This window comes from Streptomyces sp. NPDC056144 (assembly GCF_042264145.1).
Lineage (GTDB): Bacteria > Actinomycetota > Actinomycetes > Streptomycetales > Streptomycetaceae > Streptomyces.
This window is the reverse complement of the sequence record NZ_JBHJVF010000014.1, coordinates 1-54,556: the sequence shown is the minus strand read 5'-3', so window position 1 is coordinate 54,556 and position 54,556 is coordinate 1. Positions and strand designations below refer to the sequence as shown.

At 71.3% G+C, this 54,556-nt stretch carries 60 protein-coding genes and 1 rRNA gene (1 of these 61 cut by a window edge); 34 read left to right on the top strand and 27 right to left on the bottom strand.

All coding sequences use genetic code 11. The features are described from left to right. The 3 genes from ACFC0Z_RS30580 to ACFC0Z_RS30570 all read left to right on the top strand — a co-directional run. Window positions 1-422, top strand: the 3' portion of a protein-coding gene (locus tag ACFC0Z_RS30580) for a DinB family protein (RefSeq protein WP_376444776.1). The gene continues 190 nt to the left of window position 1, outside the view; 422 of the gene's 612 nt are visible here — the last part of the coding sequence; its start codon lies beyond the left edge, outside the window; the stop codon is at window positions 420-422. 83 nt (window positions 423-505) lie between these two features. Beyond that, window positions 506-991 (top strand): MarR family winged helix-turn-helix transcriptional regulator, encoded by a 486-nt coding sequence (locus ACFC0Z_RS30575; RefSeq protein WP_376444773.1) that lies wholly within the window; start codon window positions 506-508, stop codon window positions 989-991. Between the two features lie 156 nt (window positions 992-1,147). Beyond that, on the top strand, window positions 1,148-2,665 hold the full coding sequence (locus ACFC0Z_RS30570; protein ID WP_376444772.1) for an MFS transporter: 1,518 nt from the start codon (window positions 1,148-1,150) through the stop codon (window positions 2,663-2,665). 43 nt (window positions 2,666-2,708) lie between these two features. On the opposite strand, the gene ACFC0Z_RS30565 is transcribed toward ACFC0Z_RS30570, so the two are convergent. After that, window positions 2,709-3,956, bottom strand: coding sequence for a GNAT family N-acetyltransferase (locus ACFC0Z_RS30565; protein ID WP_376444769.1), 1,248 nt, complete (start codon window positions 3,954-3,956; stop codon window positions 2,709-2,711). Between the two features lie 58 nt (window positions 3,957-4,014). Continuing rightward, entirely contained in the window at window positions 4,015-4,632 is a 618-nt protein-coding gene (locus ACFC0Z_RS30560) for an ABC transporter substrate-binding protein (protein WP_376444767.1), read from the bottom strand. Between the two features lie 129 nt (window positions 4,633-4,761). Between ACFC0Z_RS30560 and dtd the strand changes: the two genes are divergently transcribed. Continuing rightward, window positions 4,762-5,187 (top strand): D-aminoacyl-tRNA deacylase, encoded by a 426-nt coding sequence (gene dtd / locus ACFC0Z_RS30555; RefSeq protein WP_376444764.1) that lies wholly within the window; start codon window positions 4,762-4,764, stop codon window positions 5,185-5,187. A 14-nt stretch (window positions 5,188-5,201) separates the two neighbouring features. Here the strand turns inward: dtd and ACFC0Z_RS30550 are convergent, their stop codons facing one another. From ACFC0Z_RS30550 to ACFC0Z_RS30525, 6 genes are all read right to left on the bottom strand, one after another. After that, window positions 5,202-6,167: a YgfZ/GcvT domain-containing protein gene (locus tag ACFC0Z_RS30550; RefSeq protein WP_376444762.1), complete on the bottom strand. Its 966-nt coding sequence runs from the start codon at window positions 6,165-6,167 to the stop codon at window positions 5,202-5,204. A gap of 10 nt (window positions 6,168-6,177) precedes the next feature. After that, the gene (locus tag ACFC0Z_RS30545) at window positions 6,178-6,621 is read right to left on the bottom strand and encodes a Fur family transcriptional regulator (RefSeq protein ID WP_376445082.1); all 444 of its coding nucleotides are present in this window, start codon (window positions 6,619-6,621) and stop codon (window positions 6,178-6,180) included. Window positions 6,622-6,666: 45 nt separating this feature from the next. Beyond that, complete coding sequence (locus ACFC0Z_RS30540; RefSeq protein WP_376444759.1) at window positions 6,667-7,239, bottom strand: FABP family protein; 573 nt, start codon at window positions 7,237-7,239, stop codon at window positions 6,667-6,669. A 253-nt stretch (window positions 7,240-7,492) separates the two neighbouring features. Continuing rightward, a complete protein-coding gene (locus tag ACFC0Z_RS30535; RefSeq protein ID WP_376444756.1) occupies window positions 7,493-8,482 on the bottom strand; it encodes a hypothetical protein in 990 nt (329 codons plus the stop codon). Beyond that, window positions 8,479-9,288, bottom strand: coding sequence for a hypothetical protein (locus tag ACFC0Z_RS30530; RefSeq protein ID WP_376444754.1), 810 nt, complete (start codon window positions 9,286-9,288; stop codon window positions 8,479-8,481). The genes ACFC0Z_RS30535 and ACFC0Z_RS30530 overlap by 4 nt, the downstream gene beginning before the upstream one ends. Before the next feature lie 17 nt (window positions 9,289-9,305). Further along, complete coding sequence (locus tag ACFC0Z_RS30525) at window positions 9,306-10,076, bottom strand: hypothetical protein (RefSeq protein WP_376444751.1); 771 nt, start codon at window positions 10,074-10,076, stop codon at window positions 9,306-9,308. Window positions 10,077-10,180: 104 nt separating this feature from the next. Between ACFC0Z_RS30525 and ACFC0Z_RS30520 the strand changes: the two genes are divergently transcribed. Further along, window positions 10,181-10,543 carry a DsrE family protein gene (locus ACFC0Z_RS30520; RefSeq protein WP_376444748.1) on the top strand — a complete coding sequence of 121 codons (363 nt, stop codon included), beginning with the start codon at window positions 10,181-10,183 and terminating at the stop codon, window positions 10,541-10,543. 26 nt (window positions 10,544-10,569) lie between these two features. Here ACFC0Z_RS30520 and ACFC0Z_RS30515 read toward each other — a convergent pair whose 3' ends face one another. From ACFC0Z_RS30515 to ACFC0Z_RS30480, 8 genes are all read right to left on the bottom strand, one after another. Continuing rightward, the gene (locus ACFC0Z_RS30515) at window positions 10,570-10,839 is read right to left on the bottom strand and encodes a DUF3099 domain-containing protein (protein WP_376444746.1); all 270 of its coding nucleotides are present in this window, start codon (window positions 10,837-10,839) and stop codon (window positions 10,570-10,572) included. A gap of 146 nt (window positions 10,840-10,985) precedes the next feature. Further along, window positions 10,986-11,276, bottom strand: coding sequence for a DUF1416 domain-containing protein (locus ACFC0Z_RS30510; protein WP_030693674.1), 291 nt, complete (start codon window positions 11,274-11,276; stop codon window positions 10,986-10,988). 32 nt (window positions 11,277-11,308) lie between these two features. Further along, a complete protein-coding gene (locus tag ACFC0Z_RS30505; RefSeq protein WP_376444743.1) occupies window positions 11,309-12,148 on the bottom strand; it encodes a sulfurtransferase in 840 nt (279 codons plus the stop codon). A gap of 178 nt (window positions 12,149-12,326) precedes the next feature. Then, a complete protein-coding gene (locus tag ACFC0Z_RS30500; protein ID WP_352029015.1) occupies window positions 12,327-12,407 on the bottom strand; it encodes a putative leader peptide in 81 nt (26 codons plus the stop codon). Between the two features lie 251 nt (window positions 12,408-12,658). Continuing rightward, window positions 12,659-13,348, bottom strand: a complete 690-nt coding sequence (locus ACFC0Z_RS30495; protein ID WP_376444741.1) for a DUF2993 domain-containing protein — start codon at window positions 13,346-13,348, stop codon at window positions 12,659-12,661. A gap of 108 nt (window positions 13,349-13,456) precedes the next feature. Beyond that, window positions 13,457-14,647, bottom strand: coding sequence for a hypothetical protein (locus ACFC0Z_RS30490; protein WP_376444738.1), 1,191 nt, complete (start codon window positions 14,645-14,647; stop codon window positions 13,457-13,459). Window positions 14,648-14,657: 10 nt separating this feature from the next. Further along, window positions 14,658-14,912, bottom strand: a complete 255-nt coding sequence (locus ACFC0Z_RS30485) for a MoaD/ThiS family protein (RefSeq protein WP_376444736.1) — start codon at window positions 14,910-14,912, stop codon at window positions 14,658-14,660. Window positions 14,913-14,957: 45 nt separating this feature from the next. Then, window positions 14,958-15,824 (bottom strand): alpha/beta fold hydrolase, encoded by an 867-nt coding sequence (locus ACFC0Z_RS30480; RefSeq protein WP_376444733.1) that lies wholly within the window; start codon window positions 15,822-15,824, stop codon window positions 14,958-14,960. 229 nt (window positions 15,825-16,053) lie between these two features. Between ACFC0Z_RS30480 and ACFC0Z_RS30475 the strand changes: the two genes are divergently transcribed. The 6 genes from ACFC0Z_RS30475 (at window position 16,054) to ACFC0Z_RS30450 (ending at window position 22,254) form a co-directional block, all read left to right on the top strand. After that, window positions 16,054-16,866, top strand: coding sequence for a response regulator transcription factor (locus tag ACFC0Z_RS30475; protein WP_376444731.1), 813 nt, complete (start codon window positions 16,054-16,056; stop codon window positions 16,864-16,866). 61 nt (window positions 16,867-16,927) lie between these two features. Next, the gene (locus ACFC0Z_RS30470; protein ID WP_376444728.1) at window positions 16,928-17,953 is read left to right on the top strand and encodes a LacI family DNA-binding transcriptional regulator; all 1,026 of its coding nucleotides are present in this window, start codon (window positions 16,928-16,930) and stop codon (window positions 17,951-17,953) included. Window positions 17,954-18,057: 104 nt separating this feature from the next. Next, window positions 18,058-19,245: a trypsin-like peptidase domain-containing protein gene (locus tag ACFC0Z_RS30465; RefSeq protein ID WP_376444725.1), complete on the top strand. Its 1,188-nt coding sequence runs from the start codon at window positions 18,058-18,060 to the stop codon at window positions 19,243-19,245. A gap of 32 nt (window positions 19,246-19,277) precedes the next feature. Continuing rightward, window positions 19,278-20,021 carry a response regulator transcription factor gene (locus ACFC0Z_RS30460; RefSeq protein WP_376444722.1) on the top strand — a complete coding sequence of 248 codons (744 nt, stop codon included), beginning with the start codon at window positions 19,278-19,280 and terminating at the stop codon, window positions 20,019-20,021. Then, window positions 20,018-21,463, top strand: a complete 1,446-nt coding sequence (locus tag ACFC0Z_RS30455; RefSeq protein ID WP_376444719.1) for a sensor histidine kinase — start codon at window positions 20,018-20,020, stop codon at window positions 21,461-21,463. The genes ACFC0Z_RS30460 and ACFC0Z_RS30455 overlap by 4 nt, the downstream gene beginning before the upstream one ends. Next, the gene (locus tag ACFC0Z_RS30450) at window positions 21,460-22,254 is read left to right on the top strand and encodes a nucleotidyltransferase (protein ID WP_376444717.1); all 795 of its coding nucleotides are present in this window, start codon (window positions 21,460-21,462) and stop codon (window positions 22,252-22,254) included. The genes ACFC0Z_RS30455 and ACFC0Z_RS30450 overlap by 4 nt, the downstream gene beginning before the upstream one ends. A gap of 20 nt (window positions 22,255-22,274) precedes the next feature. On the opposite strand, the gene ACFC0Z_RS30445 is transcribed toward ACFC0Z_RS30450, so the two are convergent. From ACFC0Z_RS30445 to ACFC0Z_RS30435, 3 genes are all read right to left on the bottom strand, one after another. After that, entirely contained in the window at window positions 22,275-22,817 is a 543-nt protein-coding gene (locus ACFC0Z_RS30445; RefSeq protein ID WP_376444714.1) for a putative toxin-antitoxin system toxin component, PIN family, read from the bottom strand. Between the two features lie 15 nt (window positions 22,818-22,832). Then, window positions 22,833-23,279: a helix-turn-helix domain-containing protein gene (locus ACFC0Z_RS30440; protein WP_376444711.1), complete on the bottom strand. Its 447-nt coding sequence runs from the start codon at window positions 23,277-23,279 to the stop codon at window positions 22,833-22,835. Between the two features lie 129 nt (window positions 23,280-23,408). Next, the gene (locus ACFC0Z_RS30435) at window positions 23,409-25,238 is read right to left on the bottom strand and encodes a bifunctional metallophosphatase/5'-nucleotidase (protein WP_376444708.1); all 1,830 of its coding nucleotides are present in this window, start codon (window positions 25,236-25,238) and stop codon (window positions 23,409-23,411) included. Between the two features lie 207 nt (window positions 25,239-25,445). On the opposite strand from ACFC0Z_RS30435, the gene mshD reads away from it, so the two are divergent. The 11 genes from mshD (at window position 25,446) to pstB (ending at window position 37,053) form a co-directional block, all read left to right on the top strand. Further along, window positions 25,446-26,372 carry a mycothiol synthase gene (gene mshD, locus ACFC0Z_RS30430; RefSeq protein ID WP_376444706.1) on the top strand — a complete coding sequence of 309 codons (927 nt, stop codon included), beginning with the start codon at window positions 25,446-25,448 and terminating at the stop codon, window positions 26,370-26,372. A gap of 111 nt (window positions 26,373-26,483) precedes the next feature. Then, window positions 26,484-26,867: a GntR family transcriptional regulator gene (locus ACFC0Z_RS30425; protein ID WP_376444703.1), complete on the top strand. Its 384-nt coding sequence runs from the start codon at window positions 26,484-26,486 to the stop codon at window positions 26,865-26,867. Further along, a complete protein-coding gene (locus tag ACFC0Z_RS30420; protein WP_376444701.1) occupies window positions 26,864-27,694 on the top strand; it encodes an ABC transporter ATP-binding protein in 831 nt (276 codons plus the stop codon). Before ACFC0Z_RS30425 ends, ACFC0Z_RS30420 begins: the two co-directional genes overlap by 4 nt. Next, entirely contained in the window at window positions 27,691-28,644 is a 954-nt protein-coding gene (locus tag ACFC0Z_RS30415; protein WP_376444698.1) for an ABC transporter permease, read from the top strand. Before ACFC0Z_RS30420 ends, ACFC0Z_RS30415 begins: the two co-directional genes overlap by 4 nt. Window positions 28,645-28,778: 134 nt before the next feature. After that, window positions 28,779-31,277: an RNA degradosome polyphosphate kinase gene (locus ACFC0Z_RS30410; RefSeq protein WP_376444695.1), complete on the top strand. Its 2,499-nt coding sequence runs from the start codon at window positions 28,779-28,781 to the stop codon at window positions 31,275-31,277. Next, the gene (locus ACFC0Z_RS30405) at window positions 31,264-32,259 is read left to right on the top strand and encodes a CHAD domain-containing protein (protein WP_376444692.1); all 996 of its coding nucleotides are present in this window, start codon (window positions 31,264-31,266) and stop codon (window positions 32,257-32,259) included. Before ACFC0Z_RS30410 ends, ACFC0Z_RS30405 begins: the two co-directional genes overlap by 14 nt. Further along, window positions 32,256-32,675, top strand: a complete 420-nt coding sequence (locus ACFC0Z_RS30400; RefSeq protein WP_376444689.1) for an NUDIX hydrolase — start codon at window positions 32,256-32,258, stop codon at window positions 32,673-32,675. The genes ACFC0Z_RS30405 and ACFC0Z_RS30400 overlap by 4 nt, the downstream gene beginning before the upstream one ends. 268 nt (window positions 32,676-32,943) lie before the next feature. Beyond that, window positions 32,944-34,095 carry a phosphate ABC transporter substrate-binding protein PstS gene (gene pstS, locus ACFC0Z_RS30395; protein WP_376444686.1) on the top strand — a complete coding sequence of 384 codons (1,152 nt, stop codon included), beginning with the start codon at window positions 32,944-32,946 and terminating at the stop codon, window positions 34,093-34,095. Window positions 34,096-34,203: 108 nt separating this feature from the next. Then, the gene (gene pstC / locus ACFC0Z_RS30390) at window positions 34,204-35,178 is read left to right on the top strand and encodes a phosphate ABC transporter permease subunit PstC (RefSeq protein ID WP_376444683.1); all 975 of its coding nucleotides are present in this window, start codon (window positions 34,204-34,206) and stop codon (window positions 35,176-35,178) included. After that, the gene (gene pstA, locus ACFC0Z_RS30385; RefSeq protein ID WP_376444681.1) at window positions 35,175-36,248 is read left to right on the top strand and encodes a phosphate ABC transporter permease PstA; all 1,074 of its coding nucleotides are present in this window, start codon (window positions 35,175-35,177) and stop codon (window positions 36,246-36,248) included. The genes pstC and pstA overlap by 4 nt, the downstream gene beginning before the upstream one ends. 28 nt (window positions 36,249-36,276) lie before the next feature. Further along, complete coding sequence (pstB, locus tag ACFC0Z_RS30380) at window positions 36,277-37,053, top strand: phosphate ABC transporter ATP-binding protein PstB (RefSeq protein WP_376444678.1); 777 nt, start codon at window positions 36,277-36,279, stop codon at window positions 37,051-37,053. 95 nt (window positions 37,054-37,148) lie between these two features. Here the strand turns inward: pstB and ACFC0Z_RS30375 are convergent, their stop codons facing one another. Both ACFC0Z_RS30375 and ACFC0Z_RS30370 read right to left on the bottom strand, forming a co-directional pair. Beyond that, window positions 37,149-38,147: an anion permease gene (locus ACFC0Z_RS30375; RefSeq protein WP_376444675.1), complete on the bottom strand. Its 999-nt coding sequence runs from the start codon at window positions 38,145-38,147 to the stop codon at window positions 37,149-37,151. A gap of 5 nt (window positions 38,148-38,152) precedes the next feature. Beyond that, window positions 38,153-38,773 carry a DUF47 domain-containing protein gene (locus ACFC0Z_RS30370; protein WP_376444672.1) on the bottom strand — a complete coding sequence of 207 codons (621 nt, stop codon included), beginning with the start codon at window positions 38,771-38,773 and terminating at the stop codon, window positions 38,153-38,155. Window positions 38,774-38,968: 195 nt separating this feature from the next. On the opposite strand from ACFC0Z_RS30370, the gene ACFC0Z_RS30365 reads away from it, so the two are divergent. Beyond that, a complete protein-coding gene (locus tag ACFC0Z_RS30365; RefSeq protein ID WP_360799232.1) occupies window positions 38,969-39,358 on the top strand; it encodes a metal-sensitive transcriptional regulator in 390 nt (129 codons plus the stop codon). A 41-nt stretch (window positions 39,359-39,399) separates the two neighbouring features. Here ACFC0Z_RS30365 and ACFC0Z_RS30360 read toward each other — a convergent pair whose 3' ends face one another. Together ACFC0Z_RS30360 and ACFC0Z_RS30355 are read right to left on the bottom strand one after the other, a co-directional pair. Continuing rightward, entirely contained in the window at window positions 39,400-39,576 is a 177-nt protein-coding gene (locus ACFC0Z_RS30360; RefSeq protein ID WP_376444669.1) for a hypothetical protein, read from the bottom strand. A gap of 128 nt (window positions 39,577-39,704) precedes the next feature. Further along, window positions 39,705-40,547, bottom strand: a complete 843-nt coding sequence (locus ACFC0Z_RS30355; protein ID WP_376444666.1) for a hypothetical protein — start codon at window positions 40,545-40,547, stop codon at window positions 39,705-39,707. A 130-nt stretch (window positions 40,548-40,677) separates the two neighbouring features. On the opposite strand from ACFC0Z_RS30355, the gene ACFC0Z_RS30350 reads away from it, so the two are divergent. Then, window positions 40,678-40,842 carry a hypothetical protein gene (locus tag ACFC0Z_RS30350; RefSeq protein ID WP_376444663.1) on the top strand — a complete coding sequence of 55 codons (165 nt, stop codon included), beginning with the start codon at window positions 40,678-40,680 and terminating at the stop codon, window positions 40,840-40,842. 6 nt (window positions 40,843-40,848) lie between these two features. On the opposite strand, the gene ACFC0Z_RS30345 is transcribed toward ACFC0Z_RS30350, so the two are convergent. Beyond that, window positions 40,849-41,571 (bottom strand): phosphatase PAP2 family protein, encoded by a 723-nt coding sequence (locus tag ACFC0Z_RS30345; RefSeq protein ID WP_376444660.1) that lies wholly within the window; start codon window positions 41,569-41,571, stop codon window positions 40,849-40,851. Between the two features lie 214 nt (window positions 41,572-41,785). Next, window positions 41,786-42,820: an NlpC/P60 family protein gene (locus ACFC0Z_RS30340; RefSeq protein ID WP_376444658.1), complete on the bottom strand. Its 1,035-nt coding sequence runs from the start codon at window positions 42,818-42,820 to the stop codon at window positions 41,786-41,788. A gap of 323 nt (window positions 42,821-43,143) precedes the next feature. On the opposite strand from ACFC0Z_RS30340, the gene ACFC0Z_RS30335 reads away from it, so the two are divergent. From ACFC0Z_RS30335 to ACFC0Z_RS30310, 6 genes are all read left to right on the top strand, one after another. Then, window positions 43,144-43,452 (top strand): hypothetical protein, encoded by a 309-nt coding sequence (locus tag ACFC0Z_RS30335; protein WP_024757447.1) that lies wholly within the window; start codon window positions 43,144-43,146, stop codon window positions 43,450-43,452. Between the two features lie 112 nt (window positions 43,453-43,564). Further along, window positions 43,565-44,398: a hypothetical protein gene (locus tag ACFC0Z_RS30330; protein ID WP_376444655.1), complete on the top strand. Its 834-nt coding sequence runs from the start codon at window positions 43,565-43,567 to the stop codon at window positions 44,396-44,398. Continuing rightward, window positions 44,388-45,713, top strand: coding sequence for a hypothetical protein (locus tag ACFC0Z_RS30325; protein WP_376444653.1), 1,326 nt, complete (start codon window positions 44,388-44,390; stop codon window positions 45,711-45,713). The genes ACFC0Z_RS30330 and ACFC0Z_RS30325 overlap by 11 nt, the downstream gene beginning before the upstream one ends. Further along, window positions 45,710-47,263, top strand: a complete 1,554-nt coding sequence (locus ACFC0Z_RS30320) for an SCO6880 family protein (protein WP_376444650.1) — start codon at window positions 45,710-45,712, stop codon at window positions 47,261-47,263. The genes ACFC0Z_RS30325 and ACFC0Z_RS30320 overlap by 4 nt, the downstream gene beginning before the upstream one ends. Before the next feature lie 20 nt (window positions 47,264-47,283). Next, complete coding sequence (locus ACFC0Z_RS30315; protein ID WP_376444648.1) at window positions 47,284-48,681, top strand: ATP-binding protein; 1,398 nt, start codon at window positions 47,284-47,286, stop codon at window positions 48,679-48,681. Next, window positions 48,682-50,130, top strand: a complete 1,449-nt coding sequence (locus ACFC0Z_RS30310) for a type VI secretion protein (protein WP_376444646.1) — start codon at window positions 48,682-48,684, stop codon at window positions 50,128-50,130. Here the strand turns inward: ACFC0Z_RS30310 and ACFC0Z_RS30305 are convergent. Further along, window positions 50,127-50,693 (bottom strand): GNAT family N-acetyltransferase, encoded by a 567-nt coding sequence (locus tag ACFC0Z_RS30305; protein WP_376444644.1) that lies wholly within the window; start codon window positions 50,691-50,693, stop codon window positions 50,127-50,129. The genes ACFC0Z_RS30310 and ACFC0Z_RS30305 overlap by 4 nt on opposite strands. Before the next feature lie 147 nt (window positions 50,694-50,840). Here ACFC0Z_RS30305 and ACFC0Z_RS30300 point away from each other — a divergent pair, with 147 nt between their 5' ends. The 4 genes from ACFC0Z_RS30300 to ACFC0Z_RS30285 are packed head-to-tail and all read left to right on the top strand — an operon-like array spanning window position 50,841 to window position 54,415. Then, a complete protein-coding gene (locus tag ACFC0Z_RS30300) occupies window positions 50,841-51,743 on the top strand; it encodes an ABC transporter ATP-binding protein (protein WP_376444642.1) in 903 nt (300 codons plus the stop codon). Then, window positions 51,740-52,531 carry an ABC transporter permease gene (locus tag ACFC0Z_RS30295; RefSeq protein ID WP_376444640.1) on the top strand — a complete coding sequence of 264 codons (792 nt, stop codon included), beginning with the start codon at window positions 51,740-51,742 and terminating at the stop codon, window positions 52,529-52,531. The genes ACFC0Z_RS30300 and ACFC0Z_RS30295 overlap by 4 nt, the downstream gene beginning before the upstream one ends. Window positions 52,532-52,544: 13 nt before the next feature. Then, window positions 52,545-53,738, top strand: coding sequence for a sensor histidine kinase (locus ACFC0Z_RS30290; protein ID WP_376444637.1), 1,194 nt, complete (start codon window positions 52,545-52,547; stop codon window positions 53,736-53,738). Beyond that, on the top strand, window positions 53,735-54,415 hold the full coding sequence (locus ACFC0Z_RS30285; protein WP_376444634.1) for a response regulator: 681 nt from the start codon (window positions 53,735-53,737) through the stop codon (window positions 54,413-54,415). Before ACFC0Z_RS30290 ends, ACFC0Z_RS30285 begins: the two co-directional genes overlap by 4 nt. Window positions 54,416-54,464: 49 nt before the next feature. Here ACFC0Z_RS30285 and rrf read toward each other — a convergent pair. Further along, window positions 54,465-54,556: ribosomal RNA gene (gene rrf / locus ACFC0Z_RS30280) — 5S ribosomal RNA — on the bottom strand; the annotation flags it as partial.

The window sequence follows — 54,556 nt, the reverse complement described above, 5'->3', positions numbered from 1 at the left end:
TGAAGTGCGAGGGCCTCACCCACGAACTGGCGGCCCGGTCCGCCGCCCCGTCCACCCTCTCGCTCCTCGGCCTCGTCCGGCACCTCGCCGACGTCGAGCGCCGCTGGTTCCGCGAGATCCTCGCCGCCGAACCCGGCACGGCCCCGCTCTTCTCCTCCCCCGCCTCCCCGGACGGCGACTTCGACGAGGCGACCGCCGACCCGGCCTCCGTCGCCGAAGCCTGGACCGCCTGGCACGCGGCGGTGGCCTACGCCGAGGACTTCACGGAGAAGGCCCCCGACCTCGACGTCACCGGCGAGGACGACTGGCGCGGCACGGTCTCGCTCCGCTGGGTCCTGATCCACATGATCGAGGAGTACGCCCGCCACAACGGCCACGCGGACCTCCTGAGAGAGCGCCTGGACGGCGCGACGGGCGTGTGAGGGTCCTTTCGACCAGTACGCGAGGGCCCTTCGTCCACTTCCAAACCATCCGCGACGGATCGACTTTCGTTACCCTGGCGGGCATGACAGCCATGACGCCCGCCCGCACGGAGCCCGACCTCTCCTACCTCCTCGACCACACCAGCCACGTCCTGCGGACGCGCATGACGGCCGAGCTCGGCGAGATCGGGCTCACCCCGCGCATGCACTGCGTCCTCGTCCACGCCCTGGAGGAGGAGCGCACCCAGGCGCAGCTCGCCGAGATCGGGGACATGGACAAGACCACGATGGTCGTGACGGTCGACGCGCTCGAAAAGGCGGGGCTCGCGGAGCGGAAGCCGTCGAGCACGGACCGGCGGGCGCGGATCATCGCGGTGACCGAGGAGGGCGCGAAGCTGGCGCGGGAGAGCCAGCGGATCGTCGACGGCGTCCATGAGAACGCCCTCGCCTCCCTCCCCGGGGCCGAGCGCGAGGCGCTGCTGCGCGCCCTGAACCACCTGGTCACGGGCCATCTGGAGAATCCGGTGGAGGGCCCGTCGGCCGCCCGTCGACCGCGCCAGCGCGGCTGAGCCGACCAAGCCCCCCCTGGATCCTGGGCCCAGGACCCGGAAGCCTGGGCCCAGGGCCCGGAGTCCAGGGCCCAGGAACTCCTCCCGTGAAAAATAGTCTGCAACAAAACCATCTGCTAGCGTCTCTCTTGTCGCCTCCATCGACAGGAGAGATCCATGCGCCCCCCTGCCCCCGCCCAGGCCCCCGCCGCCCGCTCCCCCTGGCTCGCCCTCGGCGTCCTCGCCACCAGCCTCCTCATGACCGTCCTCGACGGCAGCATCGTCACCGTCGCGATGCCCGCCATGCAGGCCGACCTCGGCTTCACCCCCGCCGGCCTCAGCTGGATCGTCAACGCCTACCTGATCGCCTTCGGCTCGCTCCTGCTCCTCGCCGGCCGGCTCGGCGACCTCATCGGCCGCAAGCGGATGTTCCTGATCGGCACGGCCCTCTTCACCGCCGCCTCGCTCCTCGCCGGAATCGCCGCCACCCCCGCCGTCCTGATCGCGGCCCGCTTCCTCCAGGGCATCGGCAGCGCGATGTCCTCGGCCGTCGGCCTCGGCATCCTCGTCACCCTCTTCACCGAACCCCGCGAACGCGCCCGCGCCATCGCCGTGTTCAGCTTCACCGGCGCCGCGGGCGCCTCCCTCGGCCAGGTGCTCGGCGGCCTCCTCACCGACGCCCTCGCCTGGAACTGGATCTTCTTCATCAACCTCCCCATCGGCGTCGCCGCGCTCCTCCTCGCGCTCCCCGCCCTGCCCGCCGACCGCGGCCTCGGCCTCGGGGCCGGCGCGGACGTCCTCGGCGCGGTCCTCGTCACGGCCGGCCTGATGCTCGGGATCTACGCGGTCGTCACCATCGAGGAGTACGGGGCCGGTTCGGCCCACACCCTCGGCCTCGGCGCCCTCTCGCTCGCCCTCCTGGCCGGCTTCCTCGTCCGCCAGGCCAAGGCCGCCCACCCGCTGATGCCGCTGCGGATCCTCCGCTCGCGCAGCGTCGCCGGGGCCAACCTCGTCCAGATGCTGATGGTCGCCGCGCTCTTCTCCTTCCAGATCCTCGTCGCCCTCTACCTCCAGAAGGTCCTCGGCTACGGCGCCGCCGAGACCGGCCTCGCGATGCTGCCCGCGGCCGTCGTCATCGGCGTCGTCTCCCTCGGCGTCTCGGCCCGCCTCATCGCCCGCTTCGGCGAGCGCGCCGTCCTCCTCGCCGGGATCGTTCTGCTCGTCGGCGTCCTCGGCTGGCTGACCCGCCTCCCCGTCCGCGCCGACTACGTCACCGACCTGCTCCCCGTGATGCTCCTCGCCGCGGGCTTCGGCCTCGCGCTGCCCGCCCTCACCTCGCTCGCCATGTCCGGCACCGAGGAGTCCGACGCGGGCCTCGCCTCCGGCCTCTTCAACACGACCCAGCAGATCGGCATGGCCCTCGGCATCGCGGTCCTCTCCACCCTGGCCGCCGCCCGCACCGAATCCCTCACCGCGGCGGGCCGCCCCACCGCCGAGGCCCTGACCAGCGGCTACCACCTGGCCTTCGCCGTCGGCACGGCCCTCGTCCTGGCGGCCCTGGCCGTCGCCTTCACGACCCTCCGCCGCCCGGCGACGCCGAAGGAAACCGGGAACCCCACGGCCGGAAACCCCACGGCCGGAAGCCCCACCGCCGGGAACCCCACGGCGGAGAAGCTCGTGCTCCCGGCGGCCTGAGGACCTGAGGACCTGAGGACCTGAGGACCTCGGGGCAGACGGATCAGAAGATGTCGGGCGAGAAGGCCCGCAGGGACGTACGGAACAGGAGGTCGGCGCGGGTTCCCGCGCCGGCCTTCCGTTCGTCGACGCGGCCCAGACGGACCAGGCGGACCGCGGACTCGTCGCCGAAGGCGAGCGTGCCCAGGTCGGCGACGTCGAGGGCGAGGTCGGCGGAGTCGGTCGTACGGACGCAGGTCGCGCCCTCCGGTGACGCGTCCAGGCGGTAGCGGCCGCCGGCCAGGCCGTCCTTGTCGCGGAGGTCGAGGACCAGCGAGTCCGCCAGCGGGTACGTCCGGGTCTCCAGGACCTTCGCGACGTCCAGGACCCGGACCCACAGCATGTCCACGTGCGTCACCGTCCTGGCCGCGCGCGGGTTCGGGAGCAGCTGGGGCAGCGGGTCGTCCGGGGCGCGGTGGCCGGAGCGGACCGTGGCGATCCAGTCGACCGAGCAGAGGTAGTGCCAGAGTGCGCGCTCGGCCGCGGGGGTGACGGCGACCATGTCCCGTACGGACGCGGTGTTCTCCGGCTGCTTCGCGTCGTCCCACTTGCTGTCGGCGGTGTAGGCGACGTACCCCTCGGCCTCGCCGGACTCGGCGCGGTAGACCGCGTAGAAGGGCTCCTTCCACGGGTCCGTCTGGTAGCCGAGTCCGGTGCCCAGCTCCCAGAGGCGCGGGGAGCGGTCGGTGATGCCCGCGCGGAGGCCGGCGAACCGGCGGTGGAGGTCAGGACCGATCGCGCGGATCTCCGCGCCGTCCGTCAGGTCGATCCGGCCGCCGTCCTCCGGCCGGCCCGTGCGGCGCGGGTCGAGCCCGGCCCGCCGGACGTCGACGGACCACTCGGTGGACCAGCTCGCCGGGCCGAAGCCGTACCGCCCGTAGATCGGGTACTCGGCGGCGATCAGCGTCGCGACCGCGTCGCCCCGTTCCTTCGCCGCGGCCAGGTCCGTGGCCATCATGCGGCTGAGCAGGCCCTGCCTGCGGTGCGTCGGCGAGACGGTGACCTGGGTGATCGCGTCGGCGGCGAGAGCGCCGCCGCCGACCGCGCTCACCTCCTGCGCGAACGAACGGAAGGTCGCGACGATCCGGCCCCGGTCGTCGAAGGCGCCCTGCGTCCGCGCGAGGTCCGCGTGGGCCAGCCGGTCGGCGACCAGTTCGTCGGGCGTGTGGGGCGGTCGCAGAAAGCCGGTCTGGAGGGCCCGGATCCAGCCGGGGAACTCGGACTCCGTCACCGTGCGCACGTCGACACTCATCCCTCGACCCAAGCACGGCGGCACGGCCGCCGCACCCGGATTTCCCCGGGCCCGCCGCTCAGGCCAGCAGGTCGTCGACCTGTGCCTCGCCCTCCCGGTAGCGGCGGGCGATCTCGCCGCTGCAGTCGTCGGCGGTCCGCTGGAGATGGTGCCGGCGCCGGGAGATCTGCTGCTCGTACCCGGCGAGGCGGCCCATCGCCGCGTGCAGCTCCTCGTCCGTGCGGGCCGACAGGTCCGACAGCTCGACCTCCGACAGCATCTCGGACGCGAGCCGCCGGTACTCGTCGCCGCGCGGAGTCGACAGCGTCACGTGCCGCGCCGAGCTACGGTGCGCCGGGGGCGCGTCCGCGAGGATCTCCGAGAGCCGGTCGAGGACCGGCGTCTCCGGGTCGGTCCGCCGCGCCAGCTCCGCCCGCAGGATGTCGATACGGCCCTGGAGCATGCGCCGTACGTAGCTCAGGTCGGCCTCGTCGCTCTGCGCCTCGCGCCGCAGCGCCCGCAGCTCGGGCAGCCGCAGCGCCCCGAAGTCGGGCCGCGCCACCCCGTCGGGCAGGGCGGCGGAGTCGGCGGTCCGCTGCACGGGCGGACGCGCGATCGGACTTCCGCCGACGCCCGCGGCGGCGCGGAACAGCGGTACGGAGCCGGACGGCGTCGGCCCGGTGCCAGGTGCACTCATGAGAATCGTCCCCTCGACCGGTGCGGAGCCGCACCGCCTGACAGGCATCGTGCCACTCCCACCCGTGCACGTGCAGGCGCTCTGCACCCGTTCGGCCCCGCGCGATTCCCGGCCGGTACGTTGGGACCCATGCGAGCAGTGGTGCAGAGAGTGGACGGCGCGAGCGTCGTCGTCGCAGGAGAGACCGTCGGCGAGATCGCCGGCGAGGGGCTGTGCGTCCTGGTCGGGGTGACCCATGAGGACACCCCCGAGAAGGCCGCCCAATTGGCCAGAAAGCTCTGGTCCGTCCGGGTGCTGAACGACGAGAAGTCGTGCTCCGACGTCAACGCGCCGCTCCTCGTCATCTCCCAGTTCACCCTCTACGGAGACGCCCGCAAGGGCCGCCGCCCCACCTGGAACGCGGCCGCGCCCGGCCCCGTCGCCGAGCCGCTCGTCGACGAGGTCGTCGCCCAGCTCCGCGCCCTCGGCGCGCACGTGGAGACGGGCCGCTTCGGAGCGAAGATGCGTGTCTCGCTCACGAACGACGGCCCGTTCACGGTGCTGCTCGAAGTCTGAGCCTCCCCAGGGGGCTACGGCTCGACGACGGTCTCCTGCGCGGCGGCCGTCGTCCCCACGATCAGGGGCGCGTCCACCGGAACGTTCCGCTTCACCAGCGCCAGGGCGATCGGGCCCAGCTCGTGGTGGCGGACCGCCGTCGTCACGAAGCCGAGCTGGCGGCCCTCCTCGCCGTCGGCGGCGAGCCGGACCGGCGTGCCGTGGGCCGGCAGCAGGACCTCGCTGCCGTCGAGGTGCAGGAAGACCAGCCGACGCGGCGGCTTCCCCAGGTTCTGGACGCGGGCGACGGTCTCCTGCCCCCGGTAGCAGCCCTTCTGGAGGTGGACCGCGCTGCCGATGACACCGATCTCGTGCGGGATGGTCCGGTGGTCGGTCTCGAAGCCGAGCCGCGGCCGGTGCCCCTCGACGCGCAGCGCCTCGTACGCGAGGACGCCCGCCGCCGGGCCGTGCGCGGCCGCGAAGGACTCCAGCTCCGCGCGGGGCAGGAAGACGTCCCGGCCGTGCGCGGTCTCCCGTACGGCCGCGCCCTCGGGCACCTCCGCGATGGAGCCGGCCGGAAGGTGGACGACCGCGATGTCCTCCGTACGGTCGGCGACCTCGACCCGGTAGAAGAACTTCATCGACTCCAGGTACGCGATCAGCTCCTCCCGCGTCCCCGGCTCCACGTGCGCCCACACCGTCTCGCCGTCGTCGACGAGGTACAGCGCGTGCTCGATGTGCCCGTTCGCGGAGAGGATCAGCGCCTCGGTCGCCCGCCCCGGCGGAAGATCCGTCATGTGCTGCGTGAGCAGCAGGTGCAGCCAGCTCAGCCGGTCGTCGCCGGTGACGGCGACGACACCGCGGTGCGAGAGGTCGACGAATCCGGTGCCGGCGGCGAGGGCGCGCTGCTCGCGGAACAGTTCGCCGTAGTGGGCGGCGACGCCTTCGTCACGGCCTTCGGCGGGGACGGCGCCGGGCAGGGACAACAGAGGGCTCTTCATACTCCAGAGCCTACGACTTCGCCTCCGCGGCCTTCTCCGCGCAGTCGCCGCACCGGCCGAAGATCGCGAAGTGCTTCATGTCCGTCTCGAAGCCGAAGGTCGCGCGGAGCTTCCCGGTGAACTCGGCGGCCACCTCGACGTCCGCCTCGATCACCTTCTCGCAGTCCCGGCAGACCAGGTGCAGATGGTGGTGCCGGTCGGCGAGGTGGTACGTCGGGGCCCCGTGCCCCAGATGCGCGTGGCTCACGAGCCCGAGCTCCTCCAGGAGCTCCAGGGTCCGGTACACGGTGGAGATGTTCACCCCGGAGGCCGTCCTGCGGACCTCGACGAGGATGGCGTCCGGAGTCGCGTGCTCCAGCGCGTCCACGGCTTCGAGGACGAGCTGCCGCTGCGGGGTCAGCCGGTAGCCGCGCTGCCGCAGGTCGCTCTTCCAGTCGGTGCTGTCGGTGGTCACCACGCCCTCCAGTGTAGGAGGGCGCGGTGAACGGCCCTCTGCGGTCTAGCGGAAGAAGGCGATGCCGTCGTCCGGCAGGTCACCGAGGTTGCGCGCCATCTCGGCGACCTCCTCGGGCGTCACGACCTTCTTCAGGTGCGCCGACATGTACGGGCGGAGCGGGACCTCGGGGGTCGCCTTCTCGCCGACCCACATGAGGTCGCTCTTCACGTAGCCGTAGAGACGCTTGCCACCGCTGTACGGGCCCGAGGCCGCGGTGCGGGCGACGGCGTCCGTCGCCAGGTCGATCTGCGGCTTCTGGTCGGCGAGCTCGCCGTACCAGATCTCGACGACACCGTCGTCACGGACCATGACGACCTCGACCTTGCGGTCCTTGTCGATCCGCCAGTAGCCGCTCTCGCTCTCCAGCGGGCGGACCTTGTTGCCGTCGTTGTCCAGGACCCACGAGTGCGAGTGGTACTCGAGGAAGTCCCGGCCGTCGTGGCTGAACGTCACGGACTGGCCGAAGTTGCACTTCTCGGAGCCGGGGAAGTCGGCGACACCCGCGCCCTCCCACGTACCGAGAAGGAACGCGAGGGGGACGAGGCCCGGGTTGAGGTCGGAGGGGATCTCGATCATGAGCAGCTCTGGCGTTCTCTAGAGGGGTTTGGCGAGGCGGTTAGCGCTGACCCTGGTACAGCTTCTTCACGGCCAGACCGGTGAAGGCGAGAACGCCGACACAGACCAGGACCAGCAGAGCTTCGAAGAAAACGATCACGGGGTGCTCCTCGACTGAGCGATGAAGGCTGAAAGGGCCGGACCCCAGCTTAGTGGGCGGGGGCCCGGCCCACTCTGTGAGGTGGGTCTACGGCGGATTCGGCGGCGTCGCCGGTCAGCCGAGCAGCTGCGCCTGGAGGGCGACCGTCTGCTGGAAGGGCACGGTGAGCACCCCGCCCTTCCTGGTCTGGGTGATCACCCCGAAGGTGTCGCCCGCCTGGACGTAGGCCCAGCGGGTCTGCTCGCCGCCGTACGGCTCCTCTTCCTCGTAGGCGTAGACGGAGAGGTTCGGGACCCGGACGTCCTTGACGGACATGTCGATCTTCGCCGACTCGACGCCGACGGGCAGCCGGGTGTTCTGGGAGATCTTCCGCAGGGTCTCGTCCTTGAGGGCCTCCGAGAACGCCACCGACGAGAACCTCAGCAGGTGGACCCGGGTGGTCGTGCCGTCCGGAGTGGTCCAGCCGCGGGTCGCCACGTGCCGGAGCGCCGATTCGGCCAGATGCTCCTTCACCGCGCCCCGTTCCTTCTCCGGCAGCAGCGCGAGGTACGCGTCGACACCGGTCCAGCCGCCCTTCGCCTTCGGGTCGAGCGTGGCCTCCGCCGGGGCCGGCAGCAGGAGCTGCCGCAGGTCGGCGTGGTGGACCTCGCCTTCGTTGCCCTCCGTCCACGGGCGCGGCGCGTCCGCGGGGAGGGCGGGGAGGGCGAGCCTCGGGTACGTCCAGCGGCCGTCGGACTCCGTCGCGAGGCCGGGTACGGCGTCACGGTCCATGGCCGTGATCCCCAGGGCCGTACCGGCGCCGACACCGCCGAAGACGAGGACGGCGGCGGTCCAGCGGAGGACACCCCAGAGAAGGGGGCGCCGGGAGGCCCGGGACGGGGGAACGGGCTCCGCGCCTCCGGCGACGGCGGGGGCGGAGGCCGGGGTCGGGTCCGGGTCCGGGGCCGGGCCCGGGCCCGGGGCGGGGTCCGGGGTCGGGTCCGGGGCCGGGCCCGGGGCGGGGTCCGGGGTCGGGTCCGGGTCCAGGGCCGGAGCGGGTGCCGGGGCGGGCTCGGCCGCCGCCTGCGCCGGGACGGACGCCTCGGTCTGGATCTGCTCGGTCATACGTACTCCCCCGGGGACTGGACGTGTTCGAGCTGCTTCTTCAGCAGGTCCGCCACGCGCGCCTTGTCGAACGGCCTGGCGCCCGCCGCTCTGACCATGACCATGACCTCGTCGTCGTACGCGAGGCAGATCATCTCGCCCAGCTCCTCGGCCCGCTCCTTCTTCGTCAGCGAGTCGTCCTCGGGCGCCAGGTAGCACGAGGCGTTCCGGGCGCCCTTCACCTGAGGTCCCTTCGGGAACTCGAGGGTGTCCAGGACCTCCTTGCGGAGCCGGTAGCTGTTCCTGATCTGCCTCTTGTCCTTCATCCGCGCGAGCTGAACGGTGACGACGAGCGCGTCGTCCGGATCGGCGAAGGAACGGACGGCGACGCCCTCGAGGCCGAGCTTGTCGACCTCCTTCTCGAACGCGCGGCGCTTCTTCCCGGAGAGCCCCTCGCCCGTCTGCTTCATCAGGGCGGTGGCCTCCGCGGCGCCGAGTTCGCCGTCGTTCCCGTACAGCCCCGCGTCCGGGCCGAACTCGTACCCGTCGGGCAGCGGCAGCAGGAGCTTGCTCAGCGGTGTCCCGCTCTTGCCGCGGGCGTGGGCGGAGGCGGGGTCCTCGTCGTTCCGCGGGGTTCCCTCCTTCCCACCCCACACCTCGGTGGGCGCGGTGCGGTCGGCGGAGGAGACGGTGACGGCGGTGTACGCGACCCCGCCGCCGGCCAGTCCGAGGACGAGCACGGAGGGGAGGACGACACCGAGCAGGACCCGGCGGACGCGGCCCTTCTCCTTGTCCTTCGGCACCTCGGTCACAGGGGCGGCGGTCACGGTGCCGCGGTCCTCGCTCACAGTCGCTCCAGCTGTCGTTCGGCCAGCGAGCGGATGTACTTCCCGGAGATCTTCTTCGTGCCGGCGACGAAGATCTCCACCGCGATGTCACCGCGGTGGAAGTAGGCCCGGGCCTCGTAGATGTCCAGGTAGCCGGCCTTCCGCTGCACGGGGAAGACGTAGTAGCGGCCGTCGGCCGAGCCCTTGAGGGCCGTGCCCTCGCTGCCGGCGTAGTCCTCGTCCGGCATGTAGGCCTGCTGGTCGTCGACGAAGTCCGCCGCGCCGAGGCCGTCGTTCGAGCGGTACTGGACGAGCCGGATCTCGGTCGCGATGTCGTCCTCGGTCACCCAGGAGGTGGCCGCGATCCGCCGGATGCCCAGGTCCAGCTGGTAGCCGAGCGCGCCGCCCGGCTGCTTGAAGTGCGACGCGAACCGGCTCACCTCCATCCAGCCGTCGCCGGAGGAGAACTCGCTCTCCTTCGTCCCCGCGGGCCGCGGCAGGACCAGCTTCCGCAGGTCGCCCTGCGCCTTCGCCTGGAGGTCCTCCGAGGCCGGGAGCGGCTTCGCCTTCTGGCCCTTCGGGAGCGGCTTCGGGTAGGCGAGGCCCGGCTGGTTGAGCGGCGGAAGGGCGACGGGCTCGCGCTGCGCCTGGACGCCGTATCCGACGGCGGTGCCGCCGACGGCGCCGAGGACGGCTGCCGTGGCGAGGAGTCCGGCCGTACGCAGCAGGCGGCGACGGCGGCGCGGACGGGCACCCGGAGGAGCGGGTGCGGTTTCTTCGATGCTCAAAAGTCCCCCCACGAGACCTGAAGCACGGATTCCGATCATCCGTGCGACCAGGTGACACGTGAGGGACACGAGAGGTTGCAGGGCCGCGCATTACAGTTCGGCATATGGCGAAGAAGCTCGTGATCAAGGTGACCGCAGGGGCCGACGCCCCCGAACGCTGCTCGCAGGCCTTCACGGTGGCGGCCGTCGCCGTCGCCAGCGGCGTCGAGGTGTCGCTCTGGCTGACCGGCGAGTCCTCGTGGTTCGCGCTCCCGGGGCGCGCGGCGGAGTTCGAGCTCCCGCACGCGGCACCGCTGCCGGACCTGATCGACTCGATCCTGGCGGCCGGCCGGGTGACCCTCTGCACGCAGTGCGCGACCCGCCGCGAGATCACGGAGAAGGACGTCCTGGACGGCATCCGCATCGCGGGCGCGCAGGTCTTCGTCCAGGAGGTCATGGGCGAGGACACCCAGGCACTCGTCTACTAGCCCGCGGGCCTACTGGTCCCCCGGGCCTACTGGTCCTCCCGGCGCCGCTTCTTCCCGTCCAGCTCGTCCCACCACTCGTCCGACTTCGGGTCCCCGGAGGGGTCGTCCCACCAGCGGTCGTCCGGGCCCTTGCGGTTCGCGACCATCGCGGCGATCGGGGGGATGACCATGGCGACGACGCACATGCCGACGGCGACCGGGATCGAGAAGAGGCGCACGACGGCCCAGGCGCCCACGAAGAGGACCAGGCAGGCGCCCATCAACCAGAAGTAGACGTGCCGACGCCGCGCGTACACACCTTCAGCGTACGCGCGGCGTCAGCCCCCCGAAAGGCCGCGAAAAAGGCCGCGAAAAGGCGGAGGCCGGAGGGTCGTGCCTCAGGTCCTGGTGTGGCGTCCAACCCCCCAGGAGGCACGGCCCTCCGGCCGTTCGTGGTCGCGGATCAGACCGCGATGGCGACGTCCGTCAGGCTGCCGGCCTCGGTGACGACGACCTTGCGGTCGGCCTGGGCGCCGGGGACCAGCGCGCGCAGGGTCCACTCGCCGGTCGCCGCGTAGAAGCGGAACTGGCCGGTGGCCGAGGTCGGGACCTCGGCGGTGAACTCGCCGGAGCCGTCGAGGAGGCGCACGTAACCGGTGACGGGCTCGCCGTCCTTGGTCACCTGGCCCTGGATGGCCGTCTCACCGGGCTTGAGCGTGCTGACGTCGGGGCCGCCGACCTGGGCTCCACACATGTTCGCTGTCCTGTCCTGGGGAAGAAGTGGGGTTACTTGTTGGCGCCGAGCTCGATCGGCACGCCGACGAGGGAGCCGTACTCGGTCCACGAGCCGTCGTAGTTCTTGACGTTCGTGACCTCGAGGAGCTCGTGCAGCACGAACCAGGTCAGCGCGGAGCGCTCACCGATGCGGCAGTAGGCGATGGTGTCCTTCGCCAGGTCGACCTGCTCGTCCTCGTAGAGGGCCTTGAGCTCGTCGTCCGACTTGAAGGTGCCGTCGTCGTTGGCGTTCTTCGACCACGGGATGTTGCGGGCGCTCGGCACGTGGCCGGGGCGCTGCGACTGCTCCTGCGGGAGGTGCGCCGGGGCGAGCAGCTTGCCGGAGAACTCGTCGGGCGACCGGACGTCGACCAGGTTCTGGGAGCCGATCGCGGCCACGACGTCGTCGCGGAAGGCGCGGATCGAGGCGTCCTGGGCCTTGGCCTTGTACTCGGTGGCCGGGCGGGCCGGGACCTCGGCGACGAGGTCGCGGGAGTCGAGCTCCCACTTCTTGCGGCCGCCGTCGAGGAGCTTGACGTCCTGGTGGCCGTAGAGCTTGAAGTACCAGTAGGCGTAGGAGGCGAACCAGTTGTTGTTGCCGCCGTAGAGGACGACCGTCGTGTCGTTGCCGATGCCCTTGGCCGACAGGAGCTTCTCGAAGCCCTCCTGGTCGACGAAGTCACGGCGGACCGGGTCCTGGAGGTCCTTCGTCCAGTCGATCCGGATGGCGTTGCGGATGTGGTTCTTCTCGTAGGCCGAGGTGTCCTCGTCGACCTCGACGATGGCGACCTGCGGGTTGTCGAGGTTGGCCTCGACCCAGTCCGCGTCGACCAGGACGTCGCTGCGAGCCATGCTGTTCTCCTCCGGGGCAGTGTGCGGGGGTGTGGTGCGCTTCGGTGCGATTGGTGCGGGTTTGTGCCGCGGTACGCGTCGTCGCGTTCGGCGTTCGTACGGACTTGGGTACGGCTGCACAGGTCGGCCCCGACCGCGGTCGAAGGGCCTGAAGGAATACGGGAGTCGGCGCTCCCGCTCAGACCGAAGGACAGAGCATGGCGGCGACGCGGCACAGGTCTACTGCCCGCCGCTTCGTGAGATCCGCCTGTCGCTTCATGCCCTCGATCGTAGGGACGGACAGGCGGCCGTGTCACCGGTGTGTCGTATTTTGAGACGCGATCGTCCGAGATGTGGGACGAGAGTGCCGTCGGGGTCGGCTCGGGACGGCTCCGCGCCAGGTGTCCGGGTTCGGTATCTGCGGATCGGACGGGGGCGTCTCAGCATGTGGCCGAAGGGGGTTCACCCGCGGTTTCACGGGCCCCGAAGACGGGCCCGAAGGCGGGCCCCGAGGCGGGCAGCAGGGGGGCGTCAGCCCGCCAGCGACACGTTCCGGCCGCTCACCGCCACCGCCAGGCCCTCCGGCCCGACCTCGACCTTCTCCACCTTCATCCCGGCCATCAGCCCGATCGACCGCTCGAAGTCCGTCTTCTCGCGGATCTTGTCCTCCACGAGCGGGATCCCCTCGCCCGGCACCTCGTCCGCGCGGACCTTGAACGTGTCCCCGTCCACGACGGTCACCGTCGACAGCACCGAACGCGTCAGCTTCCGGCCCAGGATCTGGACGCTGCCGGTGACCTTCACCTTGCCGTCGCCGCCGTACGCCACCGTCACGCCCGGGTCGGCGGCGGCCGTGAGGTCCGCGTACGAGATGAGGGCCGTGCCGCTCGCGGAACCGGCCCGCGCGCCCGACCAGTCACCGGTGACCGTCACGTCCCTGAGCGCGGCCGTCAGCTCCTGGACCCGGATGCGACGGTCGCCCGCCGTCGTCTCGGCCCCGCGCGCGACCACGTCGACCTCGTCGAACCGCTTGTCCAGGACCTGGGTGAGGAACGGGAAGCCCTTGATGTCGACCTCGACGTCCCCGGTCTCCGCGGCCTCCGACAGCTTCACCCGGCTCGCCGCCTCCGACTCCGCGTACGCCAGGGCGAGCCGGTCGACCCCGACGAGCACACCGCCCAGCACGACGGCCACGATCAACAGAATCCGCAGTGCTCGCATGGGTGGTGCTTCTCCCCGTAGGTACCCGTAAGGCAGAAAAAATCGGCCCCCCGACACGAAGATCGACGTGTCGGGGGGCCGCTTGGTTCCCTCTGGGTGTCCCGCCCGTCAGCCCAGCGCGCGGCCGAGCAGGTAGACGGCCGGTGCCGCCGCCGTCAGCGGCAGCGCGATCCCGGCGGTCATGTGGACGAAGCGCGAGGGGTAGTCGTAGCTCGCGGCCCGCAGGCCGACCAGCGCGCAGACCCCGGCCGCGAGGCCGACGAGCGCGCCCGCGCTCCCCAGGTCGGTGAAGCCGCCCGCCGCGATCCCCGCGCCCGCGCCGGCGAGCAGCGCGACGACCAGCGAGACCGGACCGGGCAGCGGGAGCGCCCGCGCGACGGTCGCGGCGGCGACCGCGACCCCGCCGACGACGACCGCGTCCGGCTCCGCGCCGAGGTACCCGGCGGCGACGACGGCCAGGGCGGCCGAGACGACGCCGGCCATCAGGCCGTACATCCGCTCGTCCGGGTCGGCGTGGCTGCGCAGCTGGAGCACGAGGCAGAGCAGCACCCAGACGCCGAGCGTGCCGAGGATCGCGCCGGCCGCGTGCTCGCGGCCGACCGCGAGGAGGGCCCCGTCGGCGACGAGGCCGCCGAGGAAGGCGAGGGCGATGCCCTGCCGGGCGGGCCACATGCCGTTGAGCCGGAACCAGCCGGCGGCGGTGAGGCCCTGGAGCAGGACGAGCGGGACGAGGAGCCCGTACGAGCCGAGCGCGGCGCCGCCCGCGAGCAGCAGGCCGAGCACGGCGGTCAGCGCCGCCGGCTGGATCCCGGGCTCGATGACGGGCGACCGGCCCTCGGCCCGCGCGCGCTGGGCGTCGGTGATGCGGGTGTTCCCCGAGGTGGTGGGCGAGGAGTACGCGGGCGCCCCCGCCGACGCCGGTGCCGCTTCGGCCACGGGGGCGGGAGCAGGGGCGGGAGCCTCGTACTGCTGCGGCGGCAGGTACGCCGTGCTGTCGAACGCGGCGGACTCGTACGCGCCGGACTCGTACACGGGCTGCTGCCCGTACGCGGACTGCTGCCCGTACGGAGCGTCGTAAGCCTGCTGAGCCTGCTGCGGCTGTGCGGCGTACGGCGTCTCGTACGACGGCACCGCCGGCTGGAACTGGGTGTCCCAGGTCTGCCCCTCCCACGTCTGCGCGACGTCGGGACCCTGCTGGGGCTGCGGGACCTGCTGGGCCTGCTGGGCCTGCGGGTGGGCATGCCCGCCGTACCCGTTCGCGTACGGGTCGTAGCTGCCGTGACTCTGGTCGTTGCTCATGCTGCGGGGTTCACCCTCCTGCGAACGGGGGGAGCACCTCGACCGTGCCGCCCTCGGCAAGCCGTACCGTCTCATGACCGCGCGTCCCGACAGGATCGCCGTCGATCAGGAACGAGCACCGCTGGAGGACCCGGACGAGCTCGCCGGGGTGCTTCGCGCGAGCCGCGTCCAGCGCCTCGGCGAGGGTCTCCGCGGTGTACGGCTCCTCGGCGACACCGGCTGCGGCCTTGGCCGCGGCCCAGTAGCGGATGGTTCCCGCTGCCATAGCGGCGCTCCCTTCGTTCGTGTGCGCGCCGCCCCCCATGATGGGCTATCCGCCGACGAGCCAGTCGCCCAGCCGGGCGAGCAGCGCCGCGTCCGCCGCGTTCTCCGCGTGACCCATGCCCGGCTCCAGCCACAGCTCGGCCGCGTCCCCGCCGGCCGCCGCCAGCGCCCGCGGGTGGTCGAGCGGGAAGTACGCGTCCCGGTCCCCGTGCACGATCAGCAGCGGTACGGGGGCGATCAGCGGGACCGCCTCGACGGGCGACAGGGGTACGGGGTCCCAGGCGCGCCGGTCGATGCGGGTGCCGAGCCCGTACCGGCCGACGAGGCGGCCCTCGGGGCGGGTGACCACCCAGTGGAGGCGGCGCATCGGGGCCGTACCCCGGTAGTACCAGCGTGCGGGGGCGGAGACGGCCGCGACCGCGTCCACGGCTCCCGCACCGCCGGCTTCGAGGGCCGCGTGCCGCAGCACCACCGACCCGCCCATCGAGAAGCCGACCGTCACCACGCGCGCGTGGCCGAGCTCGCGGGCCCAGCGGACGGCGGCGGAGAGGTCGAGGACCTCGCGGTCGCCGACCGTGGACCGGCCGCCGGAGCCGCCGTGCCCGCGGAAGGAGAAGGTGACGACCGAGGCCCCGCGCTCGGCGAAGGCCCGCGCGGCGCGCCGGACGGCCGGCCGGTCGACCGACCCGGTGAACCCGTGCGCGAGGACGACGGCCGTATCGAGGACGGCGGCCGTATCGGTGACCGGCGTGACCGCCGTATCGGTGACACTTGCTACCGAGGGTTCGTAAACCGCCTCGATCCGGACACCGTCATCGGTACGCAACATCCGCCGCCGGGGCACCCGGCGGTGGACGGAAGTGAGCGAGGAAACATCCAGGATGTGAAATCGGCCCTCTGCCTCGGAACTCATGTGAGCTATTCTGCTTCGCGGAGGATCCGGGCAACGCAGCCCCCGGGTCCTTTTGTGTTTTCCGACCGTTGTTACGGACGGATGAACAAAAGCTCTCAGGGCGCGAGAGAGCCAGCGTGAGCACACATAGACGTCCTCGCAGGGACCGAGGAGGAACCGACGTCATGGACGAGCGAACGACGCGAACGACGCACGACGGATCGACGACGAACCGGGCAGGTGGCCGACGATGAGCTCTCTGCTGCTCCTGACCAACGCCCTCCAGCCGTCGACCGAGGTGCTCCCCGCCCTCGGCCTGCTGCTGCACAACGTCCGGGTCGCCCCGGCCGAGGGCCCCGCCCTCGTGGACACCCCCGGCGCGGACGTGATCCTCGTCGACGGGCGGCGCGACCTCCCGCAGGTCCGCTCGCTCTGCCAGCTGCTCCGCTCCACGGGGCCCGGCTGTCCGCTGATCCTCGTCGTCACGGAGGGCGGCCTCGCGGCCGTCACCGCCGACTGGGGCATCGACGACGTGCTCCTCGACACCGCGGGACCGGCCGAGGTCGAGGCCCGGCTGCGGCTCGCGATGGGCCGGCAGCAGATCGGCGCCGACGACTCCCCCATGGAGATCCGCAACGGCGACCTGTCGGTCGACGAGGCCACGTACAGCGCGAAGCTCAAGGGCCGGGTCCTCGACCTGACCTTCAAGGAGTTCGAGCTCCTCAAGTACCTCGCCCAGCACCCGGGACGCGTCTTCACCCGCGCCCAGCTCCTCCAGGAGGTGTGGGGGTACGACTACTTCGGCGGCACCCGCACGGTCGACGTCCACGTACGGCGGCTCCGGGCGAAACTCGGTCCCGAGCACGAGTCGCTGATCGGCACCGTCCGCAACGTCGGCTACCGCTTCGTCACCCCCGAGAAGGTCGAACGGGCGGCGGAGGAGGCCCGCGCCAAGGAGTCCACGCGGTCCCAGGAGGCCGCTCGCGCCCAGGGCGCGGCCCGCGCGGAGGCCGACCGTGTCAAGGAGGCGGACCGAGAAGTCACCCCGGTGGCGGACAGGTAACGTGGCGCACACCACAAGGCGACCTGCCGGTAGGTAGGTCCCCCCGCGTAGACTGCCGCGCGTGGCCAAGGTGACGAGGGATGACGTAGCGCGACTTGCGGGTACTTCCACCGCGGTCGTGAGCTACGTCATCAACAACGGACCCCGGCCGGTCGCCCCGGCCACGCGCGAGCGTGTCCTCGCCGCCATCAAGGAGCTGGGTTACCGCCCCGACCGGGTGGCCCAGGCGATGGCGTCCCGCCGCACGGACCTCATAGGCATGATCGTCCCGGACGCCCGGCAGCCGTTCTTCGCCGAGCTCGCGCACTCGGTCGAGCAGGCCGCCGCCGAGCGCGGGAAGATGGTGCTCGTCGGCAACTCCGACTACCGCACCGAGCGCGAGATCCACTACCTGCGCGCCTTCCTCGGCATGCGGGTCTCCGGCCTGATCCTCGTCAGCCAGGGCATGAGCGAGCAGGCCGCGAGCGAGATCGAGGCCTGGGACGCGCGCGTGGTCCTGCTCCACGAGCGGCCCGAGGCGATCGACGACGTGGCCGTCGTGACGGACGACATCGACGGCGCCAAGCTCGCCACCCGCCACCTGCTCGAACACGGTTACGCGTACGTGGCCTGCCTCGGCGGCAACCCGAACACCCCGGCCGTCGGCGACCCCGTCGCCGACCACGTCGAGGGCTGGCGGCAGGCCATGGCGGAGGCGGGCCTCCCGACCGAGGGCCGGCTCTTCGAGGCCCCGTACAACCGCTACGACGCCTACCAGGTGGCCCTGAAGCTCCTCGCGGGCCCCGACCGGCCGCCGGCGATCTTCTGCTCCACCGACGACCAGGCCTTCGGCGTCCTGCGGGCCGCGCGCGAGCTGCGCATCGAGGTGCCGACGGAGCTCGCGGTCGCGGGCTACGACGACGTGAAGGAAGCGGCGCTGACCGATCCGCCGCTGACGACGGTCTCCTCGGACCGGCCGGCGATGGCGCGGGCCGCCGTCGACCTGGTCCTGGACGACTCGCTGCGGGTCGCGGGCTCGCGCCGCGAGCGCGTGAAGCTCTTCCCGTCGACGCTGGTGGTCCGCCGCTCCTGCGGCTGCGAGCAGTAGATCACCCGTACCCGACAGTTCTTTATTTCGGGCATACAGGCTTCTGTCGGGCTTCTCACCCCGTCCTCAGACGGTTCTCATCTACGGATCCGAGAGTCGTGGTCATGACGGACTTCCAGGAGCAGCAGCCGCAGCAGCAGCCGTACGACCCGACGTACCCCCCGAGGCCGCCGTACGCCCCGGGCGGTCGGTCGTACGACTCCGCGCAGACGCCCCAGCAGGGCTACGAGGCCACCCAGCCGATCAGCACCGAGCCCGGCACCACCATCTGGCCCTCGGGCGGCGGGAACTTCCCGCCCTCGGAGCCGCCCCTCGCGGACCCGGCCCCGTACCCCGCCGCCTCCCCGTCCCCCTCCCCCGTCCCCCGCCGCCGCGCCAAGCGCGGTGTCGGCCTCGTCGCGGCCGTGGCGATCGCCGCCGCCGCGGTCGGCGGCGGCACGGCGACGCTCCTCCAGCAGTGGACCTCCGACTCCCCCGCCACCGCCTCCTCGGCCGTGAGCGGCACGAACGTCTCCGCGAGCAGCAAGGGCACGGTCGCGGGCGTCGCCCAGGCCGTCTCGCCGTCCATCGTCGAGATCTCCGCGAGCTCGAACGCCGGCAAGTCGACCGGCTCGGGCGTGATCATCACCTCCGACGGCGAGATCATCACCAACAACCACGTCATCTCGGGCGCCTCCGAGATCACCGTGCAGCTCAGCGACGGCAAGAAGTACCAGGCCGAGGTCGTCGGCACCGACGCCGACAAGGACCTCGCGCTGATCAAACTGAAGGGCGCCTCGGGCCTGAAGGCGGCCACGCTCGGCGACTCCTCGAAGGTGAAGGTCGGCGAGGAGGTCGTGGCGATCGGCTCCCCCGAGGGCCTGACCGGCACGGTCACGAGCGGCATCGTCTCGGCCCTCGACCGGGACGTGACCGTCGCGAAGGACGAGAACAGCGGCGGGAACAGCAACGGCGGCAGCAGCCAGGAGGACCAGCAGCAGGGCCAGGGCCAGCAGCAGTGGGACCCGCGGCAGGGCTGGCCGTTCGAGTTCGGCGGTCAGCAGTTCAACGGCGACACCGGCTCGTCGAAGACGACGTACAAGGCGATCCAGACCGACGCCTCACTGAACCCGGGGAATTCCGGCGGCGCCTTGATCAATATGAACGGCGAGATCATCGGAATCAATTCGGCCATGTATTCGCCCAGTTCTTCCAGCAGTTCGACGGCCGGAAGTGTCGGCCTCGGATTCGCCATTCCGGTCGACACCGTGAAGGCCGACCTCGACAGCCTGCGCGCGGGCGGCGAGAACTGACCGGCGAAGGCCCCTCGTGCGAGGCTGACCCCATGACGGGAACGACTGGACAGCAGCACGGCGACGTCGAACGCATCCTCATCGTCGAGGACGAGCCCGCCGTCCGCGAGGCCCTGCGCCGCAGCCTCGCCTTCGAGGGGTACGAGACGCAGGACGCCGTCGACGGGCTCGACGCGCTCGACCGGCTCCAGACGTACGCCCCCGATCTCATCGTCCTGGACGTGCAGATGCCCCGCATGGACGGGCTCACCGCGGCCCGCCGCATCAGGGCCTCCGGCTCGACCGTGCCGATCCTCATGCTGACCGCGCGCGACACCGTCGGCGACCGGGTCACCGGCCTCGACGCGGGCGCGGACGACTACCTCGTGAAGCCCTTCGAGCTCGACGAGCTGTTCGCCCGCATCCGGGCCCTGCTCCGGCGCAGCTCGTACGCCTCCGCCGGCTCGGCCCCCGCCGCCGACGAGGACGTCCTGTCCTTCGAGGACCTGCGGATGGACCTGGCGACCCGCGAGGTCACCCGGAACGGGCGGACCGTCGAACTGACCCGGACCGAGTACACGCTCCTGGAGATGTTCCTGACGCACCCCCGGCAGGTGCTGACCCGCGAGCAGATCCTGAAGGCGGTCTGGGGCTTCGACTTCGAGCCGAGCTCCAACTCGCTCGACGTGTACGTGATGTACCTGCGGCGCAAGACCGAGGCGGGCGGCGAGCCGCGCCTCGTGCACACGGTGCGGGGCGTCGGCTACGCCCTGCGCGGAGGAGGAGCGACCGAGTGACGGGTACCCCTCCCCCGACCCGGTTCCGCCCCGCAGCACGGTTCCGCCCCCTGACGTGGTTCCGCTCCCGGCCCCTGCGGTCGCGGCTCGCGCTGCTCACCGCCTTCGCGGTGGCCGTCGCCGTCGCCGCCGTCTCCACGGCCTGCTGGTTCGTGACCCGCGCGCAGCTGGAGGCCGAGATGGACTCCGCGCTCCGCAACAGCCGGCTCGACCCGTCCGCCGTGACGAGCCTCCTCACCATGTGCCGCCAGGGCACCACGCCCCCGCCCGTCGGCGGCTCGTACACGGTCCAGGTCATCGTCTCCAACGGCGGCGTCTGCACCTCGGGCCAGGCCCCCATCCCGGCGAGCGCGACCGACCTCGCCGTGGCGCAGGGCGGCCTCGCGTACGCGCTGCACACGACGAAGGACCAGGACGGCCGGGAGATGCGGGTCTACACCTACCCGCAGGAAGGCCCGATCAGCGGGATCGCCGTCTCCGTCGCCCGCCCGCTCTCCGAGATCGACAACTCGATGTCCACCCTGCGCTGGGTGCTGCTCCTCGTCTCCGGGATCGGCGTCGTCGGCGCGGGCGCGGCCGGCCTGTGGGTCGCCCGGACCGGCCTCGAACCCGTGAACCGGCTGACCGGCGCGGTCGAGCACGTCGCCGCGACCGAGGACCTCACCGTCCGCATCCCCGTCGAGGGCGAGGACGAGATCGCCCGCCTCTCCCGCTCCTTCAACGCCATGACGGCGGCGCTCGCGACCTCCCGCGACCGGCAGTCCCAGCTCATCGCCGACGCCGGCCACGAACTCCGCACGCCCCTCACGTCCCTCCGCACCAACATCGAGCTGCTCGCGCGCATCGAGGAGACCGGCCGGACGATCCCGGCGGACGACCGGCGTGCCCTGATGGCCTCGGTGAAGGCGCAGATGACGGAGCTGGCCTCGCTGATCGGCGACCTCCAGGAGCTGGCCCGCCCGGACACGGCGAGGCCCGGCATCCTCGAAGTCGTCCCCCTGCACGGCATCCTGCGCACGGCCCTCGACCGGGCGAAGCTGCGCGGCCCGGAGCTCACCTTCGTCACGGACCTCGCCCCCTGGTACGTGCGCGGGGACGCACCCGCCCTCGAACGGGCCCTCGTCAACGTCCTCGACAACGCGGTGAAGTTCTCGCCGCCCCGGGGCACGGTCGAGGTCACCCTGATGAGGGGCGAACTGACCGTACGGGACCACGGCCCCGGCATCCCCGTCGAGGAGCTCCCGCACGTCTTCGACCGCTTCTGGCGCTCCCCGTCGGCCCGCAGCCTGCCGGGCTCGGGCCTCGGCCTGTCGATCGTGGCGCGGACGATCCAGCAGGCGGGCGGCACGGTCTCCCTGTCCCCGGCGGAGGGCGGCGGCACGGTGGCCACCCTCACCCTGCCGGGCGCGCCGACGCCCCCGCCCGAACTGGAGCCCTCGTGAACGACCACGGCCTGAACCCCGACGGAACGATCGCCCGGGAGGGCTCCCTGGACCGCGTGCCGGCGGAGTTCCTGCCCGTCGTCGAGGCGGCACGGACGCGCATCGCCTCGGTCTTCACCCCGGACCGGCTGCACAGCGCGTACGTGTACGGCAGCATCCCCCGGGGCACGGCGACCGCCGGCGTCTCCGACCTGGACGTCCAGCTGGCCCTGCACGAGGACCCCACGGACGCGGACCGGTCCGACGCCCGCGCCCTGGAGGCCGCCCTCGACCGCGACCTCCCGCAGATCGACGGCGCCGGCATCCTCCTGAGCGGCACGCGCACCCTCCTCAGCGACCTCGAACGCCACGACCTGGGCTTCTTCGTGGCCTGCCTCTGCACCCCGCTCCTCGGCCCCGACCTGGCGGCCGACCTCCCCCCGTACCGCCCGACCTCACTCCTCGCCCGCGAGACCAACGGCGACCTGGCCCGCGTCCTGCCCGGCTGGCGGGCCAGGGCGACCGAAGGCGCGGACCCCCTCCTCGCCCGCCACGTCGGCCGCCGCCTGGTCCGCACGGGCTTCACGCTCGTCATGCCCCGCTGGACCGGCTGGACGAGCGACCTGGACCGCTCGGCGGAACTCTTCGGCGGCTACTACCCGGCCCGGGCGGAGCAGATGCGGCACGCGGTCACGGCGGGCAGGTCCCGCACGGCCCCGGACCCGGCGGTCCTCACCGACCTGATCGAGGACCTGGGCCCGTGGCTGGCGGCCGAGTACACCTCCGTACACGGGGAGAAGGCCCCGCGCTGAGGGCCGGAGCGCCCCAGCCCTCAGGCCCTGCGCCGCACTTCCTCCGCGAACTGCGGCGCACCGCCCGCGGACAGCCGGTCGAGGAGACCGTGCAGGTCGCGGGGGTCGCGCTGGTAGCTCGCGACCTGGCGCCGGAGCACCGCGAGAACCATGACAGGTGCGAGATCCAGGATGTCGAGCAGGAAGTCGTCGGGGTGCAGGATCTCGATGTCGTACGGGTCCGCCGCCGCCTGCGGGAAATCGCGGAGGTTCACCGTCACAACGGCCTGCGCCTGCCCCCGTACAGCGGCCGCCAGGACATGCCGGTCCTTGGGTTCGTTGCCCATGACAGGGATCAGGGACGCGTACTCCGTCACCGAACTGTCGGGAAAGGTCCGCTCCAGGCTCTCGACCAGCCTCTTGGCCTTGCCCTCCCCGATCCTCTCGGCGATGTTCCGCCGAAGCTCCTCGAGGATGTCGGCCGACCAGAGAGGCTCGTAGAGCTCAGCCTCGGTCAGCCTCAGCAGGGTGTCCCTGAGGTAGTTCGGGTACAGGACACAGGTATCCAGAACAACGCGCTGCACTTCGCTCCCAGAGAATCAGTCGCCGTAGAGTCCGGCTTCTTCGGTCAGTTCGACCAGTTCGTCCAGACCCCCACGCCGCCGTGTGCGACGTTTCTCGCGGTAGGCGAGGACGTCTGTCAGCAGCACCCGCCGATGACGGGCTGGGCGTGAGAAGGGGATGTCGCCCTGGTCCAGGAGCTTGACCAGGGTGGGTCGACTCACGCCGAGCATGTTCGCCGCTTCCTGGGTGGTGAGCGTGGTGGCTTGGGGAGCGACCGTGACGGCCTTGCCCTCGGACAGCGCGTGGACGACGGCAAGCAGTGCCTCGTACACCTCCGGGGGCAGTGCCTTCACGCTGCCATCAGGCCCGCGCAGCAGCGCACGCTCGGCCGCGCTCGGCGTCAGGTCGAGCCAATCGCGCAGGTCCGCGATCTCCGCGCGATGTTCCGGAAGGAGCGTCCTGTCCTCTGCGGTGCTGTTCATGTCGTCTCCTTGTGTGGCTCCCTCCCACCATGGACGCAAAACGAAAGAAACGCAACCTTCGAAAGAAACGAAAAAGGGGCGGCCGGATCGCCGAAACGATCCGCCCGCCCCTCAGGGCGCTACAGGGAACTACTTGACGACCGTGATGCGGTTCGCGGCCGGGGCCGGCAGCGGGTTGGCCGCCGAGGTGTTGGCGGCGAGGTAGGCGTTGAACAGGTCCAGGTCGGAGGCGCCGACCAGCTTGTTCGTGCCGGTGGCGAGGGCGCCGAAGCCGTCGCCGCCGCCCGCGAGGAACTCGTTCATCGCGACGCGGTAGGTCTTCGACGGGTCGATCGCCTCACCGTTCAGCTTGATCGTGCCGTCGACGACGCGGTCGGCGCCGGTCTTCGTCATGTCGAGCGTGTAGGTGAGCCCCTTCGAGATCTGGAGGATCTTGACGGAGTTCAGGTTCGAGCCGCTGACCTGCTGCTTCAGCGCGGTGATGAGGTTGGCGCCGGTGAGGTCGACGACGTTCATCATGTTGGTGAAGGGCTGCACGGTGAAGGACTCGCCGTACGTGACGACGCCGTCGCCCTCGGAGCCGGACTGCTTGTAGACCAGGTCGGCGCGGATGCCGCCCGGGTTCATGAGGGCGAGCTGCGCGCCGCCCTTGTCGGCCGGGGCGAGGCCCTCCAGCTGCGCGTCGGCGATGACGTCGCCGAGCGGCTTCTCGTACGCCGTGGAGCCACGGCCGTTGATGTCGGCGGCGATGAAGCCCTGCGGGCGGTTGGCGATCGGGGCCGCCAGCGTGTTCCAGTCCTTGATCAGCTGGGTGAGGTCGGCGGCCTTCGGGACGTCACGGGTGACGACGTGGTTGGCGGAGCCGACGGCCGTGCGCACGATGTCCTTGGTGGCGCGGTCGTAGGTCAGCGTCGTGTCGGTGTAGACCTTGCCGAAGGAGGACGCCGAGGTGACCAGACGGGGCTTGCCGTTCGGGTCCGGGATCGAGCAGACGTACGCCTGGTGGGTGTGGCCCGTGACCATCGCGTCGACCTGCGGCGAGACGTTCTTCGCGATGTCGACGATCGCGCCGGAGACGCCCTCGCCGGAACCGTCGCCGTCCCCGTCGCAGTTGTAGTTCACGGAGGACGAGGCGGGCATGCCGCCCTCGTGGATCAGGGCGACGATGGACTTGACGCCCTTGCGCTCCAGGATCTTCGTGTACTTGTTGATCGTCTCGACCTCGTCACCGAACTTGAGGCCCTTGACGCCCTCGGCGGTGACGACGTTCGGGGTGCCCTCCAGGGTCACGCCGATGAAGCCGATCCGGACGCCGTCCTTCTCCCAGATGAAGGTCGGGTCGAGCAGCGGCTTGCCGGTCTTCTCGTCCGTCACGTTGGCCGCGAGGTACGGGAAGTCGGCGCCGCCGAAGGGCTTGCCGTCGACGTAACAGCCGGCGGTCGGGTGACAGCCGCCGTTCTGCATGCGGGCCAGCTCGCGCGCGCCCTCGTCGAACTCGTGGTTGCCGACCGACGTGACGTCGAGGTCCAGGGCGTTGAGCGCGCCGATGGTGGGCTCGTCGTGGAAGAGACCGGACAGCATCGGCGAGGCGCCGATGAGGTCGCCGGCGCCGGCCGTGATGGAGTAACGATTCCCCTCGCGGGCGTCACGCAGGTGCGTGGCGAGGTACTCGACGCCGCCGGCGTCGACCTTCTCGGTGGTCCCGTCCTCCTTGAGGCGGGTGACCTGGCCGGAGGAACCGCTCGGCGGCTCCAGGGTGCCGTGCAGGTCGTTGAAGGAGAGCAGCTGGACGTCGACCATCCGGCCCCAGCCCTTGCCGTTCGTGCTCTGGCTCACGAACTCGTCTCCCGCGGCACCCGCAGAAGGCATCGCGGCGACGAGCGCCCCGACCGTCGCGAGCCCCGCCCCGGCGGCCAGGATCCGCCGCGCCGTCTTGTTCTTCCTCGGTGTAGCTGCCATCTCTCCCACTCGTCCGTTGCCCGGTGCCCGGTGCCCGACTCGCGCGCTCGATTCGCGTGATGCGCGTGATGCGCGTGCCCGATTCGCGGCCTTGATCTACCCCCGTCCCGCGAGAGCCTAGAGTCAACGCGCGTAGCGCAACAGGGGTTGGCTGGTTACAAGACAGTTGCCTCTGTCTGACGAGCTGTCGGCCGTAGGCTCGGTGGCATGACTTCCGACGCGGCGCCGGTCCTCGAACCGGGACGGCAGATCCACACGTATGACGAGCTCTCCCCCGAGCAGGTCCAGGACGTCCTGGGCCTCCTGGAGGCCGCCGACGAGGCGGACGGGCTGCACGCGGTGTCCGAGCAGGGCCGCCTCTACCTGCGGCACGGCCGCCGGGAGGGCGTACGCCACTTCCTCCTGACCGTGGGCCCCGAGCTCTACGCCTACGCCCAGCTGGAGGAGACCGACCCCATCGAGGCCCCGGCCGCCGAGCTCGTCGTCCACCCGGCGCAGCGCGGCCGCGGCCACGGCCGTGCCCTCGGCACGGCCCTGCTCACGGCCTCCGGCAAGCGGCTGCGGGTCTGGGCGCACGGCGGCAAGGCGGCGGCCCGGCACCTCGCCCAGGTCCTCGGCCTGACGCTCTTCCGCGAACTGCGCCAGCTGCGCCGCCCCCTGACCCCCCTGGACATCCCGGAGCCGGTCCTCCCGGAGGGCGTCACGATCCGCACCTTCGTCCCCGGTCAGGACGACACGGCGTGGCTCGCCGTCAACGCGACCGCCTTCGCCCACCACCCCGAGCAGGGCTCGCTGACCCAGCGGGACCTGGACGACCGGATGGCCGAGCCGTGGTTCGACCCGAAGGGCTTCTTCCTCGCGGAGAGGGACGGCGAACTCGTCGGCTACCACTGGACGAAGACGCACGCCGAGGAGCAGCTCGGCGAGGTGTACGTGGTCGGCATCCTGCCCCGCGCCCAGGGCGGCGGCCTCGGCAAGGCCCTGACCGCGATCGGCCTGCGGCACCTGGCGGCCCAGGGCCTGCCGACGGCGATGCTGTACGTGGACGCGGACAACACGGCGGCGGTCCGGGTGTACGAGGGACTCGGCTTCGCGACGCACGAGGTGGACCTGATGTACCGCACGGAGTCCTGACCGAACAGGCGGGTTCCAGGGGGCGGTTGTCGATGATCCCCCATTGACACCGCCCCCTTCTTTCCACCACCCTTTCACTACTTGATTAGTGAAAGGGTGGTGGAAGGGATCGTGGTCGAGTACCGCATCGACCGGCGCAGCGGCGTCGCCACCTACCTCCAGATCGTCCAGCAGACGAAGCAGGCCCTCCGGATGGGCCTCCTGGAACCCGGCGACAAACTGCCCACCGCACGCGAGGTCGTCGAAGCCACGGCCATCAACCCGAACACGGTCCTCAAGGCCTACCGCGAGCTCGAACGCGAAGGCCTCGTCGAGGCCCGCCGCGGCCTCGGCACCTTCGTCCGAGCCACCCTCGGCACCGCCCCCGCCGACTCCCCCCTGCGCGGCGAACTCGCCGACTGGGCGCGGCGGGCGAAGGCGGCGGGGCTGGAGCGGGAGGACGTGGCCGCGCTCTTCACTTCCGTACTGAAGGAACACTTCGAGGGGGACGAATGACCGACCCGGTCATCGAGGCCGAAGGCCTCGGGAGGCACTACCGACGGCACGGCTGGGCCCTGAGGGAGTGCGGATTCGCCCTCCCCGCCGGCCGGATCTGCGCCCTCGTCGGCCCCAACGGCGCCGGCAAGTCCACGCTCCTCGCCCTCGCGGCCGGGCTCCTCCAGCCCACCGAGGGCACCGTCGAGGCCCCGCCGCGCGAACGCATCGCGTACGTCGCCCAGGACAAGCCGCTCCACCCCCGGCTCACCGTCGCCGACACCCTCCGCCTCGGCCGCGAGCTCAACCCGGCCACCTGGGACGACGCCACCGCCGACCGCGTGATCGCCGGCGCGCTCGACCCGCGCGCCCTCGTACGGAACCTCTCCGGCGGCCAGCGCACCCGCGTCGCCCTCGCACTCGCCCTCGGCAAGCGGGCCGAACTCCTGCTCCTGGACGAGCCGATGGCCGACCTCGACCCGCTCGCCCGCCACCAGCTGATGGGCCTGCTCATGGCCGACGCCGCCGAACACGGCACCACCGTCGTCATGTCCTCGCACATCCTCACCGAGCTGGAGGGCGCCTGCGACCACCTCCTCCTGCTCCACGGCGGCCGCATCCGCCTCGACGGCCCCGTCGACGAGCTCCTCGCGGCCCACACCCTCCTCACCGGCCCGGTCGCCGACCTCGCCCCGCACCGGGTGATCGAGGCCCGCACGACGGGCCGTCAACTCACGGCCCTGGTGCGCCGCGAGGGCCCCATCGAAGGCCCCTGGGAAACCCAGGAACCCTCCCTGGAGGACCTCCTCCTCGCCCACCTCCGCACCCCCGAGGGAGCCCCGGCATGAGCAGCGCTTTCGCCCTGAAGGGCTCCTACTGGGTGACGGTCCGCCAGTACCGCCGGACGCTGTGGCTGGCGGCCGCGCTGGTGACGGCGGCGCTGGTGGTGATCGGGGGGCTGCGGATATGGGACGCGCAGTATCCGGACGTGCGAGTGGAGGGCGGATACTGGCAGACGGCCGACGACAACCACGCCTACGGACTGCTCCGGTTCGCCGCGGAGGAGCTGTCTCTCGGCATGCTCCTCCTGCCCCTGCTCGTCGGCGCCTTCGCCGCTGGCCCGCTCATCGCCCGCGAGTTCGAGTCGGGGACATACAAACTGTCCCTCACCCAGTCGACGAGCCCGGCAACCTGGCTCCGCTCGAAGTTGCTCACCGCCGGGATCGTGGCCCTCACGACCGCCCTCCTGCTGACGGCCGTCTACGCGCTCGGCTGGTCCCGGGTCGGCGGCACCAGCCAGCTCCACTGGGCGGATCGGGGCTCGTACGAGATCCTCGGCACCGCGCTCACCGCGTACGTCCTGTTCGCCCTCGCCGTCGGCGCCCTCGTCGGCCTGCTGATCCACCGCACGGTCGTGGCCATGGCGGTCACCGGCTTGATCACCGGAATCGCCCTGGCCGTGCTCGGTGCCGTGCGGTGGGACTTCCTGTCCGTCGTCACGATCACCGGCCCTGCCGTCGAGAACGCCTCCATGCTCATGATGCCCGAGGACGGCCTGATCATGGGTCAAGGGCTGATCGGCGTCTCCGGGCGACGACTGCCGGGCTGGTTCTGCTCTCCCGAAACGATGCCCGGCAGCGTCTGCCGTCCGGACGAACCGATCGCCGCCCAGTATCTCGACTACCACCCCGAGTCCCATTTCTGGCCCACCCAGCTCATCGAGTCCGGCATCCTCCTCGCCCTCGCCGCCCTCGCCGCCTACGCCGCCTTCCGCGTCCTGCGCACCCGCCACCCCTAGAAGACACGCGGAGAACACGCGTAGACCAACCCGGGGGCGGGGCCCGCACAAGGCCCCGCCCCCGATCAGCCCCCGATTCCCGTACGACATGTCGTCGTTACCGGCCATTCAGACGCGCTTGCGACGCTCACGCAATGACGCGCTCCGTGCCCACGCCCCTCAGGGCGGTCCTCCCGAAGGGGAGACTCCCGGACCCCACGGGCCGCTCCGACGCGCCCGACCGCCCCTTCGCGCGGAAGAATGGGCCCATGAGCCAGCAGCCCGCCGAGGTCCCGGTCCAGTCCTCCGCCACGCCGTCCGCCAAGACGTCGCCCAAGACGCCCGCCAAGGCCTCGACGAAGGCCTCCTCGAAGGCTTCGACGAAGGCCCCAGCGAAGGCCTCGACGAAGGCGCCGGCCACCGAGAAGGCCCCCGCCGCGCCCGCCGCCCCCGCCTCCCTCGGTTCCATAACCGCCCGCCGCCCCCACGTCGACCCGAACGCCGAGGCCGACCGTGCCGCCGACCGGGCGACCGAGGCCGACATGGACGCCGACGCGGACACCTTCGTCAGCGACGGCGAGCTCGGCGCCGAGCTCCCTCAGGGCCGCTTCCTCGACCGCGAACGCAGCTGGCTCGCGTTCAACGAGCGCGTCCTCGAACTCGCCGAGGACCCGAACACCCCCCTCCTCGAACGAGCGAACTTCCTCGCGATCTTCGCCTCGAACCTCGACGAGTTCTTCATGGTCCGCGTCGCCGGCCTCAAGCGCCGCATCGCGACCGGCGTCGCCACCCGCTCCGCCTCCGGCCTCCAGCCCCGCGAGGTCCTCGACCTCATCTGGACCCGTTCGCGCGAGCTCATGGCCCGGCACGCCGCCTGCTACCAGCAGGACGTCGCCCCCGCGCTCGCCGACGAGGGCATCCACCTCATCCGCTGGCCCGAGCTGACCGAGAAGGAGCAGGCGCGCCTCTTCACCCTCTTCCGCCAGCAGATCTTCCCGGTCCTCACGCCCCTCGCGGTGGATCCGGCGCACCCCTTCCCGTACATCTCCGGCCTCTCCCTCAACCTCGCCGTCGTCGTCCGCAACCCGGTCAGCGGCCACCGCCACTTCGCCCGGGTCAAGGTCCCGCCCCTCCTCTCCCGCTTCCTCGAGGCGTCCCCGCAGCGGTACGTCCCGCTCGAAGACGTCATCGCGGCACACCTGGAGGAGCTGTTCCCCGGCATGGAGGTGCTGGCGCACCACATGTTCCGGGTGACGCGGAACGAGGACCTGGAGGTCGAGGAGGACGACACCGAGAACCTGCTCCAGGCCCTGGAGAAGGAGCTCATGCGCCGCCGCTTCGGCCCGCCGGTGCGCCTGGAGGTGGAGGAGTCGATCGACCCGTACGTCCTCGACCTCCTCGTCCGCGAGCTGAAGATCTCCGACGCCGAGGTGTACCCGCTGCCCGGCCCCCTCGACCTCACCGGCCTCTTCGGGATCGCCGGGCAGGACCGGCCCGAGCTCAAGTACCCGAAGTTCGTCGCGGGCACGCACCGCGACCTCGCCGAGGTGGAGTCGGCGTCCGCGCCCGACATCTTCGCGGCGCTGCGCGAACGCGACGTCCTCCTCCACCACCCGTACGACAGCTTCTCCACCTCCGTACAGGCGTTCCTGGAGCAGGCGGCGGCGGACCCCGACGTCCTCGCGATCAAGCAGACCCTCTACCGCACCTCCGGCGACTCCCCGATAGTGGACGCCCTCATCGACGCCGCCGAGTCCGGCAAGCAGGTCCTCGTCCTCGTCGAGATCAAGGCCCGCTTCGACGAGCAGGCCAACATCAAGTGGGCGCGGAAGCTGGAGGAGGCCGGCTGCCACGTCGTGTACGGCCTGGTGGGCCTCAAGACCCACTGCAAGCTGTCGCTCGTCGTCCGCCAGGAGGGCGAGACGCTGCGCCGCTACTCGCACGTCGGCACCGGCAACTACCACCCGAAGACGGCCCGGCTGTACGAGGACCTCGGCCTGCTCACGGCCGACCCGCAGGTCGGCGCGGACCTCTCCGACCTGTTCAACCGGCTCTCCGGCTACTCGCGCCGCGAGACGTACCGCCGCCTGCTCACGGCCCCGAAGTCGCTCCGCGACGGCCTGGTCTCCCGCATCACCAAGGAGATCGCCCACCACCGGGCGGGCCGCCCGGCCTACGTCCGCATCAAGGTCAACTCGATGGTCGACGAGGCCGTCATCGACGCCTGCTACCAGGCCTCGCGGGCGGGCGTCCCCGTCGACATCTGGGTCCGCGGCATCTGCGCCGTACGCCCCGGGGTCACCGGCCTCTCGGAGAACATCCGGGTCCGCTCGATCCTCGGCCGCTTCCTCGAACACTCCCGGATCTTCGCCTTCGGCAACGGCGGCGAACCCGAGGTGTGGTTCGGCAGCGCCGACATGATGCACCGCAACCTGGACCGCCGGATCGAGGCCCTCGTACGGGTCTCGGACCCGGCGCACCGGGCCGCCCTGACCCGGCTCCTGGAGACCGGGATGTCCGACACCACCTCCTCCTGGCACCTCGGCCCCGACGGGAACTGGACGCGGCACGCGACCGACCCCGAGGGCCGGCCGCTCCGGCACGTGCAGGAGATGCTCATCGACGCGCGGAGGCGCCGGCGTGCACAACCTTGACCCCCTGCGGGACGTCACGGCGGGGGAGGTCGTGGCCCCCTATCTCCACGCCCGGGCCGCGGACTTCCTCCGCGGCCTGCGGATCCACGGCGAGAGCGGCGCCGACTCGGCCGGTACGGAGGAGGCCGCCCGGACGCTGCGCGGCGCCGCGCGGCGCATCGGCGGCACCCTCCACACCTTCCGGCCGCTGCTCGACACGGCCTGGGCGGACCAGCTGCGCACCGAGCTCGCCTGGCTCTCGGGCACCCTGGCGGTGGAGCACGCCTACACCTCCCGCCTGGTCCGCCTGGTGGACGCCCTGTCCCGCCTGTCGAACGGCGGGGGCCAGGTCCCGGCGGCCCGCGGAGAAGGTACGGGGGTGAGCGCCAACGGCCTCACGGTCGGCGCCGCCCGGGCGGGCGCCCTCCTGGAACGCCAGCTGACCCTGGCCCGTACCCGAGCGCACTCGGCCGCGCTCCAGGCCCTCGGCTCGTCCCGCTTCCACGCGGTGGCGGACGCGGTCGCCCTCCTGGCCTCCGAGGTCCCCCTGGGTCCGGCCGGCAGCGCCCCGGCCCTGGAGACGGTGGACGGCCCGGCGGCGGTGGCGGAACGCCGCCTCCTGGACTCCGTCGACGCCCTCCCCCTCTCCCGCGCGGCGCACCCGTACAACGCGGACGCCCTGGCCCTGGCCACCGGCGAGCTCCAGGACGCACCCTGGCACCGCACGCGCCACCTCCTCCGCCTGCACCGGTACGCCTCCGAGCTCCTCCACACGGGCGGCGAGCCGGACCCCGTCCTGTACGAGTCGGCCCGAGCGCTGGACCGGCACCGCGACGCGGCGGAGGCGGCAGCGGCGGCGGCGACGGCCGCCCGCACCCCGAGGATCGCCCCGGCGACGGCGTACGCCCTGGGCGTCCTCCACGCGGACCAGCGCCACGAGGTGGAAGCGGCCCGCTTCGCCTTCCACCAGGCCTGGCACAGAACGAAGGCACACGTCTCATGACCGCTCCCGCCCCCACCCCGATCCAGGCAGCGGGCTGCGTCCTCTGGCGCCCGTCCCCCTCGGGCGAGGGCATCGAGATCGCCCTGGTCCACCGTCCGAAATACGACGACTGGTCGCACCCGAAGGGCAAGCGGAAGCGCGGCGAGTCGGCGGAGGCGTGCGCGCTCCGCGAGGTCCTGGAGGAGACGGGCCGCCGCTGCGAACTGGGCAGACGCCTCCCGACGGCCCACTACACGGTGGACGGCCGCCCGAAGGAGGTCGTCTACTGGTCGGCCCGCGCCCTGGACGGCGGCTTCGTCCCCACCAAGGAGATCGACGCCCTCGTCTGGCTCCCCCCGGGAACGGCCCGCCACCGCCTCACCCAGCCGAGGGACCGCACGCTCCTGGACGCGGCGGTCCCCACCGCCCACGCCTAGAGCACCTCTCTCCCCTCCCCCGAGCCCGGCCACAGGCCGGGCTCGCCCCTTTTCCGGACCCGGGCCGCGGGCCCACCCCCGTCCTTCCGGCACGGTTCACTTTCCGTTCACTCTCCCCCGCCGACCGCTTCACCTGTTCTGCCTAATTTCGGACTCACACGGTGCACGGAGCACAGCGATGCACCTCCAACCGACACACGCCGCCGTACAACGACAGGGCAGGGGACACGCCCCAGGCCCAGGCGGCTTCTGGAAGGAACACCCGAAAGTGAAGCTTTCGCGCAAGAACGGGCTTCGCGCCTCCGCGATCGGTGCCCTCGTCGTCTCCGGTGCGCTCGTCCTCTCGGCGTGTGGCTCGGACAACAACACGGAGACCCCCTCGAAGGAGGGCGGCGCCACCACCTCCGCCGCCGGCGCCACCGCGTCGAACATCGCGTGCGAGGGCGCCAAGGGCCAGCTGCTCGCCGCCGGCTCCAGCGCGCAGAAGAACGCCATGGACCTGTGGGTCAAGAACTTCCAGGCGGCCTGCGACGGCGTCGAGATCAACTACCAGGCCATCGGCTCCGGCGGCGGCATCACCAAGTTCAACCAGGGCCAGGTCGCCTTCGCGGGCTCCGACTCCGCCCTGAAGGACGAAGAGGTCGCCGAGTCCCAGAAGATCTGCAAGGGCGGCACGGGCGTCAACCTGCCCATGGTCGGCGGCCCCATCGCCATCGGCTACAAGCTGGACGGCGTGGACAACCTCGTCCTCGACGCCTCCACCATCGCCAAGATCTTCGACAACAAGATCACCAAGTGGAACGACCCGGCGATCGCCAAGCTGAACCCGGGCGCCAAGCTCCCCGACTCCACCATCCAGGCCTTCCACCGCTCGGACGAGTCGGGCACCACCCAGAACCTCGGCAAGTACCTCTCGAAGGCCGCCCCGGCCGACTGGAAGCACGACCCGAAGTCGAAGTCGTGGCCCGCCCAGGGCGGCCAGGCCGCCAACGGCTCCTCCGGTGTCGCCACCGCGGTCAAGGACGCCGAGGGCTCCATCGGCTACTTCGAGCTCTCGTACGCCACCGCGAACAAGATCTCCACCGTCAGCGTCGCCACCGGCGCCTCCGCCCCGGTCGCCGCGACCACGGAGAACGCCTCCAAGGCCATCGCCGCCGCCAAGGTCAAGGGCACGGGCAGCGACGTCGCCCTCTCCCTGGACTACGAGACCAAGGCCGAGGGCGCGTACCCGATCGTCCTCGTCACCTACGAGATCGCCTGCGACAAGGGCAACAAGGCGGAGACCCTGCCGACCCTGAAGGCCTTCCTCAACTACACCGTGAGCGAGGAGGGCCAGAAGGTCCTCTCCGAGGCCGGCTACGCCCCGCTCCCGGCCGAGATCGCCGCCAAGGTCAAGGCGATCGTCCCCACCCTGTCCTGACCCCCGGCCGGTTCCGGCTCCCTCACCCGAGGGGGCCGGCCCCGGCATCCGGTGCACCGCCGCCAGGGCCCCGTACCCGTACGGGACCCGCAGACCGGAGAAGAACAGATGGCTACCACCACACCAGACATACAGAGGAAGCGCCGCGCCAAGAGCGCGTCGCGCCCCGGGGACCGCATCTTCAGCGGCCTGTCCCGAGGCTCCGGCATCACCCTCCTCGTGATCATGGCCGCGATCGCGGTCTTCCTGACCTACCGCACGGTCCTCGCCGTCTCGAAGGACAGCGCCAACTTCTTCACGACCTTCGAGTGGAACCCGGCCGGCGACCCGCCGGTCTTCGGCATCGCGGTCCTCGCCTACGGCACGGTCGTCTCCTCGGTCATCGCGATGGTCATCGCCGTGCCCGTCGCGATCGGCATCGCGCTCTTCATCTCGCACTACGCCCCGCGCAAGCTGGCCAAGCCGCTCGCGTACGTGGTCGACCTGCTCGCCGCCGTGCCCAGCATCATCTACGGCCTCTGGGGCGCGATCTTCCTCGTCCCCTACCTGGACGGCCTCAACAAGTGGCTCGACCAGTACATGGGCTGGACGTACATCTTCGACAAGTCCGCCGACGGCGTCGCCCGCAACCTCTTCACCGTGGGCATCCTGCTGGCGATCATGATCCTCCCGATCATCACCAACGTGACCCGCGAGGTCTTCCTCCAGGCCCCGAAGATGCACGAGGAAGCCGCCCTCGCCCTCGGCGCCACGCGCTGGGAGGTCATCCGCATGGCGGTGCTGCCCTTCGGCCGCTCCGGCATCATCTCCGCCTCGATGCTCGGCCTCGGCCGCGCCCTCGGCGAGACCATGGCCGTCGCCGTGGTCCTCTCCCCCAGCTTCCTCATCTCGGGCCACCTCCTCGACCCGGGCGGCGGCACCTTCGCGCAGAACATCGCCGCCAAGTTCAACGAGGCCAACGAGTACGGCCGTGACGCCCTGATCGCCTCCGGCCTCGTCCTCTTCGTCATCACCCTGCTGGTCAACGGCGCCGCCCGCTGGATCATCGGCCGCCGCAAGGAGTACTCGGGGGCAGCGGCATGAGCCACGCCATACAGGACCGCCCGATCACGCTGGCCCCGCGCCGCGGATCGCTCTCCCACGCCCGCCTCCCGCGCTGGACCCCCGCCGCGGTCGCCGCCGGCTCGGTCGCCGCCGGCACCGGCATCGGCCTCGCCGCCGGCTGGCACAGCAAGGTCCAGTGGGGCCTGATCGCCGCGCTGCTCTTCGTCCTCACGACGTACGTCCTCACCACCAAGGTCGAGGGCAGCCGCCAGGCCAGGGACCGCATCGCGACCAGCCTCGTCTGGGTCTGCTTCGTCCTCGCCGTCGTCCCCCTGCTCTCCCTCGCCTGGGTGACGGTCAGCAAGGGCATCGAGGTCCTCGACGTCTACTTCCTGACCCACTCGATGAACGGCGTCCTCGACGCCGAGGCCGGCGGCGGCGTCTACCACGCGCTGCTCGGCACCATCGAACAGGTCGGCATCGCGACCGTGATCGCCGCGCCGATCGGCCTCCTCACCGCGGTCTACCTCGTCGAGTACGGCGGCGGGAAGCTCGCCCAGGCCGTCACCTTCTTCGTCGACGTCATGACGGGCATCCCGTCGATCGTCGCCGGCCTCTTCATCCTCTCCACCTGGACCCTGATGCTGGACTTCGGTCCCTCCGGGTTCGCCGGAGCGATGGCCCTCGCCATCCTGATGATGCCGGTCGTCGTCCGCTCCACCGAGGAGATGCTCAAGCTCGTCCCGAACGAGCTCCGCGAGGCCTCCCTCGCCCTCGGCATCCCGAAGTGGCGCACGATCCTGAAGGTGGTCCTCCCCACCGCGATCGGCGGCATCACCACGGGCGTCATGCTCGCGGTCGCCCGCATCACCGGCGAGACGGCCCCCATCCTCCTCCTCGTGTTCGGTACGAAGCTCATCAACCCGAACCCCTTCGAAGGCGCCCAGTCCTCCCTGCCGCTCTACGTGTACGAGCAGTACGCGGTCGGCACCGACGCAGCCGTGGCCCGCGCCTGGGCCGCAGCGCTCGTCCTGATCGCCTTCGTCATGATCCTCAACCTGGTGGCCCGCGGCATCGCCCGCTGGAAGGCCCCCAAGACCGGCCGCTGACCGCGGCAACATGGAAGTAGTGATTCACATGGCCAAGCGAATCGACGTCAGCGGCCTCTCCGCCTACTACGGCGCCCACAAGGCGATCGACGACATCTCGATGACCGTCGAGCCCCGCTCCGTGACGGCCTTCATCGGCCCCTCCGGCTGCGGCAAGTCCACCTTCCTGCGCACCCTGAACCGCATGCACGAGGTCACCCCCGGCGGCCGCGTCGAGGGCAAGGTGCTCCTGGACGACGAGAACCTGTACGGGAGCAACGTGGACCCCGTCGCCGTGCGCCGCACGGTCGGCATGGTCTTCCAGCGCCCCAACCCCTTCCCCACCATGTCGATCTTCGACAACGTGGCGGCGGGCCTGCGCCTCAACGGCAAGTACAAGAAGTCCGAGCTCGGCGACATCGTCGAGCGCTCCCTCAAGGGCGCGAACCTCTGGAACGAGGTCAAGGACCGCCTCAACAAGCCCGGCTCCGGCCTCTCCGGCGGCCAGCAGCAGCGTCTGTGCATCGCCCGCGCCATCGCGGTCGAGCCCGACGTCCTGCTCATGGACGAGCCCTGCTCGGCCCTCGACCCGATCTCGACCCTGGCGATCGAGGACCTCATCGGCGAGCTGAAGGAGCGCTTCACGATCGTCATCGTGACGCACAACATGCAGCAGGCCGCCCGAGTCTCCGACCGCACGGCCTTCTTCAACCTGGCGGCCGTCGGCCAGCCCGGCAAGCTGATCGAGCTGGACGACACCGAGCGCATCTTCTCCAACCCGAGCGTCCAGGCGACCGAGGACTACATCTCCGGCCGCTTCGGATAAAGACCCCTTGTGGTGCTGCATGGCGGTGCCACCACAAGGCGAAGGGCCCGGCTCCCCCACAGGGGAGCCGGGCCCATTTCCGTACGACCAACAGGTCAGCCGAAGAGCAGCGCCACGACGTAGTAGCTCAGCGCGGCGACGACCGCCGCCGCCGGCATCGTGATGAACCAGCCGAGGATGATGTTCTTGGCGACACCCCACCGCACCGCGTTGACGCGCTTCGTCGCGCCGACGCCCATGATCGCGGAGGTGATGACGTGGGTCGTCGAGATCGGCGCGTGGAAGAGGAACGCGGAACCGAACATGATCGACGCGCCCGTGGTCTCCGCCGCGAAGCCCTGCGGCGGGTCCAGCTCGATGATCTTGCGGCCGAGCGTCCGCATGATGCGCCAGCCACCCGCGTACGTACCGAGCGAGAGCATCACGGCACAGGCGATCTTCACCCACACCGGGATGTCGTCGCCCGCCTGCTGCACGTCGGCGATGACGAGGGCCATCACCACGATGCCCATGGTCTTCTGCGCGTCCTGGAGACCGTGACCGAGGGCCATGCCGGCCGCCGACACCGTCTGGGCGATACGGAAGCCGCGCTTGGCCTTGTGCGGGTTGGCCTTGCGGAAGAGCCACAGGATCACGCACATGACCAGGTAACCGGCGACGAGGCCGACCACCGGCGAGATGAACATCGGGATGACGACCTTGTCCAGGACGCCGCCCCAGATGACCTCCGTGCCACCCGCGAGCGCCGCGCCCACCATGCCGCCGAACAGGGCGTGCGAGGAGGAGGACGGCAGTCCGAAGTACCAGGTGACGAGGTTCCAGATGATCGCGCCGACGAGCGCGGCGAAGAGGATGCCCATCCCCTTGTCGCCGTGCGGCGTCTCGATCAGGCCCTCACTGACGGTCTTGGCGACCCCGCTGCCCATGAAGGCACCCGCGAGGTTCATGACCGCCGCCATCGCGAGCGCCGCCCGCGGCGTCAGGGCCCGGGTCGACACCGAGGTGGCGATGGCGTTGGCGGAGTCGTGGAAGCCGTTCGTATACGTGAAGCCGAGCGCGACACCGATGGTCACGATCAGAGCGAAGGTGTCCACGAAGCTCAGGACTCCTTGACCGCGATGGTCTCCACGGTGTTCGCCACGTGCTCGAACGCGTCGGCCGCCTCCTCGAGGACGTCCACGACCTGCTTGAGCTTCAGCACCTCGATGGCGTCGTACTTGCCGTTGAAGAGCTGGGCGAGCAGCTTGCGGTGGATCTGGTCGGCCTGGTTCTCCAGACGGTTGACCTCGATCCAGTACTCGGTGAGGTTGTCCATCGTGCGCAGGTTCGGCATGGCCTCGGCGGTCAGCTCGGCCGCGCGGGCCAGGACCTCGATCTGCTGCTCGACACCCTTGGGGAGCTCTTCGATGTTGTAGAGGACGACCAGGTCGACGGCCTCTTCCATGAAGTCCATGATGTCGTCGAGGGACGAGGCGAGGGAGTAGATGTCCTCGCGGTCGAACGGCGTGATGAACGAGGAGTTCAGCTGGTGGAAGATCGCGTGGGTCGCGTCGTCGCCGGCGTGCTCCGCTGCCCGCATCCGCTCCGCGATCTCGGCCCGGGCGGAAGGCTCCGCTCCGAGCAGTTCCATCAGGAGCTTGGAGCCCGTGACGATGTTGTCCGCGGACGCGGCGAACATGTCGTAGAAGCTCGTCTCCCTGGGGGTCAGACGAAATCGCACGTGAGGTCCTCGGGGTGCTGGGTTTCGGTCAGGCTGATGCTAGGCGCATCATCCGGCCACGGCTAACCGGCGTCCTCTCAGTGTCGCCCATCAGGCACAGTGAACTGCACGAGGCCCCCGCCCGGAACGGCGAGGATCGGTACCATATACCCACGAGGGGTATACCCCCTCCAATCCGGACAACGGGAGGACGCGATGACGACCACCGAGGCGGCCCAGGCCACCCCCGCGCTCGCCGAGACGGCCGAGGCCGTCGCGCCCACGCCCACCGCGGCCGTGGAGCCCGCCGACCACGACCACGGCGTGCACGGCTACCACCACCAGAAGGACGAGCACCTCAAGCGGCTCCGCCGCATCGAGGGCCAGATCCGCGGCCTCCAGCGGATGGTCGACGAGGACGTCTACTGCATCGACATACTCACGCAGGTCTCGGCGTCCACGAAGGCGCTCCAGTCCTTCGCCCTCCAGCTCCTGGAGGAGCACCTGCGGCACTGCGTCGCGGACGCGGCCACGAAGGGCGGGGACGGGATCGACGCGAAGGTCGAGGAGGCCACGAAGGCCATCGCCCGGATGATGCGCACCTGACGCGGCCGCGAGCGGAGGGCCGTACGCGTACCGGAGACCGTTCAGAGTTCCCGTACGGCCCGCAGGACCTCGTCGATCCGGTCCGCGCTGAGCCGCTCCCCGTCCGCGGCGGAGGCCGCGATGATCAGCTCGCCGCACAGTTCGATCTCGGCGAGGGCGACGCGGTCCTGGACGCGGTCCTGGTCTGCGGGAACGGTCGCTGTACCGGGCGAAGCCACGTGCGGTCACCTCTTCCTGCCGGATTCCTGCCGGTGTCGGTCCCCCAGAGGTCTCCCAGCGTAGGGAGGGCGCCCGGCGGGGCGCATGACACGTCCGGACCATTTGGCGATGGTCCGAACCACCACCCTCAGGCCTTGATCTTCCCCGCGTAGATGTCCCGCCGGTCCGGCAGCGTCACCTCGACGGCCGCGCCGAATCCGTACAGCAGCGTCGTCGACGCGACCGCGACCGTACGTCCCTGGTTGCTGAAGCTGAACTGGTGGCGGACCTTCCGCAGCCGGCCGTCCCCGTCGAGGTACGCGTCGAAGGGGACGGTGTCCTTGGCGAACCCTTTCGCCGCCGCGGCGAGCGCGCCCCGCACCTGCGGCGAGGCGACCCGGGCGGCCTCGGCGATGTCCGCGACGCCCCGGTAGTGGGCGACCTTCACCCCGGCGAGCTCGACCTCTCCGACGTACGTGACCTGACGGGCGCCCCGCAGCAGCTCGGCGGCGGCGGCCGGATCGGTGGCGCCGCCCGTGACGAGGTTCCCGTCGTCGAGGGTGGTGGTGTCGACGCGGACCCACTTGTCGGCGGGGACCCCGGCACCCCTGTTCTTCATGTAGAGCGCGCCCGGCGTGAGGAGCTCGGTGATCGGCCGGTGCTCGTCGGCGCCGGCCGCGTCCCTGGGCAGCACCACCTGGAGCCGGCCGGTGCGGCGCCGGAAGTCGTAGGTGCCCTCGCCCCGGATGGTGACCCGGGTCCCGCCCGCGGCCATCTCCATCGAGGTGCTCGCCTTGGAGCTGCCGGCCTTCGCCAGCGCGTCCGCCGCGTTCCGTACCGCCGGGAGGTGATCACCGGCCGGCTTCGGGTCCTCGGGGGCGGCGCACCCGGCGACCGCCGAGGCCCCCACGAGGGAGCCGACCAGGACGGCGGTGACGGTCCACGCCCCGCTCCCGTGCCCGCGCGGACGCCCGTACCGCTGCACCACCATCGCTCCCCAACCCCCCACGCCTCACCGCTGCTTGCCCGGGACCCGCACGCCCCCGGCCCCCGCGGGTCCGGGTCACCCGCTCCGGATAACGACGGCCCGGGCGAGCCGTCACGCGCAGTACGGTGGTGGTGTGCACGCGCAGGCCTTCACCCACACGACCACGACGACGGAGCGCGGCTCGTTCGCGCTGGCACGCTGCAGCTGCGGCTGGATCGGCCCGGCCCGCAGATCACGCGAGCGAGCCCGTACGGACGCCACGGAACACCTCCGTACGACGGCGTCCGACCCCTCCTAGGCCCTGTCAGGCGGCGAGGTCGTTCCGCCCCGCCCCCGCGTTCGGCCCGGCGAGCCGCGGCTCGGGAATGCCGACGGTCTCGGGCCGGCGCGGCCCCCCGGCGCTCCGCGAGCGGACGAGCCGGCCCGCGCGGCCGGAGCGGGACACGGCGGAGACGACGGGCGTGAGCAGCGCCAGCGCGACGGGCGCGAGGAGCAGCGCGACCGCCGTGCCGAGGGCGAAGCCGCCGATGACGTCGGTCGGGTAGTGGACGCCCATGTAGACCCGGGCGAAGCCCTCGGCGAGGGCGAGGCCGATGGCGACGAGGCCGAGCCTGCGGTGGGCGACGAAGAGGCCGACGCCGAGGGCCATGGCCATGGTGGCGTGGTCGCTGACGAACGAGAAGTCGGTCTTGCCGTCGACGAGGACTTCAAGGCCCTGGTGGTCCTTGAAGGGCCGGGGACGCTCGACGAAGCCCCGGATGGGGATGTTCACGAGGAGGGCGATGCCGGCGGCCAGCGGGGCCCAGACGAGCCCGGCGACGGCCGAGACGGAGTCCCCGAGGGTGCCCTCGCGGCGGACGCTCCACCAGCACCACAGCACGACCAGGACCATCCCGAGCATGATCCCGTACTCGCCGACGAACCCCATGACGCGGTCGAACCACGCCGGGGCGTCCTTCGCCAGCCCGTTGATGTCGTAGAGCAGGCTGACATCGGGGTTGGCACCGTCCGATGCGAGTCCAGCCATCGCTTGAGGCCCCTTGCTTCTCGTGTCTGTCGTCCCACCCCCGTGGTCAGAGCGGTCGAGTCAGGGAACGAACTGCCTGAGGCGCTCGTTCCGCTCTCGACGGTGGATCATGACGACGTTACCGAAGAGTGACGGTTCGCCGCAGCTCAGGGCCAGGACGTGACGGAGAGTTCCGGCCAATGTCGCCCGCCGTCCGACGGTCCGTCTCCTTCCGTCACGGCTGCGGAAGATGGGTCGGCAGCGCCGCCGCACCCTCCGCCGTGACCCGGGTCGCACCGAAGTAGTCCGGAGTGTCGATCCGGTCGAAACGGATCACCGCACCGGTCCGCGGAGCGTCGATCATGTAGCCGCCGCCGACGTAAATGCCCACGTGCCGGATGGCGCGGGAGTTCGTCAGGTCATCGGAGAAGAACACCAGATCCCCCGGCAGCAGCTCGCCCCGGCTCGGATGCGGCCCCGCGTTGTACTGGTCGTTCGCCACCCGCGGCAGCCGGATCCCGACACTCTCGTACGCCGCCTGCGTCAGCCCGGAGCAATCGAACCGGCCATTCTGCTCCGCCGTACCCGTACCGCCCCAGAGATACGGCGTACCGAGCTTGCCCTGCGCGTAGTGAATGGCCCCCGCCGCCTGCCGCGACGGATCCACCCGCCCCACCGGACGCGCGAAACTCGCCGCCAGCGACCGGATGATCCGCACATACCCCTGCGTCTCCTTGTACGGCGGGACACCCCCGTACTTGATGACCGCGTACGCCCCCGCGTTGTACGCGGCCAGCATGTTCGACGTCGGATCGCCGGGCGCGCCCTTCACGTACCCCGCCAGCGAGCAGTCGTACGAGGCCGCCGAGGGAATCGCGTCCGCCGGGTCCCAGATGTCCCGGTCCCCGTCCCCGTCCCCGTCGACCCCGTGCCCCGCCCACGTCCCCGGCATGAACTGCGCGATCCCCTTCGCGCCCACCGGCGACACCGCCCGCGGGTTCCAGCCGCTCTCCTGGTACAGCTGCGCGGCCAGCAACGCCGGATTGATCGCGGGACACAGATTGCCCCACCGCTGCACGAGCCCCTGGTACAAGGCGGGAACCGCACCCTTGGCCAGCGCCACCGTGCCCCCCGCGGCGCTCCCCGCACCCCCCAGGAGACCCGCGGCCGCCGAGTACGTACCGACGACGAGCAGGGCGACGAAACACAGACAGGCCCCGAGGGCCCCACCGGCGACGAGCCACGCCCTCCCAGCCCTACGCACCGTCAACCACCCCTCGGCCCATGGCAGTACGTCCCGGAGCGCCAGTCTAGGCGGCGAGGAGCCCGCCGGGGAGACGCCCCAAGAGTGCAACAACGATGATCGTTGCCCGGAGTCACCCCCCGTGATACACAGAGTGACCATACGCTTCTTCGCACAGAAACCGGCCACACCACCGCAGGTCAAGACGGTCAGACCGGTCACGTGTGCGGTGATCGGGTAAAGAGAGCCGTCAAGCCGTCACACACGAGCGGTTTCATCAGCGAAGATAGGACGATGACCCATGCCGTCCGGCAGGGGCGGTCAACAACCCAACAGGGGCGGTGAGTTACATGTACCTGGCGGCAGAAAAAGGCGACATCACCACCATCATCGGTGGAATCGCCCCGAACTGGGGTCCTTTCGGGAGCCTGGGCAACGAAGCCAAGGTGATGATCGAGGTCGTGATGGCGGTGGCCATCCTGCTCTGCCTCGGCATCGCCATCTGGGGCGCGGCCAAACAGCGCATCGGCGCGACCGCACTCCGCGACACCTTCAGCGCCGAACAGGGCAAGGGCCTGATCGTGGCCGGCCTCACCGGCGTCTTCATCATCGGCTCCCTCGGCACCCTCTTCACCATCGTGTACGGGATGGCCGTCTGACCCCCCGTCGGACCCCATCCACCACCCGAGGCCTGCCGATGTCGCGTTCCCTGATGCCCAGTCATGTTGCAGCACTGTCGTACCCGCGAACGAGTGGAGGGGCGTACCCGGCATGAGCCTCGGCGACGAGCACGACGGCTACGGCGGCGTCGGCGGCGCCCGCCAGACCCGCACCCGCCTGCCCGAGGGCAACAGCGGCGACATCTACGGCGGCGCCCGCCGCCCCACCCGCAGCTCCCGCTCCCTCATCACCGTCGTCGGCGTGGTGGTCCTCCTCATCGCCGCCATCGCCTTCGCCAACCGCGGCGAAGGCGACCCCGCGGACGCGGCCCCCACCACCGGCACCCCCGGCAAACCCGCCTCCACCGCCGCCACCGGCACCCGCCCCGTCACCACCAAGAACGGCCCCCTCCCCACCGGCCACCCCCACAACGAACAGGGCGCCCAGAGCGCCGCCACGAACTACGCCGTCGCCCTCGGCTCCGCCGACATGTTCCAGGACGGCCCCCGCGAGGACCTCGTGCGCGCCATCCTCGACCCCGCGAGCGTCGACACCCTCCTGAAGCAGCTCGACGCCCAGTACTCCCCCGGCCTCCTCGCCGGCATGGGTCTCGACGAACACGGCGCGGCCCCCGCCGGCCTCACCTTCGTCTCCCGCACCATCCCCATCGGCGCCAGAATCCGGGACTACACGGAGAACTCCGCGACCGTCGAGGTCTGGTGCACCAGCCTCGGCGGCCTCGCCGGCACGGGCTCCACCAAGCCCGTCACCTCCAGCTGGTTCACCCTCACGCAGAAGCTCACCTGGGTCGACGGCGACTGGCGCGTGAAGTCCTACAACCAGACCGAGGGCCCCACCCCGGTCAACGGCGACAGCCGCGCCTCCGTCGCCGACGAGATCGCCGAGGCCGTCGAGGGATACGGAGCGTTCACCTATGCCCGCTAGCCGCAGCCTGGCGAGGCGCGCGACGACAGCGGCCCTCGCCGCCTTCCTCGCCGTACCCCTCCTGCTCACCACGAACGCCCACGCGGCCCCGACCCCGACCCCGACGCCGACGCCGTCCCCGACCCCGGGGAAGGCGCAGTGCGGACTCCTCACAGGAACGGCCCGACAGCTCTGCGAGAGAAGCGAGTCCGGCGGTCAGGCACCCCTGCCCGACACCACCACCGCCGTCGACCCCCTCTCCTCCCTGGCCAAGGGCTGCGCCGACGCCGCCATCAAAGTCATCGACGAACTCTCCCAGGCCGTCAAAACCACCGCCGACGTCGACTTCACCAACATGGCCTTCCTCGGCCGCTACGCCGTCGTCTTCGCCGCCGCCACCTTCCTCACCCTCCTCCTCTGGCTCCTCGCCGTAGCCAAGCGAGCCATCCGAGGCGTCCCCCTCACCACCGCCCTCTCCGAAGCCATCGGCTTCCTCTGGCTGACGGTCCTCGCCTCCGCCTTCACCCCCCTGATCCTCTACACCGTCGTCAACGCCACCGACGCCGTCACCGAGGTCATCGCCTCCGGCACCGGCCAGCAGACCGACACCTTCTTCGGCGGCTTCAAACAAGCCCTCCAGCAGGGCAACAGCATGGGCGGCGGCCCCATCATGCTGATCATCGTCTCGCTGGTGACCGTCCTCGCCGCCGGCGTGCTCTTCCTCGAGCTCTTCCTCCGCGCCGTCATGCTCTACGTCGGCGCCCTCCTCGGCGTCGTCGTCTACTCCGGCCTCGTCGACAAGAACATGTGGGGCCACGTCCGCCGCTGGGCCGGCATCATGATCGCGATCATCCTGGTCAAACCCATCATCGTGATCGTCCTCGGCCTCGCCGGCGCCCTCTCCTCCGGCACCGGCCCCAACGCCTTCTCCGCCGTCGTCTCCGGCCTCGCGATCATCCTGCTCGCCATCTTCGCCTCCGCGATGATCTACCGCTTCGTCCCCGGCTTCGGCGACGAGATCGTCGCCTCCCGCAACAACCGCCTCCACCGCGCCGGCGAGAACACCGCCGCCGCCGTCATCTCCTCCCCCGCCTCCCTCGTCTCCCAGGGCATCAAGACCCACAGCACCCGCGACAGCGGAGGCGGCAGCGGCGGCGGAACCCAGTCCGCCCGCCCCGCCAACCCCCTCTCCGGCGGCATCGCCGCCCACAGCAGCCGCGGCGCGAGCAGCGGCGGAGGAGGCGGAGCCACACCCCCGCCCCCACCCCGTAGCAGCAACCCCACCGCCGGCACCCCGCACAGCAACCGCAAGAACTCTGGAGGTGGAGGGCGTTGACGACCCAGTCCCAGCCGGTCGCGCCCCGCCGCACGTATCTCGTCGGCCGCGCCCGGCCCAACGCGATCGTCGGCAAGAACCGCGAGACGGGCGAGATCGCCCTGATCATCGTCGGCGCGTTCCTCGGCATGATGAGCGGACTCCTCGTCCCCCTCCTCCCCCTGCGGATCGCGCTCCTCGCCGGCCTCCCCATGCTCGGGATCGCCGCCGTATACCTCCCGTACAAGCACCGCACGTTCTACAAGTGGTTCGAGATCAACCGCAGCTACAAGCGCATGCTCAAGCGCGGCACCGCCTACCGCTCCGTCGCCACCGAAGCCGGCACCCGCCTCGACGGCCGCGAGGTCGAGATCGGCCCGCCCCCCGGCATCGGCCGCGTCAGCTGGCTCGCCGCCCCCTTCGGCCCCGACGAGATCGCCGTACTCCTCCACGCCGACCGCCGCACCGTCACCGCCGCCATCGAGATCGAGGGCCCCGGCGTCGGCCTCCGCGACAGCGAGGACCAGGAAGCCCTCGTCGACCGCTTCGGCACCCTCCTCAAGCACGTCGCCAACGGAGACGGCTTCGTCACCCGCCTCCAGATGCTCGCCCGCACCCTCCCCGCCGACCCCGACGCCCACGCCAAGGACGTCCTCCAGCGCGGCGACACCACCGCCCCCGCCTGGCTCAAGGAGTCCTACGACCAGCTCCAGTCGATGGTCTCCACCTCCAGCGAGCAGCACCGCGCCTACCTCGTCGCCTGCATGCACTACACCCGCGAACTCGCCGCCGAGGCCAACGCGATGGCCCACGCCACCCGTCACGCCACCGGCACCCGCAAGCTCGACCGCGACGCCGGCCTCGCCGTCGTCATGGCCCGCGAACTCACCGACATCTGCGCCCGCCTCGCCGAGGCCGACATCCGCGTCCGCCAGCCCCTCGGCCAGTCCCGCCTCGCCTCCCTCGTCCACTCCATGTACGACCCCGACCACCCCATCGACCACATCCAGGCCATGACGAAACGAAACGCTTGGCCCGCCGAACTCGACGCGATGGAACCCACCTACCTCCAGGCCAAGACCCGCGAGTCCTCCACCCGCGCCCCCTGGTGCCACGCCACCGCCTGGGTCAAGGAATGGCCCATGACCCCGGTCGGCGTGAACTTCCTCGCCCCCCTCCTCGTCCACACCCCCGACGTCATCCGCACCGTCGCCGTCACCATGGACCTGGAACCCACCGAGGTCGCCATCGAGCGCATGCTCACCGAGAAGACCAACGACGAGGCCGACGCCAGCCGCGCCGCCAAGATGAACCGCACCGTCGACCCCCGCGACATCGCCGCCCACGGCCGACTCGACCAGCGGGGTGAAGATCTCGCCAGCGGCGCTGCCGGAGTCAACCTCGTCGGGTACATCACGGTGTCGTCGCGTTCACCCGAGGCCCTCGCCCGGGACAAGCGCACGATCAGGGCCTCCGCCGGCAAGTCGTACCTCAAGCTGGAGTGGTGCGACCGCGAGCACCACCGGGCCTTTGTGAACACCCTGCCGTTCGCGACCGGCATCCGCCGCTAAGGCCGAAGGGGCACCGACCGATGCGAGATCCGCTGTCCGTCCTGACCGACGCCTTCACCTCCTTCGTCCTCGGCAAGGTGGAGACGACCCGTCTTCCCGTCCGCACCTCCACCGGACAGGCCCAGGCCGTCTACCTGCCGACCGCCGCCCCCGGCCTCGGCGACTCCGGCGTGATCATCGGCCGCGAGGTCTACAGCGGCAAGGGGTACATCTACGACCCCTTCCAGCTGTACGGCCAGCAGCTCCCCGCCCCCCACTGGCTCGTCCTCGGCGAATCCGGCAACGGAAAGTCCGCCCTGGAGAAGACCTACGTGCTCCGCCAGCTCCGCTTCCGCGACCGCCAGGTCGTCGTCCTCGACGCCCAGGGCGAGGACGGCGTCGGCGAATGGAACCTCATCGCCCAGGAGCTGGGGATAACCCCCATCCGCCTGGACCCCATGGTCGCCAACGACTCCGGGATCCGCCTCAACCCCCTCGACCCGGCCATCACCACCACCGGCCAGCTGGCCCTGCTCCGCACCATCATCGAAGTGGCGATGGGCCACGGCCTCGACGAGCGCGCCGGCTTCGCCCTCAAGGTCGCCCACGCCCACGTCAACGACCACATCACCCACCGCCAGCCGATCCTCACCGACATCGTCGAACAACTCCGCCACCCCGAGGCCGAGTCCGCCGAGGCCATGAACGTCGACATAGACGATGTACGGGCCTGGGGCCTCGACGTCGCCCTCGTCCTCGACCGCCTCGTCGACGGCGACCTCCGCGGCATGTTCGACGGCCCCACCACCGTCGGCATCGACCTCGACGCGCCCCTGATCGTCTTCGACCTCTCCCACATCGACCGCAACTCCATCGCCATGCCCATCCTCATGGCGATCGTCGGCGTCTGGCTCGAACACACCTGGATCCGCCCCGACCGGAAGAAGCGCATCTTCCTCGTCGAGGAGGCCTGGCACATCATCAACAGCCCCTTCGTGGCGCAGCTGTTCCAGCGCCTCCTGAAGTTCGGCCGCCGCCTCGGCCTGTCCTTCGTCGCCGTCGTCCACCACCTCTCCGACGTCGTCGACGGAGCCGCCGCCAAGGAAGCCGCCGCCATCCTCAAGATGGCGAGCACCCGCACCATCTACGCCCAGAAAGCCGACGAGGCCCGCAACACCGGCCGCGTCCTCGGCCTTCCCCGCTGGGCCGTCGAGATCATCCCGACCCTCACCCCCGGCATCGCCGTCTGGGACGTCAACGGCAACGTCCAGGTCGTCAAACACCTCATCACCGAACGCGAACGCCCCCTCGTCTACACCGACCGCGCCATGACCGAGGCCTCCGTCACCGACCCCGAACTCGAATGGGAGACGGAACAACGCGCGATCCTCATCGAGCAGCAGATGAACGACACGCCCTCGCAGTCGACGGTGGCGTAGATGAGCGACACCGCACGCAAGGAGGGGGGCGTCTCCGACGGCCTCCTCCTGACCCTCTTCGCGCTCCTCCTCTGCGTCACCGTCCTCATCTGGACCGCGACCGGCCTCGCCGCCCTCCTCGCCCGCGGCAGCTGGCCGGACGGAGTCGCCTTCACCGGCAGCCCGTCCGCCCTCCGCTCCCTCGCGACCGCCCCCACCGACCTCCCGGCCGCCTGGCCCGGCACCCCGCCGGCCCAGCTCTCCGGCTACGGCCTCTTCTGGGGCCTCCTCATCGGCGAGGCGATGATCCTCCTCGTCCTCGCCGTCTTCGCCCTCGGCACGATCACCCGCTGGCGAGCCGTACGAGCACACCGCAAGGCGGGCCTGTACGAGAAGCAGCCGGCCCCCACCGAGGACCCTGCCCCCGCCGAGAGAACCCCGGCCCCCGCGCAGGAAACCCCCGGCAAGCCCCCGGCCCCCATACGAGGAGAGCAGACCGCTCCCACCCCCCGCCGCCCGGCGGTGGAGGAGGAACCCGCCCCTCCCGCCGGCACCTCCAACCCCCTCTACGGCCCCCAGAACACCCGCCGCCCCTCGGCGATCCGCCGGATCCGCGAAGCCGAGGGCCCGGCCCTCGTCGTCACCTCCGACCCCACCGTCTGGTCGGCGACCAAGGACGCCCGCGGCAAACTCGGCCCGGTCCTCGTGTACGACCCCGACCACCTCTGCGACACCCCGGCCCGCCTCCACTGGTCCCCCGCCGAAGGCTGCGAGGACCCGGACACCGCCGAGACCCGCGCACGGGCCCTGCTGGCCCCCGTCCGCCCGCACTCCCGCCTGGACGCGACGGTCACCGACACCGCCGAAACCCTCCTGCGCGGCTGGCTGCACGCCGCCGCCGTGGACGGCCGCCCCTTCCGCCAGGTGCACCGCTGGGCCCAGGGCGCCGAAGCCCACGAACCCGTACGCATCCTCCGCGGCCACCCCAAGGCCGCCGCCGGCCTCGCCGGCCGGCTCGAAGCAGCCCTCACCGGCGACCCCGAAACCCGCCGCAGGGCGCAGGAACTGACGACCCGTTCCCTCATCGCCCTCTCGTCGATCCACCTCCGCGAGGCCTGCGTCCCGAATCGAACGGACTCCCTGGCCCTCGCATCTTTCCTCGACGAAGGGGGCACCCTCTACGTGGTGGGCGAACCGATCGAAGACCCCCGAACCCACCCCGGCGCGATGCCCCTCCTGACGGCCCTCGCCGCAAGCGTGGTCGAGCACGGCCGCCGCATGGCCGCACGGTCATCCGACGGTCGGCTCGACCCACCACTGACGATCGTCCTCGACGACGTCGCCGCCGTGGCCCCGCTCCCCGACCTCCCGGAGCTCCTCGCCACCGGCGACCACCAGGGCCTCCCGACCCTGGCCCTCCTGCGCTCCGAGGAACAGATCAGAAGCCGCTGGCCACAGCGGGTTCCTTAGGCCTGCCCGGCAGGCCGCGGCACCTCGAACTCCAGCTCGTACGCGCCCTCGGCCCCGAGCGGGATCTTCACACCCGTCTCCCCGAACCCGAGCCGCCGATAGGCGGCCTGCGCCCGCCCGTTCTCGGCGTGCACGATCAGCCGCACCCGCGCGATCTCCGGCTCGGCCAGCGACCAGCACCAGTCCACCGCCGCCGCGAACAGCGCGTCGATCACCCCGGAGCCCCGCGCCTCGTCCCGTACGAACACCCCGACGACGTGCGCCTGCTCCACCTCGGGAACGTCCCCGAAGAACGTCTCCGCCCCGGCCCGCTCGACCAGCACCGACACCGAGCCGACCCACCGCCCGTCCGCCGCCTCGGCGACGAACTGCCGCACCGAGCCGTCCCCGTCCTCCGACCCGCCGACCGTCCGCTCCTGCCAGAACGCGTCAGGCTGCGCGGAGGCCTTCTCATAGGTGTCGAGAAAGGCGAGGTGCGCGACCGGGTCCTGAAGAGCGGCCAGCCGAAGCTCCCGGTTCTTCTCCCACTCGTCGGCACGGAGGGTACGAATCACATAGTCCATGCCCGCGATCCTGACCACCGCCCACCTCCCCTGACAAGCAGTTATCCCTCACACCGCCCGCCGTAGTACCCCGGTACCACGCCCCACTCACCGCACCCGACCACGGTCCGACGCCGCCACCCCACCCCCCTCCCTACCGTCGAAGACATGATCCGAGCAGAGAACCTCACCAAGCGGTACGGGAACACCACCGTCGTCCAGGACCTCAGCTTCACCGTCCACCCCGGCACCGTCACCGGCTTCCTCGGCCCGAACGGCGCCGGAAAGTCCACGACCCTCCGCATGCTCCTCGGCCTAGACACCCCCACCCGCGGCCACGCCACGATCGACGGCCGCCCGTACGCCGCCCACCGCGCCCCCCTCACCCACGTCGGCGCCCTCCTCGAAGCCCGCTCCCTCCACCCCGGCCGCTCGGCCCGCAACCACCTCACGGCCCTCGCCCACACCCACGGCATCCCCCGCTCCCGCGTCGACCGGGTCCTCGCCCTCACCGGCCTCACCCACGTCGCCGACAAACGCGTCAAAGGCTTCTCCCTCGGCATGGGCCAGCGCCTCGGCATCGCCGCCGCCCTCCTCGGCGACCCGTCCACCGTCGTCCTCGACGAACCGGTCAACGGCCTCGACCCCGAAGGCGTCCTCTGGATCCGCACCCTCCTCACGAACCTGGCCGCCGAAGGCCGTACGGTCCTCGTCTCGTCCCACCTCATGAGCGAGATGGCCCTCACCGCCGACCACCTCGTCGTCATCGGCAAGGGCCGCCTGCTCGCCGACACCACGGTCGAGGAGCTCGTACGAAGCCACGGCGGCGCCACGGTCAAGGTCGTCACCCCCGACCCCACCCGCCTCCGCACCCTCCTCCCCCACGCCGACATCACCCAGGACGCTCCCGACACGCTCCTGATCGCCGGCCCGAACGCCCGCGAGATCGGCGAGACGGCCGCGGCCCACGGCCTCCCCCTCCACGAACTCACCCCCCAGGCCGCCTCCCTGGAGCAGGCGTTCATGGCCCTCACCGAGGAAGCAGTCGAATACCAGGGAGCAGCAGCATGACGACGACCGCCACCACCACGACCACCTACCGCATCACCCCCACCCGCGTCCTGCTCTCCGAGTGGCACAAACTCCGCACGGTCCGCTCCACCTGGATCACCGCCCTCACCGCGGCCGCCCTCGTCCTCGGCGTCGGCATCCTCATGGGCGCGACCTACACCTCCGGCGGAGGCGACGCCGACGTCGACACGGTCGTCCTCACGCTCTACGGTTCCCAGCTCGGCGCCATCGCCCTCGCCGTCCTCGGCATCCTCGTCACCGCGGGCGAGTACGCGACCGGCATGATCCGCGCGACCCTCACCGCGGTCCCCACCCGCACACCGGTCCTCTGGGCGAAGGCAGCGGTCTACACGACCACCGTCTACACCCTCTCCCTCCTCACGGCCCTCCTCACCTTCCTCACGGCACAGGTGTTCCTCGACGACACCGACCAGGCGGCCTCCCTCACCGACGACGGCGTCCTCGCCGCCCTCGCGGGCAACGCCGCCGGCGTCACCCTCCTCGGCCTCATCGCCCTCGGCCTCGGCGCGGCCCTCCGCTCGGTCCCGGGCGCGATCGGCGCCTTCGTCGGCGGGGTCCTCATCGTCCCGGAGATCCTCCGCATGCTCCCGTACGAGGCCACGGACACCGCCCTCCGCTACTTCCCCACCCAGGCCGCCGGCGCCCTCGGCACGGCCACTCCGATCCCCGGCACGGCAAGCCCGGCAGCGGCCCTCCTGGCCCTCGCCCTCTGGGCCGCGGCCGCCCTCGCGATCCCCGCGCTCTTACTGAAGCACCGGGACGTATGAGGAAGATGATCAGGTGACCACGGAGGAGAACAGGCAACCGACCGCCCCGAGCAGGCACGCCCAAAGCCTGCTCCACCGCACCCGCGCGTTCGACACCCGCCACCCCCGCGTCTGGGACACCGCCCTGACCAGCGGCTGGACGCTGGCGGCACTCGTGGACGCGAGCGGCGGCTGGCGGACCACCGCGGAGGACCCCTCCCTCCCGGTCTGGCTGATCGTCACACTGAGCCTGGCCCTGGCCCTCCCCCTGTACGAGCGCCGCCGCCACCCCCTGGCGGCCCTGACCGTGATGACCGTGGCGGCGACGGTCAGCGTGGTCTCGGGCGCCTCCCTCCAGGCCGCCTACCTCCAGGCGATCCCCCTCTTCCACATCGCCCTGACCCGCCCCTCGCGCACCCTGCTCTGGTCCCTCCCCCTCCTTCTGGCCCCGCTGCTCACGACCGCGTCGTCCCGGTCGCTCCACCTCCTCCCCACCCTCCTGGCGTACGCGCTCGTCGCCCTCCTCGGCATCGTGGTCCGCTCCCGCAGGGACCACGCGGCGACCCGCATCGAGCAGGAGACCCGTCTGGCGGCAGCAGCCGAACGCACCCGCATAGCCCGGGAGATGCACGACATCATCGGCCACAACCTCTCCGTCATCACGGGCCTGGCCGACGGCGGCCGCTACGCGGCGAAGAAGAACCCCGACCGCGCCGCCCAGGCGCTGGACGCCATCGCCACGACGAGCCGCCAGGCCCTCGCCGACCTCCGCCGCCTCCTGGACGTCCTCAAGGAAGACGAGGAGGAAGCGGCCCGCACCCCCCAGCCCACCCTGGACGACCTCGACCCCCTCCTCGCCGGCGTACGGGAAGCAGGCCTCCCCGTCACCCTCCGGACCACCGGCACCCCACCCGCCCACCTCTCCGCGGGCGCCCACCTGACGGTCTACCGAGTAGTCCAGGAAGCCCTGACGAACACCCTCAAGCACGCGGGCCCCACCACCGACGCAACCGTCCATCTCACCTACGCCCCAAAGGAACTGACGGCAGCCATCACGAACACCCCCGGCACAGCACCGCCACCGTCCCCGCCGCACACCCCAGGCCGAGGCATCACGGGCATGCGCGACCGGGCAGCCCTCTACGACGGCACCCTCGACAGCGGCCCGCTCCCCGACGGAGGCTGGCAGGTACGCCTCCGACTCCCCCTGAAGGACACCCCCACGTGACGACCGTACTGATCGCCGACGACCAGCCGATGCAGCGCTTCGGCTTCCGCATGCTCCTGGAGAGCCAGGACGACATGACGGTGGTCGGAGAGGCCGCCAACGGCGCCGAGGCGGTCCGCCTGGTCGACCGGCACCACCCCGACATCGTCCTGATGGACATCCGCATGCCCGGCCTCGACGGCATCGAGGCCACCCGCCGCATCGTCGCCACCGGCGCCCGCACCCGCGTCCTGATCGTCACCACCTTCGACCTCGACGAGTACGCGTACGAGGGCCTCCGCGCCGGCGCCAGCGGCTTCCTGGTGAAGGACGCGCAGCCGGAGGAACTCCTCGCCGGCATCAGAGCGGTGACCGTCGGCGACGCCGTCGTGGCCCCCAGCCTGACCCGCCGCCTCCTGGACGCCTATCTCCACCACCTCCCGGCCGCCACCACCCAGCAGCCGGCCACTCCCCCCGCACGAGACCCCCGCCTGGCGGCGCTCACCGACCGAGAACAGGAAATCCTCAGGGTCGTGGGCATGGGCTGGACGAACAAGGAAATCGCGGTACGCCTGCACCTGGCCGAATCCACGGTCAAGACCCACGTGAGCCGCATCCTCGCGAAAACCGAGTCGAGGGACCGCGTCCAAGCAGTGATCCTGGCCTACGAAACAGGCCTGGTATCAACCAGGGGATAAACGCAGAAAAGCCCCGCACCAGAAGGTGCGGGGCTTTCCCACAATGATTGTTCGGCGGCGTCCTACTCTCCCACAGGGTCCCCCCTGCAGTACCATCGGCGCTGAAAGGCTTAGCTTCCGGGTTCGGAATGTAACCGGGCG

Bases quoted from the DNA above. Each gene is read 5' to 3' on its own strand.
- ACFC0Z_RS30355 (WP_376444666.1), bottom strand. From the start codon at position 40,547: ATGGTGGTGCAGCGGTACGGGCGTCCGCGCGGGCACGGGAGCGGGGCG.
- ACFC0Z_RS30440 (WP_376444711.1), bottom strand. From the start codon at position 23,279: ATGAACAGCACCGCAGAGGACAGGACGCTCCTTCCGGAACATCGCGCG.
- ACFC0Z_RS30400 (WP_376444689.1), top strand. From the start codon at position 32,256: ATGACCGCTCCCGCCCCCACCCCGATCCAGGCAGCGGGCTGCGTCCTC.
- ACFC0Z_RS30550 (WP_376444762.1), bottom strand. From the start codon at position 6,167: ATGAAGAGCCCTCTGTTGTCCCTGCCCGGCGCCGTCCCCGCCGAAGGC.
- ACFC0Z_RS30330 (WP_376444655.1), top strand. From the start codon at position 43,565: ATGAGCCTCGGCGACGAGCACGACGGCTACGGCGGCGTCGGCGGCGCC.
- ACFC0Z_RS30575 (WP_376444773.1), top strand. From the start codon at position 506: ATGACAGCCATGACGCCCGCCCGCACGGAGCCCGACCTCTCCTACCTC.
- ACFC0Z_RS30540 (WP_376444759.1), bottom strand. From the start codon at position 7,239: ATGATCGAGATCCCCTCCGACCTCAACCCGGGCCTCGTCCCCCTCGCG.
- ACFC0Z_RS30505 (WP_376444743.1), bottom strand. From the start codon at position 12,148: ATGGCTCGCAGCGACGTCCTGGTCGACGCGGACTGGGTCGAGGCCAAC.
- ACFC0Z_RS30345 (WP_376444660.1), bottom strand. From the start codon at position 41,571: ATGGCTGGACTCGCATCGGACGGTGCCAACCCCGATGTCAGCCTGCTC.
- ACFC0Z_RS30480 (WP_376444733.1), bottom strand. From the start codon at position 15,824: ATGAGTTCCGAGGCAGAGGGCCGATTTCACATCCTGGATGTTTCCTCG.
- ACFC0Z_RS30415 (WP_376444698.1), top strand. From the start codon at position 27,691: ATGAGCAGCGCTTTCGCCCTGAAGGGCTCCTACTGGGTGACGGTCCGC.
- ACFC0Z_RS30460 (WP_376444722.1), top strand. From the start codon at position 19,278: ATGACGGGAACGACTGGACAGCAGCACGGCGACGTCGAACGCATCCTC.
- pstC (WP_376444683.1), top strand. From the start codon at position 34,204: ATGGCTACCACCACACCAGACATACAGAGGAAGCGCCGCGCCAAGAGC.
- ACFC0Z_RS30295 (WP_376444640.1), top strand. From the start codon at position 51,740: ATGACGACGACCGCCACCACCACGACCACCTACCGCATCACCCCCACC.
- ACFC0Z_RS30335 (WP_024757447.1), top strand. From the start codon at position 43,144: ATGTACCTGGCGGCAGAAAAAGGCGACATCACCACCATCATCGGTGGA.
- ACFC0Z_RS30520 (WP_376444748.1), top strand. From the start codon at position 10,181: ATGGCGAAGAAGCTCGTGATCAAGGTGACCGCAGGGGCCGACGCCCCC.
- ACFC0Z_RS30485 (WP_376444736.1), bottom strand. From the start codon at position 14,912: ATGGCAGCGGGAACCATCCGCTACTGGGCCGCGGCCAAGGCCGCAGCC.
- ACFC0Z_RS30475 (WP_376444731.1), top strand. From the start codon at position 16,054: ATGAGCTCTCTGCTGCTCCTGACCAACGCCCTCCAGCCGTCGACCGAG.
- ACFC0Z_RS30315 (WP_376444648.1), top strand. From the start codon at position 47,284: ATGCGAGATCCGCTGTCCGTCCTGACCGACGCCTTCACCTCCTTCGTC.
- ACFC0Z_RS30565 (WP_376444769.1), bottom strand. From the start codon at position 3,956: ATGAGTGTCGACGTGCGCACGGTGACGGAGTCCGAGTTCCCCGGCTGG.
- ACFC0Z_RS30510 (WP_030693674.1), bottom strand. From the start codon at position 11,276: ATGTGTGGAGCCCAGGTCGGCGGCCCCGACGTCAGCACGCTCAAGCCC.
- ACFC0Z_RS30495 (WP_376444741.1), bottom strand. From the start codon at position 13,348: ATGCGAGCACTGCGGATTCTGTTGATCGTGGCCGTCGTGCTGGGCGGT.
- pstB (WP_376444678.1), top strand. From the start codon at position 36,277: ATGGCCAAGCGAATCGACGTCAGCGGCCTCTCCGCCTACTACGGCGCC.
- ACFC0Z_RS30535 (WP_376444756.1), bottom strand. From the start codon at position 8,482: ATGACCGAGCAGATCCAGACCGAGGCGTCCGTCCCGGCGCAGGCGGCG.
- ACFC0Z_RS30490 (WP_376444738.1), bottom strand. From the start codon at position 14,647: ATGAGCAACGACCAGAGTCACGGCAGCTACGACCCGTACGCGAACGGG.
- ACFC0Z_RS30560 (WP_376444767.1), bottom strand. From the start codon at position 4,632: ATGAGTGCACCTGGCACCGGGCCGACGCCGTCCGGCTCCGTACCGCTG.
- ACFC0Z_RS30570 (WP_376444772.1), top strand. From the start codon at position 1,148: ATGCGCCCCCCTGCCCCCGCCCAGGCCCCCGCCGCCCGCTCCCCCTGG.
- ACFC0Z_RS30410 (WP_376444695.1), top strand. From the start codon at position 28,779: ATGACGCGCTCCGTGCCCACGCCCCTCAGGGCGGTCCTCCCGAAGGGG.
- ACFC0Z_RS30420 (WP_376444701.1), top strand. From the start codon at position 26,864: ATGACCGACCCGGTCATCGAGGCCGAAGGCCTCGGGAGGCACTACCGA.
- pstA (WP_376444681.1), top strand. From the start codon at position 35,175: ATGAGCCACGCCATACAGGACCGCCCGATCACGCTGGCCCCGCGCCGC.
- ACFC0Z_RS30365 (WP_360799232.1), top strand. From the start codon at position 38,969: ATGACGACCACCGAGGCGGCCCAGGCCACCCCCGCGCTCGCCGAGACG.
- ACFC0Z_RS30300 (WP_376444642.1), top strand. From the start codon at position 50,841: ATGATCCGAGCAGAGAACCTCACCAAGCGGTACGGGAACACCACCGTC.
- ACFC0Z_RS30465 (WP_376444725.1), top strand. From the start codon at position 18,058: ATGACGGACTTCCAGGAGCAGCAGCCGCAGCAGCAGCCGTACGACCCG.
- ACFC0Z_RS30435 (WP_376444708.1), bottom strand. From the start codon at position 25,238: ATGGCAGCTACACCGAGGAAGAACAAGACGGCGCGGCGGATCCTGGCC.
- ACFC0Z_RS30325 (WP_376444653.1), top strand. From the start codon at position 44,388: ATGCCCGCTAGCCGCAGCCTGGCGAGGCGCGCGACGACAGCGGCCCTC.
- ACFC0Z_RS30305 (WP_376444644.1), bottom strand. From the start codon at position 50,693: ATGGACTATGTGATTCGTACCCTCCGTGCCGACGAGTGGGAGAAGAAC.
- dtd (WP_376444764.1), top strand. From the start codon at position 4,762: ATGCGAGCAGTGGTGCAGAGAGTGGACGGCGCGAGCGTCGTCGTCGCA.
- ACFC0Z_RS30500 (WP_352029015.1), bottom strand. From the start codon at position 12,407: ATGAAGCGACAGGCGGATCTCACGAAGCGGCGGGCAGTAGACCTGTGC.
- ACFC0Z_RS30310 (WP_376444646.1), top strand. From the start codon at position 48,682: ATGAGCGACACCGCACGCAAGGAGGGGGGCGTCTCCGACGGCCTCCTC.
- mshD (WP_376444706.1), top strand. From the start codon at position 25,446: ATGACTTCCGACGCGGCGCCGGTCCTCGAACCGGGACGGCAGATCCAC.